Genomic DNA, 57,671 nt, shown 5'->3' with positions numbered 1-57,671 from the left:
CATCATCTTTCGTGTTCAAATCATCCAAAAAATCTTTAAAATATTCATTTTGTTGGTAAAGCAAAGAAACCATATTTAAACTGTTTAGTTTTAAGATAAAATTTAAATATGAAAATAAATTTTTGTATTGAGTTTGATATTCCTGATTTGTTTCGAATTGTTTGTATAACAGTTGCCAATATTCAATTAAATCCTCTTTTTTGGAAAAATCCGTTATATTTTTATAACTTTCATAATTTAGAGAAGTTTTTAAATTTTTTAATAACTTTTCATGTTCGGCATGTATTTCTTTTTTATTGAAATTATTTTTTATTTCCGACAGAAACATATAATTACTTAAAGTGTCATACTTTAATACCGGTTGATTTATCTTTGTCAATAATTTTGAATCGGTTATATCAAAATCTATATATTTTAATAATTTTTTTGTTTTTGTTTTTTCTATTACGGTTTTATAAAACTGTGAAAAAAATTCATTTGAACCGTTAAAATTTTTATTTATGCTTGCGAGTAATTGTACATTGTTTATATATGTTTCCCAATTTTCCAACCCGTATATCGGAACATCGGAATTACTTTTTATCAGGAAGTATTCGGTTCCGGTAAGCATACCTTTATTCAATAAATATTCCGATATCTTATTATTTTCGTTTTTTAAAGATGTAAGAATATTCGTGTTTAATTTCTCGTATGGAGCACCTTCAATCAAAATTTTATTTATGCCGTATTTTTTATCAAAGAAATCGATCGTTTTATATATGCTTTTTTGTACTTCGGGATTTGAGTGCATATCTTGAATAAAAACAACAATATCTTTGCCGTCGTTTAAGTATGCTTTAGAAACCGTTGCAAATAACGGATTTATGGTTGCGGGAATATTTGTGTATATAAAATCGGCCTGTAATAATTGAGGTAAAATCAAAATTACGGATAGGAAAGATACAAATAATTTTGTAATTTTTTGTTTCATAACATATCTCCTAATTAGTGATGTTATTAAATTCTTTTTCATAATATTTTTCTTTCTCTTCAAAAATTTCCGTGTTTTCCAACAATTCATTATAAAGTATTTCCAAATTTTCTTTTAACAATTTGCTTTGCTTGGGACCTTCCGCCATATAATTTAAATCATTTTCTTCGCAAGCTTTTACGAGAAGTTTTGTAATATTTTCTATTTCAGATTCTTTCTCTTGTATTTCTTTTTCCAATTCTTTAATTTTCAATTCCAAAGGTTTTAATGCTCTGGATTTTTCCTGTATCAATTTAGCTCTGATTTTTTTAACTTCTTCTTTTGTGTATAGTTTCTTTTCCGTATTTTTGTTTGCCGCTTTTATTTCGGAACTTTCGTCTTCCCAACCGCATCTTTCTAAAAAGTCGGCATATGTCCCGTCGAAGAAAGATACTTTATTCCTGTCGAAAATTATAAGTTTTTGTGCCACGGCATGCAAAAGCTCTTCGTTATGAGTTACTATTATAATTGAGCCGGAAAATTCGTTAATTGCATCTATTAATGATTCGGTAGATTCTAAGTCCAAATGGTTTGTCGGTTCATCAAGAAGTAACAAATGTGCCGGTTTAGCCAAAATCTTTCCCAACAAAACTCTGCTTTTTTCTCCGCCGGAAAGAACTTTTATTCTTTTCATCATATCGTTTCCGCCGAACATCATTGCACCGCAAATATTTCTTGCGTTTTGCGGTAATTTTGTGTTTGCGGATAAAATGGAATCGTAAATTGTATCTTCGTCATTCAGTTGTGCAACATCGGATTGAACAAAATATCCTATTTCCAATTCGGGATGTTTTTTTATGTTTCCGGATATCGGGTTTAATCTTCCGGCCAACAATTTCAATAAGGTTGATTTTCCTTTACCGTTTTTTCCTATTACACAAATTCTTTCTTTTTTCAAAACATCTAAATTTAAGTTATCAATTAATATGTCGTTATCCGTATATCCGAATTTTAAAGAATAAGCGCTAAGCATTTTATTTGCCGGAAAATCCAAATTGCTGAAAGAAAAATCCAATGTCTCAAGTTCGGTTAACTGTTTCAAATCTTCCTGCTTTTCTAAAGTTTTGATTCTCGATTGAACCATACCCGCAAGTCTTGCTTTTGCTCTGAATCTTCTTATAAAGAGTTCTGTTCTTTTTCTTCTTTTTTCTATATTTATTCTTGTCTTTTCATAAATTTCTTCTTCTTTTGCTATTTGTTCATATAACTTTTCGGTGTTTCCCTCAACTTTTCTTGCTTTATTTCTGTGAATTGCAACCGTATGTGTAACTACTTGATCCATAAATGATCTGTCATGAGTTATAAGTATAAGTTCACCTTTTAATGTTTTAAGAAATTTTATTAACCATCTTATTGCAACAATATCCAAGTAATTGTTCGGCTCGTCCAATAACAGCATATCCACATCGGACAGTAATATCTTTGCCAAGTTTAATCTTATTTTATATCCGCCCGAAAAAACGGACGGTTCTTTTTGTAAATCTTCTTTTGTAAAACCTAAACCGAACAAAACTTTTTCAGCTTTCCATGTATTATCTGTTTCTTCTTTTGGTAATACGGATGCAACTTCTTCGATTATTGTTTTATATTTAAAATCTAAATGTTGTTTTAAGTATCCTATTTTATAATTCTTGGGAATTTGTATTTCTCCGGAATCATATTCGGCTTCTCCCGTAATCATCTTAAGAAGAGTTGTTTTGCCGTAGCCGTTTCTTCCGACCAAACCTATCTTTTCTCCTTTACCTACGCTAAAAGACAGGTTGTCGAATAATACTCTTGTTCCGTAAGATTTTGATAAATTATTAATTGTAATCATTCTTTTTCCAAAATAAAAACTCTGTCTAAAAATTTAGACAGAGAAATAAATTCAATCCCCTATATTGTTTAATATTGGTATAGTCGTGAGCATTAAATAATTTTAGTAGTCCCACATACCTCAGTATATAAAAAATAAAAAGTATCGAAAAAAGTATAAGGAAAAAATTTTGATAATTACAAATCTTATCAAAGGTATAGTCTTTTTCGTATGTATAGTAAGTTTTTAGTCTTAATTGGTTTGTTAATGTCGCAAGAAAATCATTAAAGAAATAACTTATATCATTATTAAAAAATAAATTATTACTGTGCCTTACTTTGAATATCTTTAAATCGTCCTGTATTTTTACACAAATATCTACAAAATCTTTCGGAATGTTAAAAAACAATGAGTACTGGTCTTGAATATTTATTATATTCGATAAAGAGTGTATATTTTTATTTGCGACAAAAGAAAAAAGACTCATCATCCCGAAAGACAAGTTTGATGATAAAAGAAAAAATAAAAGCAAAATGCAAACAAGCTTCTTTCTCAAATCGCCCCCATATGTATTGATATATATTAATTTTAATATATACTTGCTTATTTTTCAATGATTTTTTTACTTTTTTGTTGCAAAAAAAATGTAAAAATTTTTTATATCTTTTTTTGTTTAATTTTGTTAAAATATTTACTCAAATTTTATTGTATAAACAATTGGAGAAAAAATGTCATATTATTACAAATTGTTTTGGATTTTAACGACGATAACTACATTTTTAAGACTTTCCGTTATAGGTAAATTGGGCTTAACCGTAGATGAAGCTCACTATTGGGTATATTCGAAATTTTTGGATTTATCCTATTATGATCATCCCCCTATGATAGGTTATATAATAAAGTTGTTTACGGATATTTTCGGAATAAACGAATTTGCCGTAAGACTTCCGTCCGTTATTATTTTTGTTATAACATCTTGGCTGTTTTTCTTATGTATCAAGAAATTATTTAATGAAAGAGTTGCTTTTATAGGTATAGTATTGATAAATATATTGCCTGTATTTTCTTTCTTGGGAGCGGTTGTTACAATTCCGGATTCTCCGCTGTCTTTGTTTTGGATATTATCTTTTTATCTTTTTATAAATATTATAGAAACGAAAGAGAAAAAATATTGGTATATTTTGGGACTTGTTGTCGGATTAGCTTTTTTAGCAAAATATACCGCTGTAATGATATATCCTTCCATTATTTTATTTTTAATTTGTTCCAAAGAAAACAGATTTTGGTTCTTAAAAAAAGAACCCTATCTTGCAATGATAATATCATTTATAATATTTTTACCCGTCGTCGTTTGGAATATACAAAATAATTGGGCAAGTTTCGGCTTTCAGTTACAACATGGTTTCGGTAAATCTTTACCGAGTTTTTCTTTTACTTTATTTGGAAGGTCTATCGGTGCTCAGGCCGGTTATGTTTCCCCGTTTCTTTTTATATTCTTTTGTTATGTAGCATACGTTCTTATAAAAGATGCTTTTTTTAAAAAACAAAAGGATGCTTTGTTTGTCGCTTCTTTTTCGTTGCCGGTTTTATTTTTCTTTAATGCAATTGCGACTTTTAACGAAATATTACCGCATTGGCCTGCAATGGGTTATTTGATTTTAACGATATATGCCGCATATATTATCAATAAATTTTGGGATAACAGCAAATTTAGAAAGATAATATATTTTTCTTGCGGTTTTGCTTTGTTTTTGGATTTAATTGTTCCCGTTCACTGTATATATAAATTTATACCTATAGAACCGTTTTTACCTAAAAAGGAAGCTCAAAAAGTTGAATACGGTATTCCTAAAGCCGAAATTGTTGATGTATCGAACGATTTATACGGATGGAAAGAATTGTCTTCGGAAATAAAAAAAGTATATGATTCTTATCCTGAAGATAAGAAACCTTTTTTATTCACACATAAGAGTTATTTGGCAAGCCAAATATACTTTTATACTCCGGATATAAGAGTTTATTGTTTTAGCGGTAAAATAGATGCCTATGATTTATGGCAAAGAGATATTTCCGTGCTAAAAAATAAAGACGGTTTATTTATTACAAGCAATATGTTTGATTTTAAAAATCCGGAAAAGGTTTATCCTTTTGCGGATTTTGAACAACCCATAGAAGTTCCCGTTTACAGAAATAATAAACTTGTTAAAAAGTTTTGGATAACCAAATGTAAAAATTTTAATCCTGATTCATTACCTGAAAAATATACGGCAAATATAATAGGGCAAAAAAAATCTTTAATGCAGGGCTTAATTGATACGGATCACAGATTGTTTAAATTTATCAATATAGATGTAAAAAATAAATTTTTTGATTTTATAATATCTAATGTTTCTTTTTACGATGATAAAGGTGTCAATCCGAGCGTAATAGTTATTGTTCTTGTAACATTAATAATTTTAAGAAAAGAAGAAAAAAATAAATTTTGGATTTTGTTGGCTTTTATTATATGTACGGTAATAGTTGCAAGTACATTAAATACTTTTATAAAAGGATTTTTGGATAGACCAAGACCGTTAGCTGTTTTCGGAGAAGGGAACATAAATATCTTTTATGAAGTTTTACATGCGCGATCTTTCCCGTCGGGACATACTCAATTTGCTTTTACTGTTATGACGACAATGCTTTTGCTTATTCCAAAATATTGGTATATTTATTTGACACTTGCATTTGCAACCGGCTTTGAAAGAATTTATGCCGGATGTCATTTTCCTATAGATGTTTGTTGCGGTGCTCTCGAAGGAATAATAATATCTTACATAATGGTAAAACTATTTAAGAAAATTTATAAATTATAAAATTTTGCAAAGCAAAATTTGGTGAATGGGTGATAAGGTGATGGGGTGATAGGGTTTAGAACAACAAAGACGAGATCCCGTATCAAGTACGGGATGATAACAATAAACTATGAACTATGAACTACAAACAAAAAGCGGGAAGAGTTCTCTTCCCGTTTTTTATTAATTATACATTGTACATTGCTTTTTTTCTGTCATTCTGAACTTGATTTAGAATCTATAAAACATTTTTGCCGTAGGCACTCCGAAATTATAAACTATAAATTGTACATTGTCGTTCTAAATGCTCTTCAAATGTCTTATATCTTTGCCGTGAACCATAAATATTACATCTTCGGCGATATTTGTTGCATGGTCTCCCAACCTTTCAAGACTTTTTGCTATAAACATTAAATCTATTGCTCTTATAAGTGTTGTTTGGTCGGAAGTGTTTGTCATAAAAGCCAACAAATCTTTTATAATTATCCTTTTTAATTCATCAACTTCATCGTCTTTTGATAATACTTTGTCTGCAAGATCGGGATCGTTCAAATTAAAAGCCTGAATACTGTCTCTAACCATATCATTTACGGCTGTAGCCATTTTAGGAATATCGATTAACGGTTTTAAATCGGGATATTTTAAAAGTTCTTCCCCTATCTCGCAAATATTTACAGCTTCATCTCCCATTCTTTCCAAATCGCTGTTTATTCTCATTGCGGATGTTATAAATCTTAAATCTGTTCCTACCGGCTGATTTAATGCAATAAGTTTTAAACATGTATCGTCAACAACTATCTCCGTAAGGTTGGCTTCTCTTTCTCTGTTAAAAACTTCTTTAGACATGGCTAAATCTCTTTTAACTATCATGTCTACCGAAAATTTTATCATTTGCTGAACTATTTCAGCCATATCAACAAGTCTTTTCTTTAAATCGTTCATTTCCAAATCAAAGTGTCTCATATATACCTCCCCTAACTTTAATTTATAACCAACAACACTACTAACTACTTCTTTTAAAATTTTCAAGCGAATGGCTTTTTTGCTTGAAAATGTAAAATTTTAAAAGAACAAACTCTATCCAAATCTTCCCGAAACATAATCATCCGTTTCTTTTTTCGACGGATTAGTAAATATTGTAGATGTTTCGTCAAATTCTATCAAATTTCCCATAAACATATATGCGGTATCATCCGATAATCTTGCTGCCTGTTGCATATTATGTGTTACTATAACAAGTGTATATTTTTGTTTCATTTCCTGCATTAATTCTTCCAAGTTTGTTGTCGATTTCGGATCTAATGCCGAACATGGTTCATCCAATAATATTATTTGAGGCTTTATTGCTATAACTCTTGCAACACAAAGTCTTTGTTGTTGTTCGAGAGATAAATTTAATGCAGACATTTTTAAATTGTTTTTTAAGTCATCCCATAACAAAACATCTTCCAGGCTTTCCTGAACGATTTTTGCTGTTTCTTTTGAACTTTTTACCATTCTGTTTATTTCAAGGCCGAAAGCAATGTTATTATAAATTGATAAAGGAAAAGGATTCGGTCTTTGGAAAACCATACCGACTTCTTTTCTTACTCTGTCAACCTGCATATCTTCACCGTAAATATTTTTACCGTTAATAAGAATTTCTCCGGTAATTCTTACACCGTCAATCGTATCGTTTATTCTGTTTAGTGTTCTGAGTAAAGTGGATTTACCGCAACCGGAAGGACCTATTAAAGCGGTTATCCTGTTTGCTCTGATATCCATATTTATATTTTTCAATGCGTGAAAATCAGAATAATATAAATTTAAATCTTTAATTTGAATTTTTACTTCGCCTTTTTTCTTTACCATTACAATCCCTTAAAGTTATTCTATTTCGAAATTGTACATTGTACATTCTACATTGTACATTGTTAAAAAACGATTAATCGTTTTTTAACCAAACCTTCCCGTAATATAATCTTCCGTCAATTTATTTTTCGGAGTCAAGAAAATATTTTGAGTTTTATCTATTTCTATCAATTCACCCATTAAAAAGAAAGCGGTTCTTGTTCCCACTCTCGATGCCTGTTTAACGTTATTTGTAACTAAAACTATCGTATATTTTTCTTTTAATTTTAACATTGCTTCTTCTACTTTTGCCGTAGATATGGGATCAAGCCCGGAACACGGCTCATCGAACAGAATTACTTCGGGTTCTATTGCTAAAATTCTTGCGATACATAATCTTTGCTGTTGTCCCCCGGACATTTTTATGGCCGAAGAATCCAATCTGTCTTTTACTTCATCCCATAACGATGCATCTCTTAAAGATTGTTCTACAACTTCGTCCATATTCTTTTTGTTCTTTAAACCTAAAACTTTTGGAGCATAGGCGATATTATCGTAGATTGACATCGGTAACGGTATAGGCATTGCAAAAAGCATGCCGATTCTTGTTCTTAATTTTTCCGGATTCATTTCGAAAATATTATCATCGTCAAGAAAAACATCTCCTTTTCTTGAAAACGATACATTCATATCGTTCATTCTGTTTAATGTTCTTAAAAAAGAAGTTTTTCCGCTGTTAGACGGTCCTATAATGGAAAGTATTTCATTTTTCTTAACGGTTAAGTTAAGATTTTTCAATACCTGTTTTCCGCTGTAAAAACAATTAAGATTTTCAACTTTTATTTTATCTACCATTTTCTGATTTTCCTAAAATAAAGTCTTGCAACTATTGCTATCAAACTCATTGATAATACCATCAATAATAATACCAATGCCGTTCCGAAAATTATATTTTTAGGCATATTAGGTATTTGCGTCGATATAATATACAAGTGATACGGCAAAGCCATAACCTGATCGAACATCGATTTCGGTAAATGCGGAACATAAAATGCGGCAGCCGTAAACAATATCGGAGCCGTTTCTCCGGATATTCTTGATATACTTAAAATTGCTCCTGTCATAATTCCGGGCAGAGCATTCGGCAAAACAACTCTTCTTATTGTTTGCCATTTGCTTACACCGAGAGACCAACTTGCTTCTCTGAAAGAATAAGGAACACTGCTTAAAGCTCCCCGAGCGGTTGTTATTATTACAGGTAATTCCATTATAGATAAAGTTAATGCTCCGGCAAGGATAGATACTCCGAAACCGAGTAACATAACAAATATTCCAAGTCCGAATAAACCGTAAACTACCGACGGAACTCCGGCTAAATTAACTATTGCAAGTTTTATTATTCTTGTTAAAAGATTATCTTTTGCATATTCGTTAAGATATATTGCGGCACAAACACCTACAGGCAAAGTAACACATATTGCACAAGATACTATTGCAAGTGTTCCCAATATTGCGGGAAGGATTCCTCCGGCTCTCATACCGTCTTTAGGCATAGTTGTTAAAAATTCCCAAGACAGTGCAGACCAACCGTTCTTAATAATAATAATAATAACGGTAAGAACGGGAACTATTACAATGATAGTTGATATAACCAGCAATGTATAAGCTATTTTTTGTGATAATTTAGGACTTAATTTAAAGTTCATCTCTTTTTATTCAAAAATAAATCCGCTACAAAATTTATTATAAATGTTATTGTAAATAATACTAAACCTATACCGAACAATGCTCTGTAATGAAGTCCGCCTCTGACTGTTTCTCCCATTTCGGCTGCAATGGTTGCCGTTAATGTTCTGACAGGATCAAATATTGAAGACGGAATCGCCGCGGCATTTCCCGTTACCATAAGAACTGCCATAGTTTCTCCTATAACTCTGCCGATTCCAAGCATTACGGCTGCTATTATTCCCGGCATGGCGGCTTTTAAAACAACTCTTCTTATCGTTTGCCATTTTGTTGCACCCAAAGCATAAGCACCTTCCTTATACTGCCATGGAACAGATCTTATTGCATCTTCCGATATTGAAACTATCGTAGGCATAGCCATAAAGCCCAACACTATAGAGCCTGAAAAAGCAGTTAAACCGGTAGGTATATCCAAAACCGAACGAACTAAAGGAACAAGTGTTACCATTCCTACAAAACCAAGCACAACACTCGGAATTGCTGCCATAAGCTCAACTATAGATTTTAAAACGTCTCTGATACCTTTCGGAGCAAGTTCCGCAATAAATAATGCCGTCATAATACCGAAAGGAACCGCAATTATTGCAGCACCTAAAGTAACAAGCAAAGATCCTATTATTAAAGAGAATACTCCGTAAGAGGCAGGATTTGATGTCGGGTACCAATATTTACCGAATATAAAATTAAATACTCCGTATTCTTTAAAAAAAGCAAAACCTTCTTTTAAAAGAAAACCGAATATCAATACAACAAAAACTATTGCAATGATACCGCACAAAAAAATTATTTTTTCTATAATGTAATCAGTTATTTTACTGTTCATTTTTACTGTTGTTGTTTTATTATTTTTGTTACAATTATTCTAATCTTCCAATCTTCTATCCTTCTGTCTTTATAGGTACGAAAGCTGTTTCAACCACAACTTTCTGTCCTTCTTCGGATAATGCGTAATCTATAAAATCTTTTACTATTCCTTTCGGTTCTCCGTTAGTATATAAATATAACGGTCTTGAAATAGGATATCTTCCATACATAACATTTTCTATTGTCGGGTAAAAATATTCTATTGAATTTTGTGCCGATACGGAAAGGGCCTTTGTTTGATCGTTCATAAAACCTATTCCCGCATACCCTATAGCATTTGGGTTTTGATAAATTTCATCAACTATTGCTTGAGAAGAAGGCATAAGTAATGCTTTAGGAGAAAATTCGTCTTTACTGTTAATATCATTTAATCTTATAACGGTTTCTTTAAAAAACATATGAGTTCCGGAATTACTTTCTCTCGATAGTAAAACTATAGGTCTGTCTTCTCCGCCTATTTCTTTCCAATTGGTAATTTTTGCCATAAAGATATCGCGAAGTTGATCGATTGAAATATAATTTATAGGATTATCTTTGTTAACCAAAACGGCTAATCCGTCAAGACCGACAATAAACTCTTTGTAAGTTATATTTTGTTTTTTAGCTAAATTGATTTCGTTTTCTTCAACCTGTCTTGAAGCCATTGCAATATCGCAAGTGTTATTCAACAAAGCGGCAAAACCCGTTCCCGTACCGCCACCGGTAACACCTACATTTTTTCCGTCGTTAATTTGACTGAATTTTTCTGCCCATACCTGAACTAAATTTACTATGGTATCCGAACCTTTTATTTGCATACCGGCATTAACATTCTTTCCCTGTTGATTGGAACAAGAAAAAAGAATGCAAAATACGGCAAGAAACGCAATATGAATTTTAGTATTGTGCATATTGTATCTATTCTATTATTTTATGTATGTTTTTTCAACTGAAAACTGATGATATTTTCGTTAATTACTAATTGCTAATTACTAATTGCTAATTTTAGTTTTAAATTTTGGCTGTCGTTATCGCTTTCTGTGCCTGATATTTTCCCTTTTTGTCCGCATAAGAAGTTTCGCATATTTCGTCCGCGCCTAAAAACAAAAGTTGTCCTATGCCCTCGTTGGCATAAATTTTTACCGGCATGGAACTTATATTTGATATTGCGATTGTCGCATATCCTTCCCATTCCGGTTCAAAAGGTGTTATATTAACCATAATACCGCATCTTGCGTAAGTGGATTTACCGAAAGCTATTGTTATAATGTCTCTCGGAATTCTAAAATATTCTACGGTTTTTGCAAGGACTACGGTTTGCGGTTGTAAAATTATAAAATCATCAACTTTTACATCTTTGAATAAATTCGGATCTATTTTTTTTGGATCAATAAAAGAACCGTCGGTATTTTTCTGCATTATTTTAAATTCGTTGGAAATACGGAAATCGTATCCGTAAGAAGATGTCCCGTAAGAAATTCCTTTTCTGACCTGTTCCGGTTCGAACGGTTCTATCATTTTTTTCTCTATGGCCATTTTCTTTATCCATTTATCACTTTTTGCCATTTTGTTCCCCTCCGATAATATATAAATTTATTTGCTGAATACTCTTATCCTTTATAACATTAAGCATCACGACAGTGCTGTTTGTGTTATTCCATGAGATACCACATGGATATAGGTTACGGTTCTTAATACAAAACCGTAACCTATATAATTTATTTATAAAAATATTTTAGAAACATTTCGAATAACCGCAAGATTTGCAAACTACACAACCTTCGGCAAATTCCAACATTTCTCCGCATTCGGGACATTGAGGACAAGTTCCCTCTGAATTTCCCGTACCTTTAGACTGATATACTTTTACTTCGGTCTTTTTTTCTGTTTTAGGAACGGTAGGAATAGCAGTCGGTTCATTATTAAACAAGTTTGGCATTTCTCTTTCGGAAATATAAGATTCAAGGGCTTTTGCTATAGCATCCGGACAGGAAAGAATTGCTCCGCCTTCCGTAAGTGTAGGAGAAGGACATCTTATTCCTTTCAACTGTTCTATTATTTTTGCAGTATCAACTCTTGATCTTAAAGCTAAGGAAATAAGTCTTGCGATAGCTTCGGATTGTGTTGCCGTACATCCGCCGGATTTACCGAGCTGAGTGAATACTTCAAAAACACCTTCTTTATCTTCGTTTATCGTTACATACATTTTTCCGCAACCTGTATGCATTAACAACGTTGAGCCCATAACTCTCTTCGGTCTGATTCTGGCTTTCTTTACTTCCGCTTCGGCTGCAGCTATCGGTTTTTCTTCTTTTTTATCTTTGTTTGTATTTGCGGATATTAACACTTGGTCTTCTCTTGAACCGTCTCTGTAAACGGTAACACCTTTACAACCCAACTTATAAGATAACATATAAGCTTTGCTTACATCTTCTTTTGTTGCATTGTGTGTAAAATTAACCGTTTTTGATACGGCATTATCAACATATTTTTGGAAAGCAGCCTGCATTCTGATATGATCTTCAGGCAAAATATCGTGAGCCGTAACAAAAACTCTTTTTATTTTTTCTGGAATTTCTTTAATGTGTTGTATAGTTCCTTCTTGTGCTATTTTTGTCATCAATTCTTCGGAATAAATTCCTGCATCTTTTATTGCTTTTTCAAAATAAGGATTGATAATAAACATTTCTGCTTTATCCAAGCAATTTGCTCTCTTATAAACTAAGGCAAACATCGGTTCTACACCGCCGGAAGCATTTGCTATAAGTCCGATTGTTCCTGTAGGTGCAATTGTTGTCGTTGTTGCATTTCTTATAGGATTTCCGTCTTTATATATGCTTTGTTTGAAATTCGGGAAAGCGCCTCTTTTTAATGCTATTTCTTCCGATGCTTTATGAGATTTTTCTTCAATAAAAGACATTACTTTTTCTGCCAACATTACGGCTTCGGGAGAATTATAAGGTTTCTTTAATTGGAACAACATATCCGCCCAACCCATAACACCCAACCCTATTTTTCTGTTGGATCTTGTAATTTCTCCGATTTTAGGTATAGGATAATTGTTCATGTCGATAACATTATCCAAGAAATGAACGGCGGATTTTACGGTTTGTTCCAATCTTTTCCACTCGATTTTATCGTTTTTAACAAAATGAGATAAGTTTATGGAACCTAAATTACAAGCTTCGTAAGGAAGCAACGGTTGTTCTCCGCAAGGATTTGTGGATTCTATCATTCCTATTTCAGGAGTAGGATTTGTGTCGTTCATTCTGTCAATAAACACTATTCCGGGTTCACCGTTTTTCCATGCTTGAGTTACGATTTTATCGAATACTTCTCTTGCTTTTAATCTCCCGGAAACTTCTTTTGTTCTCGGATTATATAAATTATATTCTTCATCATCTTCAACGGCATCCATAAATTCCTTTGTCAATGCAACAGATATGTTAAAGTTGGTAAGATTTGTTGTTATATCTTTACAAGTAATAAATTGCATTATATCCGGGTGGTCGATTCTGAGCATACCCATGTTTGCTCCTCTTCTTGTTCCCCCTTGTTTAATAGCTTCCGTCGCGGCATTAAATACCTGCATAAAAGATACAGGACCGGAAGATACACCGTTTGTTGATTTTACACTATCGTTAGACGGTCTTAATCTTGAAAAAGAAAATCCTGTTCCTCCGCCGGATTTATGAATCAATGCTGTATTTTTTAAAGTTTCGAATATGGAATCCATTGAATCTTCAACAGGCAAAACGAAACATGCTGAAAGTTGTTGTAACGGTCTTCCCGCATTCATCAATGTAGGAGAATTGGGTAAAAAGTCCAAAGAAGACATCATTGTAAAAAATTCTTCTATTACATCGTCAAGTTTTGCATTTTTATCATAAATTTTATCGGCTTGAGCAATATTTTCGGCAACTCTGAAAAACAAATCATTAGGTTCTTCTATAGGATTTCCGTCGTTATCTTTTTTTAGATATCTTTTCGATAAAACCTTCATTGCGTTTTCGTTTAGAGCCGGTTTACTTTTCTCTAACAGCTTTTCCTTTAGTGTAGGCATTTTTCCTCCAAAATATATTAATTTTTTTCTTTATTTTTCTTTGTTTTGTTTTTATCGTGTTCTTTCTTTAATTTCTTTAATTCCGTCATAAAATCATTCATGTCTGCAAATTTATTGTATACGGAAGCAAATCTTATATATGCAACCGTATCTATATCCAATAACTTTTGTAATGTTTTTTGACCTATTACGGAAGACGGTACTTCCATAATATAATCACTTATTTCCGTTTCCACCTCTGAAACCATTTTTTCTATAGTTTCGGTAGAAACAGGTCTTTTTACGCAAGCTCTTGATATAGCAGCCCAAAGCTTTTTCCTGTCAAAAGGTTCTCTTCTGCTGTCCGATTTGATAACCATAAGAGTTATATCTTCCGGTTTTTCATAGGTAGTATATCTTTTTTTACATTGATTACATTGTCTTCTTCTTCTAATAGCTGAAGTGTGTTCTATGGGCCTGGAATCTAAAACTTGACCGTCAAAGCTACCGCAAAAAGGACATTTCATAGTTTAAACCTCATTTTTTGTAATGAAAGTATAATGTTGAATTTATACTATATGTTGTGTTTTGTTGTAATAATATAACATACATATTGATTTTGTCAAGGAAAATTTTCTTGACATTTTGATTTTGTTTTGATATAGGAATTGACTTTTTACAAATAAAAAATGCACCCCTCTTTTTGAGAGGAGTGCATTTTCTTTTGCGAAATTGGTTATGCTGCTCTAAGTATTGCTTTGATATTTTCAAGACTTTCTTCACCGGTTAAGTTACTCATATCTATAATATCTTGTTTTGCATATCCGAGCAATAACAACAATAATCCTTCAAGAACCATGGCTCTTTCTTGAGAGTTTAATTCCGGATTATCGCTTAATGCCGATAAAGTGTTTATTACGGTATCAACTTTGTTTTCAAATCTTCCGTTTAGGATATTGTATACTTCTCTTATCTTTGGTTGGAATTCGGCTCTGAATTTATCAATATCCAATGCTTGTTCCAAGTCTTTATTGATGTCACTTTCTTGGAAGCTTGTTCCTTTTGCTATTCTGTAATTCAATAAAGTTTGCATTAATAAATTGGAATATTCTTCTTTATCGAAAGAAACATCAGTTGCATTTATTTTCTTCAGTTCCGAAGCTTCCAATAATCCTTCTACAAAACCTTTCAATTCATATTTTGATATATTTTCTTTGAAATTTGTTGCAAGCATTGCATTTATTTGTGTAACATCTAGCTTGTCGCTGATATACATTGTACATAAGCTTTGTAAAAGATCCTCATTTATAATAGATTCTCTGTTTATAACAAAATTTCTTCCTTTATTTATTCCTCTCATACTTTGTCCTTCCGGAGTAGTTTCAAATATCGAAGATATAAATTTTGTTATTGATAATCCGTTAAAAGAAAATCCGTCGGAGGTATCTATTGCTTCAAGAATAGGTGAATCAAACGATAACATGGATACTTTATTGTTTTCAAAGAGTGTCGATAATTTCGGTATGGATATAAAACCGTTTTTATCTGCGGAAATATTTATTATCATATTTTCTGTCTTCAAATTTGCAATTCCGACAGATACTAACGGAGAATCGTAGTCCGCAACTAATTTAATGCCTTCATTATTAAAAGTAATTAAAAATTCGGTAGGATAAATATCCGAAGGCATTTTCATTGCTAAAAAGGAACCTACATTTTGTTCGTTTATAATTTTGGAAAGATCGGAAATGAGAGACAATACTTTAGGATTGTTTGCAGATACTCCGCTTTGTGATAAATCGACTTGTAATCCGTCAATTCCGCCGTTTTCTTTAAACTGTTGGAAAGTATCATCAAATGACGATATCCAATTTTCTAATTCTTGTATTGTCATATTATTAAGATCAAAAGTATAATTAAACATTACTTTTAACCCGTTATCATGTGCAGCTTGCAATAAACCTTTTAAAGCTTGTGATTTGTCTTGCAATAATTTATCATCGGCAGATATTATTATTGTTGTTACTCCTTGAGCTACAAGTCTGCTAATATCTTCCTGACCGAAACCGTCGATCTGTTCGGAAGATAAATTTGATGCAACAAGTGAAGGTTTAATAAACATATTGTCTGTTTGTTTCTTCTTTGCTTTTAATGCATCCGTAAATAAACTTAGTACAGCTTTTCCCACACCTACCGTAGAAAACATTCCCTTTGCCGATTCTTCAACATCTGTTGTTACTATATCTCTATTTAAATTTTCAGGTAAATCCAATATTTTAATTGTTTTTTGAGAATTATCGTTTATATGCTGTAGCATTGCTATCAATGCATCTTGTTCCGTAATATTGCTTATATTTACCGTTTGTCCGTATGAATTATCATCATATCCGTAAACAGTCAAATTATTATTTGGTTTGGACATTAAACAGAATGCTAAATCTCCGTCTGCGGTGGAAATTCTTGAATTTGTTTCTTGTATCAAAGAAGTTTCTCCTACTAACACTAAATTAACTTTTATTCCGGAATTTGAAAGCAATTCTGCTTCTTTTATTCTTGCCAAGTCGGTTGCATTTGCAACAATTGTATATTCCATATTATCCTTGAATAAAACAGAATATGTTAATCTTTGCAATGCTTTAATTGAATTTAGAACCGTTTTTTCAAACAGCTCAAAATTTGCTTGCAGGAATTTTGATTGCGTTTCAATTGCATTATTTATCGCATCGATAAGAGTTTGTCCTCCATTTTCGGTAACAAAACCTACCAATTTAGATGAAAGTTCTTTATCTCCTTTTGTTTCATCGAATATTCTTACAATCGGTTCCGTTCCGGAAGGTCTTATCAATAACCAAGCTCCGTTTTCAAATATTATTTTTATTCCGTCGTTAGTTCTTATTTCTTGAATAACCAATCCTTTATCTATACCCGCAAATAAATTCTTTATGGTGTCGGAATTTGCATTTTGTTTTATCTTTAATAAGGTTGACATTAAATTTTCTTGTTTCTTTTTGGCTTCGGCACTTATTTTTTCCGGGGTATCGAATTTACTGTCATTTGCAACAATTTCTCTGAACTTAATGGTTGTTTCTATACCTTGAGGTGCATAAGAAATATCAGAATATATTTCGGATAAAACATCACTGGGTTGTTTACTGTTTTCAACCAAAACAAATAGTAACATTATGTTTGCCAAGAATCCACACTTATCATATATCCATTCCGCTATTGATATTCCGCCGGAAGATTCAACACCTAACAAGAATAAGTCTCCGTTATTTTCCGCATCATGTTTTGCTTGAGCAAAATATTTAAAACCTACGTTTACTTCTTTTACATCAACACAATTTTTAAATTGTTCCAACAGTTCCGAATCCAAATTGAAAGCTTTTAATTTGTCGAAATAGTCTGAAACTAATTTATCTGCTAAATCATCAAGCACATGTGTTGTTGCACAGTTTCTCGGAACAATCAATTTCCTTTCCAAGAATTTTTTTAATATTTCGTTTTGTCTTGTTTTGTTTTCTTGTGCGGCATTGATTTCGGAAATTAAATTGTCAAATAAAGTTTGTAATCTGAAATTCAAAAGAATCGTTCCGATTTCGTTTGCCGTTACAAAGTTGCCATCTTTATCAACTACGGCAAATCTGTCTCCGTCAACATCGGTTGATATACCTAAAAGATTATCTTCTGTTATCGATTTTACTTTTTCTCTTAATTGTTTTGTGTTTTCAAAAGACGGTTCCGGTTTTTGTCCTCCGAATGTAGGATCAACCGTATCATTTATCATAACTATATTAAAGCCGAAGAATTTTAATATTTCATAATAATATTTTTTTGTCGCTCCGTTTTTAGGATCTACAACTATTGTCCATTCTTTTGCTTTCTGTCTGAAATTTTTAAGACTTGCATCATTATCTATTCCAAAAACACCGGTTATCATTTTCTTGAACGCTTCTATAAAAGTCGTTTTTACATCTATAGATGTTATTTTGTCGGACTCTTTTACTATATTTATTTCAGGGTCTGTATTTGCCGCAAGTTGGTCTTGAATACTTTTTATTTCATTTTCAATCATTGTTGTAACATCGGTGCCGGCTTGTCCTCCGTCTCCCAATGTTATCTTATAACCGTTATGTTCTTTCGGATTATGACTTGCAGTAATATTTATCGATAAAGTAAATCCTTTTGCACGGGTATAATAAGAAATTGTCGGGCTTGGTATATCGTCACTGCTTATTACAACATTTATATCGTTTGCCGCAAGTATTTTTGAAACAATTTCGGCAAACTGTTTGGATAAAAATCTTGAATCTCCTCCTACAAGAATTTTGACATCTTTCGGTTCTATATTTTGTTTATCGGCAATAGCGGATATAACGTTTGATATAGCTTGTGTTATTATCACCATATCTAAGAAGTCTACTTCTTCCCCCATTATACCTCTTACACCGGCAGTTCCGAATTTTATTTGCTCTGTTTTTGAATATATAGCCTGCGGAATATTTCCGTTTCTCAATTCTAAATATTGAGAAAGTAATTTTTCTATATATTTTTCGTTAAAACCGGCTTTTGCCATAACTTCGACGGCAGAGATTAGTTCAACATCGTTTGGAGAATCCGTTAATTGTGAAAGTAATTTTTGTAAGTTTGTTTGTTCTTCTTGTATAGATGTTTTTGCTTTTTTTGTTGCGGAAATAATATTTGCTGCTGTATTTGCCGCCATAGTCGGAACAGTAGCACTTGCTAAAGTTTTTAATATGAAATTTACCATGTTACTTGTGGAACTGTCGGATTTAACATCTTCACCTTTTAAAGATTTAAAAGTTTCTTTCGCATTTACTTTTCCTAATTGAACACCCATTTGATCAAACGCATTTACATTCCAAATTATTCCCAATGTTGCAACCATATCTTCATATAAAGCTGTTAACGCTCCCAAAGTTCTCGGAGTAAGTTTGTCGAACATCATTATGGTAGAAGGTCTGTTACCGTCGAAAATTTTTGCTTTTGCATCTTCTCTTGCGGCTTGTTCATCAAGACCTTCTTCCATCAATTTTGCTACAGTCTCTTCATAAGTTCTTCCGAAAGCCATGGCACTTGCTTGAGCTAACATATTTGCAAGCAGTCTCTTATGAGATTCTTGCATTGTTTCGTCCGTTATTGTATCGCTTGTTTGTGCAAAACCTATAAAATCCACAGGAATAATGTCAGTTCCCTGATGATGTTCCTGTAAATAAGAATGCTGAGCATCCGTACCTGCAGTCCCGTAAATTTCCGAACCGGTAGAATAGTCCGTTATTCTGTTACCTTGTATATCAACGGATTTTCCTAAACTTTCCATATAAACTTGTTGAATATGAGAAGTGAATAATTTTAAATATCTGTTATAAGGTAATATGGCATATGCATTTCTGTTTAAGAAGTTTCTTTCCAATACATTAAGAATGGCCATTAAAACGGGTATATTTTGTGTAATATCATCGGTTTTAAAGTTTTCGTCTATTTCATTTGCACCGGATAGAAATTCTATAAAATTATCAAATCCTACCGAACACATTAAAGGAAGACCTACAGCAGACCAAACAGAAAATCTGCCGCCTACCCAATTCCAAAATTCAAACATGTTATTTGTATCTATACCGAACTCTGAAACTTTTTCTTTGTTTGTAGATACGGCAACAAAATGTTTTGCTATTACTTCCGGATTTGTTCCGAGATTATCTGTTATCCATTTTTTTGCCAAAGTTGCATTTGTGATGGTTTCTTCCGTAGTAAATGTTTTTGATTCTATAATAAATAATGTTGTCTCGGGATTTAAACCTAAAGCATTTAATGTCGAATCTATATCGTTTGGATCAACATTAGATACGAAATGAACATTAGGACCTTTTCTAAATGTTGATAATGCCTCTGTAGCCATTCTCGGTCCTAAATCGGAACCGCCGATACCTATGCTTACTACATCGGTTATAGTCTTTCCCGTAACACCTTTCCACTGTCCCGAAATAATTTTATCGGAAAAACCTTTCATTTGATTTAAAACTCTTACTACATCAGGCATAACATCTTTTCCGTCAACATATATAGGAGCTTTTGCTTTTATTCTACCGTTTTTGTCTGTGGTAATATTTCTCAAAGCACTATGAAGAACGGATCTTTGTTCCGTAAGATTATAAGTTTCACCGGAAAGCATACTGTTTCTTCTTTGCTCGAATTGTGCTTCTTTTAACAAATCTTCAAAAAGTTTGAGCATGTCATCATCAATATTTGTTTTAGAAAAATCAAACAGTAAAGTTTGACCTTTTCCTAAATCCAACGTTCTTGAAAAAGTTGTTCCTCTGTCTTTATCTTTAGAGAATAAGTCTCTTATAGACTTCATGTTCTTTTTTACATATCCTGCTATTTTTCCGAAAGATTGCGAGGAAGTAAGTCCCTTATATACTATTTCTTCTACAGTTGCAGTTCCGTTTTTTTCTAAAGATTCCAAAATATCGTTTTTGTTTTCTCTGTTAACAGCTCTGTAATTGTAATAGCCTCCTCTTATTTCATTTCTTTCTTTTGCTTTAATTATTGCAAGAACGGCTTGCTCTTTTGCTTTTTTCTCGTCGGCAGCATAAACATATTGATATGCTTCTAATCCCGGCCTGTCATTAAAATTAGAGATTACAACTCTGTAAGTCTTTTCTCCTTGTTTCGGTTGTCCGATTTGTTGAGGAACAACATTATCGTTTAAAACCGGTGCATTGTCGGCTTTTACATTTTTTATTATTTCCGGTAATTTAGAATCGTCATACATATCGGATATTGCCGCAGCAATAGTCGTTATATTGTCTTGTGAAAATTTTAAATTTTCAAACATTCCGCCTGCAAGAATTCCTTTTTCCGTAGCCATACATATTTGATAAATTAATTCAAACATAGCTTGTCTCGGAGATTTTGCATACACTGTTTGAAATGCCGCCAGTTCTGCAGTATCATTTATCCCCGGCATTATTATGTTAAATTTGTATTCCCCTCGCTTCGGTTGTCTCATTACAAAAGGTTTATTTGTTTTCTTTGAAACAACAGTCTTTTTTACCGTTACTTCTTCCCGAGAAACTTCGGTTACAAGTTTATCCGTTGTAATTCCTCTTTCCTTTAAATTCTGTCTTATCAAAAACATTGCCAGGTTCATTTGACTTCTATCTAATTTGCAATCGGCTAAAATTTGTTCGGCTGCTTTTCTGACAGCATTATTAAAAGCTTTTGCTTTCGTGGGAGCGGTTGTAGTAAGAAAATTATTGTCACCATCTTTAGTGTTATAATTTACGAGCATGCCGTTTATTTTAAAATATACATTGAATTTAACCTGATATGTTTTTTGTTCGGCTTTTGTAAGCAAAGAATCAATGTTTTTAGATAAATTATATACATTAATATTATATTCTTTATGTCTTTTTGCTCCTGCAATTTTTGCTGCAAGTTGTGCTATTGAATGTATTCCGAAATATCCGAAAACTTTTTCGTAAGCTTCGTTCATCGCATCTATTACGGATGTTACGGCATTATTTAATCCTATGGATACTTCTTCTTGTTCGCCGTAATATTCATGTTCCTGTAAGAACTTTTCTCTTGCGGCTTCTTGTCTGTCATCTATTCTCCCGAGAATTTCTTCCATAAAAATATTGTCGAAATCTTTTTGTTCCGATATTGCAACCAAAGATTCTCTTATATTTATCAAACCTAATTTTGTCAGAAATTTATACCAAATTTTATTTCTAACACTTTCATTTGTTAAAGCTTGTCCGAGAATATCTTTTTCAACGGTTCCTTCTAAAGCATTTCTTAAATTTTCATTTTCTATTTTTTTGAGGTTCTCTCTGATTTTTTGTTTTGCTTCTATTGTCGATACCGGAGCCATATTTTCTGAAAGGGCTCTTATGTTTTCTCTGTTAAGTCTGTTTAATTCTTGTATATCAATAACAATATCTGCGGCTAATTGTGCCTGTTGTTGGGACAAGGTTTCAACAGGTTCTTGTTGTTCTACTCTAAGTTCGTTTAAAGAAATAATTTCGCCGGAAATATATTCTATTTCAACTCCGTTACCTACCGGTCTTATTTCTCTTATAGAACCTTTATTTAACATATCTATTACTTCGGTAACAGGTCTGTTTGCAAAAGTTGTGTTTGTTATGTCATATTGTTCATTGAAAATATTTTCATATAAAAATTCGGCTTTAGTCGTTTCTTCGGTTATGTTAGGCGTTATTACTACATAATTTACATTTTCTTCTTCTAATAATTTATTAAATCCGTAAGTATGGAAACCGCCGGTTATAACAACATGAATTTTTCTTCCTTTTGCTATTGCATCTAAAATTTTATCTTTATGGTTAATTAATGAATTTCTTATTCTTAATCCCTTTGTTGCTTGATTAGGTGTTTTTCCCAATAAATTCTTTACGAATACTCTGTTTCTTTCAAGATTATTATTATAAAAATCATCAGCTAAATTAAAATATTGTGTTAAATCGGTTAAATTATCGATATCAATGTATTTTTCCCACAATAGTTTAAATTTTTTTGAATTTTCCGAAAATTCTTCATGTTCTTTTGCCGTCATTTTGTTAGTCAAATAATGAGACAAACTTTCCAACTGATTTTTTAAGAAGAAAATATCCTTTTCGGCTTGAGTCGTTGTGTATTTATCGTTTAATTCTTGAACAAATGTTTTTTCATCATTAGCTAAATTGATTGTGTTTATATTTTGGTTTAATATCAAATATTCAAAGAAAAGATTTGTGTTTGAATATTTTTTGTCGGACAAGATACCTAAATCTTTTGCTTTTTTCAATAAATCGAAATAGAATTCAACTTCAAACTCTTTTTTTGTTGTTTTTTCCGCTAAGGTTTTATATTCGGCGAAATTTAATTTTTCTTTCAATTGTATCAATATTTCTTTTATTTCGTTATTTAACTTTTTTTGGTCGAATGTTTTTTGTTTTGATATAACTTTTGCAAAACTAATAATGCTTTTATATTTAGAAAGGTTTATATTCGTTTTTTGAGCTTTTTCCAATAAAAACTCAATATATTTATCTGTTTTTATTTTACCTTCTTTATAATTTTTAACAACCTTATTTATTTTTTTGTTTTCTTTGGAATAATATTGTTCGGCTTTTTTATCGAAGAGATTATTTAATATCGATAAATATTGTCTTATCTCGTTTCCTTTATTATAAATATCGTTTAATTTTTTAAAGTTTTCGGTATATAGAGATTTATCTTCCAATCCTTTCAATATTGTGTCTTTTTTCGATTGTACCGCAAATAATTCTCCTCCCGACAATCTTCCGTTCATTAACAAATTATCCAATACTTTTTGTTTCGTTTTAGCATCTTGTATATCGGATAACCATTTTGTATTTAATGTTTTGGATGCACCTTCAACATATATGTCTTTTAAATCGAAATTTTTATCCAATATGGATAAAATGGAACTTATATTTCTTTGTGTTTGTTCATGGGAATGAAGATCTTGAATATTTATTATAATGTCCCCGGAGCTGTTTGAATAATAAGCATCGGTTATTCTGCCCAAATTGAAAGGAATTAGTGTATTAGTCGGTAAATTTGTCGGCACGGATACATTCGATATCGGCATTGCCGCATAAACCGATTGTGCCGATATTATGGAAAATATAAAACATATCGATGTAAATATCGCAGTAACCTTTTTTAAAGAAAAGTTTTTAAATTTTTTCTTTACACTTTTTAAAATATTCATTTTTTTCTCCCCAATAAAAAATCCGTCTTGCATAAATATTATACAAGACGGACTTTTCCTGTTATATTAATAATGTTTATATCTTCTATGTTATCTCTTGCAAAATAACAAAAAAGTATTGTTATACACATTAACTTAAATGTATAAAATTTAAAAATAATCTTATTCAACAAAGGTGTGGAATAAGATTTTTCATTTAACAATGAAAAACCGCAATTATCAAAATTTTTTGATAATTTTAAATCGTTTTCTGTTGTTGTTTTCACGAAATATAAATCTTTTTGACCGCTGCTTTTTTTATCTTTGTTTTCGGCTTCATTTTTTTGAGAAGTTGTCGACACTAAATTAATGTTTGTAGATTCCAAAATTTTATTTATTATGCCGTAAGAAAAATTCGTTATGGAATTATAATATTCCGAAATTGAAGTCGATTTATACAACACACCGAACTCTTGTTTAACAGTTTCATCGATATTAAAAGAAAAAGATATTGATAACAAAGAAAATATTACCAATAAAGCAAGGCATTTATTGAAAAATGATACAAACAGATTGTTGTTATACATACCTTAAAATAGTATAATCCATAAAATACATTTTTTCAATATTTATAATTTAACAAATTACTTCTTAAATTTAATGTAATGCTTTATCAATGAAGCCGTAGAACAATTATGTTCGTTTGTTTTTTCACCTTTTAATTCGGGTAAAATAACATTAGCTAATTTTTTACCGAGTTCAACACCCCATTGATCGTAGCTGTTAACTTGCCAAATTATTCCTTGAACAAATATTTTATGTTCATACATTGCAATTAATGCGCCTAAAGTTTTAGGTGTAAGTTCATCCAGCAAAATACTGTTTGTCGGTTTATTACCTTCAAAAACTTTATGAGGTGCCAACATTTCTATATCTTCTTTTGAAGCTCCGCTTTTTTCCAAAGCATCTATAGCTTGTTCTTTTGTAAGACCGAATGCCAATGCTTCGGGTTGTGCAAAGAAGTTAGACATTAATTTTTCGTGATGATCACCTATTCTTTCGGGCGGGTTAACTATACCTATAAAATCCGAAGGAATCAATTTTGTTCCCTGATGAATTAACTGATAGAAAGAATGTTGTCCGTTTGTTCCGGGTTCTCCCCATAATACCTGTCCTGTTTGATAGTCAACTTTTTCACCGTTTCTGTTTATTGTTTTGCCGTTACTTTCCATATCCGATTGTTGTAAGAATGCCGTAAATCTGTGTAAATATTGGCTGTAAGGTAAAACAGTATAACTTTGAGCATTAAAGAAATTGTTGTACCAAACACCAAGAACCGCCATTATTACGGGAATATTTTGTTCTATCGGAGCATTTATAAAATGTTGGTCCATTTCATAAGCACCTTCCAACAATTCTTTAAACTTATCAAAACCTACGGAACATGCTATAGGTAAACCTATTGCAGACCATAAAGAATATCTTCCGCCTACAAAGTTCCAAAATTCAAACATATTATTTGTATCTATACCGAATTCCGCAACTTTTTCTTTATTTGTAGATAAAGCAACAAAATGGTTTTTGATTGCACTTTCACCGAGTTTTTCAACCAACCATTTTCTTGCGGTATTTGCGTTTGTCATTGTTTCCTGGGTTGTAAATGTTTTTGAAGCAACAATAAATAACGATGTTTCCGGATCTAATTTTTTTAATACTTCATATATGTCCGCTCCGTCAACATTAGAAACGAAATATACCTGAGGTCCGTCCGCATAATATTTTAATGCTTCGCAAACCATTCTCGGTCCTAAATCGGAACCGCCGATACCTATATTTATAACTGCTTTAATTTCTTTTCCTGTTGCACCTTTCCATTTTCCGCTTCTTAACTGTTCGGTAAAATCTTTCATTTTGTTAAGAACTTTTTTTATGTCAACCATAACATCTTTTCCGTCAACATAAACAGGTTTGTCCGACATATTTCTTAATGCGGAATGAAGTACTGCTCTTTTTTCCGTCCAGTTGATTTTTACACCGGAAAATATTTTTTCTGTCCAAGATTTTAAATCGCTTGCAGTGACTAAGTCCAATAACAATTGTTTTGTTTTATCATCAATAATATTTTTTGAATAATCAAACAATATTCCTATATTGTCAAGTCTGATACTGTATTTGTTAAATCTGTCTTTATCTTTAAAAAGATCTCTCATATGAACATTTTTCATTTCTTGTTCATAGTAATTTTTCAAATTTTTCCATTCTTTGGATTGTGTTAACTTTTCTTGCATTTTTAAGAACTCCCCCGACTAAATTGTAAATTTATATCCGAATTTAAAAAGAATATCTTTATAGCTTACATCTGTATCGTTATCCGTTGCTTGATATCTTGTAGCATGTAATTCGAAAATATATCTTTCATACAGCTCAAAACCGAAACCGCCGCCTACATAATAACCGGGAGTTGTTCCGCTGCCGTTTGATATAGCACAGTATACATTGTATCCGCCGTCTATTCTAAGGTAAGGTTTATATTCTCCCAAATTACCGAAAGGAATCCATATTATACCTGCATATACAGGTACCATTGTAAATTTTGAGTTTGTATAATATTGGTCTGCTCCCCAATTTTCTCTGGAAGCTTTTAATCCCATGCTGATGTTTCTGTTTATCAACCAATCAACACCGAAGGCTACGGCAAAGTAATTATTTAAAAAATATTTGCCTTCAACACCGATATTAACCGCAACATCAACTTCATAATCGCTTCTGAATGTTCCCGGTATACATAGCGAAAGTTTGGGAATAATGTCTATATCAGCGGCAAAAGCGGAAACGGTTGAAATAAGTAACAATAAAACAACTAAATATTTTTTCATGTAATAAGCCCCCTGCGATAAAAAAACGACATATTTCATTTTAGCAAAATTTTGAGTTTACTCCAATTGCTAAAAATTATTATTTATGAAATTCTTTACATAACAGTATGCCATGGTGAAAGCATCGGTTGCACCATACAACCTGATTTCACAATTTTCTTTTTTCTCATCCGGAACAACTTCAAAGGCTGTGAAATATTTCGATTTAGCCAAATTTATTCCCAATGTATTGCTGTAACCGACTTTATTTAAATAATGAAATTTGCCGAATGTCCCGAAATATGTAGTTTCCGCATCGGAAATTTGTTTTGTTATTTTTTCCGATTCGGCATCTATTTCCGGTTTTGCAATATAAGCTATTGCTCCGCACAAAAGAACAAGAAGGAAAACAAGTGTAATAACGGAAACGATAAAATCGGAAAAGCCGTGCTCTTTATTTTTTTTAAATTTCTTATTTGCGGAATCTCTTTTTAAAGAACTATCTCTTACCTGATTTTTAAAACTGGAATACTGTTCCACAACATTTGCAATGTTTTCTTGAACAGATTTTCCTGTTTGTTCGTTATTTTGCACAATATTTTCTTGAGGATTATTTATTTTGTTTTCCGTTTCTTTAACTTCTTCTGACATAATGTTCTCCTCCGTTTATATCATTTTTTTTATTTTATTCTTTTTATATTTGCACCAAGTTTTCTGAATTTTTTCTCTAACGCTTCATATCCTCTGTCAAGGTGATAAATTCTCGAAATTTCCGTTTTCCCTTTAGCACAAAGACCTGCCAAAACAAGGGCAGCTCCCGCTCTTAAGTCGGAAACCATAACGGGTGCTCCCGAAAGTTCTTTTACACCGTGAATAGAAACTTGTCTGCCTTCTATTTTTAAGTTTGCTCCCAATCTTTGCAGTTCGCAAACATGTAAAAATCTGTTTTCAAAAACCGTTTCTTCTATAATGGAATTTCCTTTGGCAAGAGCCATAAGTGCCATCCATTGAGCTTGAATATCGGTCGGAAACCCGGGATAAACTTCCGTTTTTATATTAATCGGCTTAATTTCTTTTTTCCACTTTACCGTTAAAGTATCGTCTTTTATTTTTATATCGGCACCCGCTTCAATAAGTTTTTCTATTACAAGTTCCAAATGTTTCGGATTAACTTTTGTTAACTTAATTTCACCTTTAGTCATTAATGCGGCAATCATATAAGTTGCAGCTTCAATTCTGTCGGGAATAACATCATGTTCAAAACCGTGCAACTTATCAACACCTTCTATTGTTATTATTCTTGTTCCGGCACCTGAAATTTTTGCCCCCATCTTTACCAAGACATCTGCCAAATCTTGAATTTCGGGTTCTTTTGCCGCATTTATTATTCTTGTTGTACCTTTTGCCAAAACACTTGCAAGTAAAACATTTTCCGTCGCACCCACACTTGCAAATCTGAATTCTATATCTGTTCCAGTAAGTCTGCCTTTACTGAATATTTTTATATAACCTTCTTTTAATTCAATAGTTGCTCCCATCTTTTTGAAAGCATCCAAATGAATATCTATAGGTCTTGCACCTATTGAACATCCGCCGGGCAAAGAAACATCCACTTTTCCGAGTCTTGCAAGTAACGGTCCCATAACCAAAACACTTGCTCTCATTTTTCTTACCAAATCGTAAGGAGCTATATGGTTTAATTTTGAAGATTTATCACAATTAACAATATTTCCTTTTCTTACCGTCTTTTTACCTATAAAATTTAAAAAATCTACCGTTGTTTTGATATCGGCAAGTATAGGAACATTTTTAATTTTACATTTATCGTCGGTTAAAAGTGTAGCAAAAAGTATCGGCAATGCAGAATTCTTTGCTCCGGAAATTTTTACTTCACCGTTTAATTTTTTACCGCCGTAAATTACTATTTTATCCATTTTGTGCTATTAATATCCTGTCTAAACCGGAATAATCCTTTATTATTTTTATAAAAAGAAAACTGTCAAATAAATCCGCAATCTGTAAAGAGATATTTGAGTTAAGCTCTAACAACAATATCCCTTTCGGATTTAAATATCGAGCAGAATTTTCCGCTATTATTCTGTAAAAATCCAATCCGTCCTCTCCGGCTACAAAAGCATTTTTCGGTTCAAAAAAAAGTTCTTTTTCCAAACCCTTATATTCTTTTTCGGTCACATAAGGCGGATTAGATATAATTATATCAAATTTTTTAGCAATAATATTATCAAACATATTACTTTCTAAAAATTCTATCCTGTTTGATACATTGTTTGTTACGGCATTTTCTTTTGCTACCTGCAAAGCTTTTGTGCTTATATCACTTGCCGTAACAGATACATTATCGTTATATTTTGCTACGGAAACGGCTATTGCTCCCGAACCGGTGCATAAATCCAAAACTTGTTTAAAGTTGTTTCCTTTTATGAAATTGTTAGCTTGTTCAACTATTAATTCCGTTTCCGGTCTCGGAATTAGAACATCAGGATTAACTTTAAATGTCAGTCCCATGAATTCCGAATTACCCAAAATATAATCTACCGGTTCCCCTGTTATTCTTTTGTTTAAATAGTTTTGATATTGTTGATATTGCTCGTGAGATAATGTTTCTTGTCGGATAGTTGTTAATTTGTTTCTTTTTATTTTTAAAACACCACACAATAAAACTTCGGCATCAAGTTGAGCTTCCGTTATATTATGTGATGTTAAAAATTCCGTTGCCTGTTTTAAAATTGTAAAAATATTTTGTTCAGTTTGACACATTTTTTGAAGTTATCTAATCTTCCAATCTTCTGTCGTCCGTTGTTGCCGTTTCTGCCGTTGTCGTTAATTGCTAATTACTAATTATATTAAATGTTCGCCGATTTCAACTTTTCTTCGTTTTCGCAAGATATAAGTTTTTCTATAAGTTCGTTTAAATCTCCGTCCATAACTTCGGTTATATTATAAACACTGAAACCTATTCTATGGTCGGTTATTCTGTTTTGAGGAAAATTATATGTTCTTATTTTTTCGGATCTGTCTCCCGAACCGACTTGTTGTTTTCTGTCGCTGGACATTTTTTGTTCTTGTTCTATCATCTTTTGTTCATATAATTTTGCTCTTAAAACTTTCATGGCTTTAGCTTTGTTTTTTATTTGGCTTCTTTCATCCTGACAAGCAACAACAAGTCCCGTAGGCAAATATGTTATTCTTATTGCTGAATCGGTTTTATTAACATGCTGTCCGCCCGCACCGCTTGCTCTGTATGTATCTATTCTTAAATCTTCCGGTTTTATTTCAACATCAACTTCTTCCGCTTCGGGAAGAACTGCAACCGTTATTGCGGATGTATGAACTCTGCCTGATGCTTCCGTTTCGGGAACTCTTTGTACTCTGTGAGTTCCTCTTTCAAATTTGAAATATTTCCAAACTTTATTTCCGGATATGGAAAATACAACTTCTTTGTATCCTCCGAGACCTGTAGGATTGGAATCTATTATTTCATGTTTCCAACCGTTTCTTTCCGCAAATCTTGTATATGCCCTGAACAAATCTCCGGCAAATAAAGCAGCTTCTTCTCCGCCTGTTCCTGCTCTTATTTCAACGATAATATCTTTATCTTCATGCGGATCCGGCGGAATTAACATAAGTCTTATTTCCGTTTCCATCTTTTCTTTGTTTGCAACGGCTTGGTCGTATTCTGCAAAAGCCATTTCTTTCATTTCTTTATCATCGGATTCTTTTAATTCGTTTAGATCGTCGATATCTTTTAACAATTTAAAATATTCTTTCGATTTTTCAACTATCGGAGATAAATAGGAATGTTCTTTTGATAAAGCTCTGTATTGTTCCTGATCTGCAATTATATTGCTGTCACTGAGCTTTTGTTCAACTTCTTTAAATTTAGAATTAATTTCTTCTAATTTTTCTTTAAACATATTTTTTACCTATAAAAAAATATGACAGGATTTCATGTTTTATAAAAATGATAATCCTGTCAATATTTAAAATTTTATTTATTTTTCTTTTTTAGCATCTTTCTTTGCTGCATCTTTTTTAACATCTTTTTTTACTCTCTTAGGTGTAGATGTTAAAAGTTTTGAAGTCTTTCTCGGTGAAGAAACCTTTTTCTCTTTTTTCTTTCTTACAACAGTCTTTCCTTCGGTAGCAACAAATCTCTTTTGGAACTTTTCAACTCTTCCGGCTGTATCTATAAGTTTTTGTTTTCCTGTAAAGAAAGGATGACAATTTGAACAAATTTCCAATTTTATTACCGGCTTTGTTGATCTTGTTTTAAATGTATAACCACAAGCACATGTTACTGTTGATTCTACATATTTTGGATGAATTCCTTCTTTCATTTTCTTTAATACTCCTCTAATTGTAAAATTTTATCTATTTATTATGCATTTTTATTAAATTTTAGTCAAGTGTGAACTACAATTTATAATTTACAATTTATAATTAATGAGATTTTTAAAATTTTCATTTACAAGCATGATTAAAGCCGTCTATGAGTTTGGGAAACACTGAATAAATACCGGCACAAAATCTTGCGGTATATTTTGCCTATAAATTCGTCGTGTTTTCTTGAAATAGTTATCCAACTATTCCTGCAAAACTCCTCCTCTTTATAGACAAAATCTTCTCTCAATCTTTCACACCGTTATTTATTCAGTGTTTCCTAAAAAATTTAGAGCAAAAAAAACTATAAATCAAAAAAGTTTTTTAGTGCGAACATGATTGAAGAAAAATCCGTTACATTAGGTGGTTAGGATTTTTCAAGTTGGAGCACGGCTTTAAATTTTTCAAACGAATGGCTTTTTTTGCTTGGAAAAGAGAAATTTTAGTAATAGAACCTATTTATTTCCACATGCTGGACATTCTTTATCTGCAGGCGGTAACTTTATTTTTCTGAATTCCGAAGTTAAAGCATTATAAGTAAGTAAATGACCGATAAGAAGTTCCCCTGTACCTAATATATATTTTATTGCTTCCGTTGCTTGTAATGTGCCTATTGTTCCAACAGCTGCACCTAATACACCATCCGTAGAACAAGAAGAAACACATTCTTTTTTCGGAGGTTCTTTAAATACACATCTGTAACAACAACCTTCGTTTGGAACATAAGTCATAAGTTGTCCTTCAAAACCTACAATTCCCGCATGAGAAAACGGCTTTTTAGATTTCACACAAGCATCATTTATTAAAAATTTTGTTTCAAAGTTGTCTGTTGCATCTATAACAAAATCATATTCGGAAATAATTTTGGAAATATTGTCAGGTGATATTTCGTTATAAATGTTCACTTTAACGTCAGGATTTAAATTCGTTATTGTTTCTTGTGCGGACTTTATTTTATCTGCGCCCAGTTTATTTGTTTTATGAAGAATTTGTCTGTTAAGATTTGAAAGTTCGACTTTATCTTTATCTGCTATACCTATAGTTCCCACACCTGCAGCAGCCAAATACATTGATGCAGCAGAACCCAAGCCCCCAGCACCGATAATAAGAACTTTGGAAGATAAAAGTTTTTCCTGACCTTTTATTCCGACACCTTTTAGCAGGATGTTTCTTGAATATCGTTCAAGTTGTTCGTTAGATAAAGACATTTGCCCCTTCTTCTATTTGTGTGCTTTTTTCTTTGCCGCTAAAACAAAACCTTGAAATATAGGATGCGGTTTTGTAGGTCTTGCACCGAATTCCGGATGGAATTGAACAGCTATATAAAAAGGATGATTTTTAATTTCGACTATTTCAGGTAATACTCCTTTATGATAGCCGGAAACATCAAAACCTACTTTTTTAAACATATCAATATATTTCGGGTTCATTTCATATCTGTGTCTGTGTCTTTCTACAATTTTATCCGTCTTATAAAGTTGGTGCGCCAAAGAACCTTTTACCAAATCGGATTCATAGTTTCCTAATCTCATTGTTCCGCCCAAATATTTTACATCTTTTTGTTCGTCCAACATTTCTATTACGGGGTATATCGTTTTAGGATCTATTTCCGTGGAATTTGCATTTTTGAATTTTAGTAAATGTCTTGCAGCTTCAATTACGCAACATTGCATACCCAAACATATACCGAAGAACGGAACTTTGTTTTCTCTTGCAAATTTTATTGCTGCGATTTTTCCTTCAATTCCTCTCATACCGAATCCGCCCGGAACTAATATTCCGTCTAAAGTTTTTAATCTTTTAATTAAGTTTTTATCTTCGGAAGAAATGTATTGAATATCCAAATTAACTTTTGCTTCCATAGCGGATATCTTTAAAGATTCGTCTATAGATTTATAAGCGTCTTTTAAATCCGCATATTTACCGATAACACCTATTTTTACCGTCTTATAATGTTTTGTGTCTTGTTTAACATATTTAAACCATTTGTTGCTGAATTTTATTTTGCTTTTTAAATTAAGTCTTTTTAAAATAAAAGCATCCACTCCCTGCTCGTGTAAAGATTCGGGAACATGGTAAATCGAAGAACATGTCCTTGCTTCTACAACAGCTTCTTTGGGAACATTACAGAACAATGAAATTTTACCTTTCATAGAATCGTTTATAGGATATTGTGTTCTGCATATAATCATGTCGGGAATAATTCCAACTTCTCTTAATTTGTTAACGGAATGTTGAGTAGGTTTTGTTTTAAGTTCTTTTGCTCCTTCAATATAAGGAATAAAAGTTAAATGAATACTCATTATATCTTCTCTTTTTTGTTCCAACATAAACTGTCTTGTTGCTTCAATAAAAGGAAGACCTTCTATATCACCTATCGTTCCGCCTATTTCTATTATTGTTATATCAACTTGCTTATCAAAAGCTACAAATCTTTTCTTTATTTCGTTTGTAATATGAGGAATTACTTGAACTGTTCCTCCGTTATATTCACCTCTTCTTTCTTTGTTTATAACGGTTTGATAAATATCTCCGGACGTGTTTGTGTTTGCTTTTTTAGTTACTATATCCAAAAATCTTTCATATGTCCCTAAATCCAAATCCGCTTCGGCACCGTCTGCTGTAACATAAACTTCTCCATGTTGAAAAGGGTTCATCGTTCCCGGATCAACATTTATGTAAGGATCCATTTTTATCATATTTACTTTATATCCGTGCAATTGTAAAAGCCTTCCTATACTTGCACCGGTTATACCTTTACCTAAAGAACTTACTACTCCGCCCGTCATAAAAATATACTTCATAATATGTTTTTCTCCTTATAAGAGAGAAAGGGACTCAAAGAATATTGTAAAACAAATATCTTTTAAGTCCCCCTTCATTAAAATTTAATTTTAGATATATTATTATTTTTTTTTATAGTTGTCAAAAGAAAAATAACTTTTATATAATAAGTGTAATTAAAACAAATTTAATAAAAAAGAGAGGATAACAAAATGGTTAATTATAAGGTAATTAACATGAACGAGTATTACAGAAAAGATGTTTTCAGACATTTTGCTCAAACAAAGTGTTCCATTTCCACGACGGCAAGAATAGATGTTCAGACTTTATACGATTATTCCAAAAAAACAAACACGAAATTTTATATAAACTTTTTGTACTTGTTATCCAAAACTTTAAATTCAAGAGAAGATTACAGATTGGCTTGGTTGCACCAAACAAACCAGTTAATAGTTTACGATAAAATAAATCCCACACAATATATCTTTCACGAAGATACCGAAACCTGTACACCTGTTTATACGGTTTACGATCAAGACTATAAGAAATTCTATAAGAATGCAAGCAAAGATATTGAAATAGCAAAGAAAACTCACGGATACGGACTTGATATGTTGAATCATCCGAACTGGTTTGATGCTTCTTATATGTCGTGGATTTCTTACGACTCTTTAAATGTAGAGCTTCCCGACGGTTACTTATATTTTATGCCTATAGTTAATTGGGGCAGATACAGAGAAGAAAACGGAAAACTTGTTATGCCGTTAACGGTTAGATTAAATCATGCCTCTGCCGACGGATATCTTTTAGCGCAAGTATATAGAATATTGGAAAAAGAAATAAAAGAATTTTGTAAATAATTTATTGATTGTTGTAAAGATTTAGTTTTTGCATTTCCATAAGTTGTTTATATTTGTTACTTTTTTTCAATGCTTCTCTAAGGTTTGTTTTTGTTATTTGTAACAAATCACCGTCGTCTTGTTTTCTCAAAATTTGGAATTTAGGGTACAATGAAGCGTTGTTCTGCAAATGAACTACAAGGTTTTGTTCCGGAACATTTAACATACTGTGAGGAACACTTCCCACAATAATATCCGAATAGTTTCTTGTGTTTTGTAAAGCGGTAATATCAAAATGGTCCATATCTCTGTATGCTATCCATTTTATATCGGTATTATGTGAAAGACCTAATTCTTTTAATATACCGTAAGCTTCTTTTAATGAAATGGAACCTTCCCCTCCCAATATTAAGATGTCGGCTTTTTCTCTGAATTTAAAATCCGTAAATTTGTAAGGATCATAGTTTATGTTATGTTCCTGTAAACTGTACTGCAATTCTTTTATTTCATCAAGCTGTTGCTTTATTATTGTTTTATATCTTTCCAATTCTTTTTCTGTATGTTCGTAATATTTACTGAAACCGGATTTAACACTCGTTATTTGCCTGTTATGCTCGAATTTTAATGTTAACATCTGTCTTTCAAACTTTTCTTCAAGTTCTTTTTCTTTTTTCTTTATATCTTCTTCGGATAAATTGTCCTGTTGAGATATTTTTTTCATTTGCTCGTTAAATTGTTTTGTAATTCTTTTTAATTTTACCGTGTATCTGAGATTCTTATATCTTAAAATACTTAATGAATTGTATAACTCATAGAGATTCTTCAATGCAAAAGGAACAATCAACATTAATATTGCAAATATTATCCAGAAATTAAAAACCTGTTCCCATTTACCTACATTGAAAAAAGTTTCCTGAACCCATTTGTTCCAGGAAAACTCTTTGTTTTCGAAAATGTCCGGAATTGTATTTAAAGAGATGCTCCTTATCAATGCTATATACCAAAAAGGTTTGTACTTATAAACATAAGTATAAGTATAAAAACCGTCTTCGATAAATATCATCTTTTTTATTCTTTTTTCTTCATAGTATTTGTCGTCCCAAGGAACAATTTCGTTATACTTATATTTTGTTTGTATTAATATATTATTTTTACTGTCTCTTACTTCAAGCCAGTGCTTTGTATACAGGTTATGAAAATATTTAAGCCTTTGATTTGCATAATCATAAGAATACAGGTTTATAAAATTGTTTAAAGATAAAGGATTGTTTAACAACATGTTGTTTCTGTTCATGTTTGTTAAAAAACTGTTTGTGAAATCAAAATCGGAACTGTCTGTATCTTTTAATGACAAAACATTTTCTTTTAACAATTTTTTGTCATGCTTTATAATATCCGTTACGATATCAAAAATAATATCGGTTTCTATTGCTATTTCCTGTTCCCTTCCGCTGAAATAAGAAACCCAACCTATCGAAAGCCATATTATGCTTGATAGAATGAAAGATACTAAAAGAGATGTAACTATCAAATGTTGTTTAAAGAAAAATTTTATAAAGTTCATTTATAAGGAAATCTTAACATAAAATTAATATTTTATCAATGAATAAATTTATAAAAAAATCACTTTATTATTTGTTTTATTTTTTATAAAATATTTACCTAACAATTTACATAAGTAAATTTATTTATAAGGAGATTTAGACCAAAATGGAAAGAGTTTACAATTTTTCTGCAGGTCCTGCCGTATTACCGGTAGAAGTTTTGCAACAAGCAGCTGACGAAATGTTGAACTATAAAGGTTCGGGAATGTCTGTTATGGAAATGAGTCATCGTTCAAAAACATATCAGGCAATTATCGATGAAGCAGAAGCAGATTTAAGAGAGTTATTAAATATTCCTTCAACCTATAAAGTATTATTTGCACAAGGCGGTTGTTCATTACAATTCGCATCCGTTCCCATGAACTTAATGAGAAACGGAGTTGCAGATTATATAGTAACAGGTCAATGGGCAAAGAAAGCTTTCCAAGAAGCACAAAAATATGGAAAAGCAAACAAAATAGCAACATCGGAAGACAAAACATTTTCATATATTCCGGATTGCTCCGATTTACCTATAAGCGAAAATGCAGACTATGTTTATATCTGCGAAAACAACACAATTTACGGAACAAAATTTAAAAAACTTCCTAACACAAAAGGTAAACCGCTAGTTTCCGATGTTTCATCTTGTTTCTTATCGGAACCTGTAGATATTACAAAATATGGTGTAATGTACGGTGGAGTTCAGAAAAATGTTGGTCCTTCCGGAGTACAAATTTTAATTATAAGAGAAGATTTAATCGGTGATGGTCCTGCTTTGGCTTGCACACCTACAATGATGAACTGGAAAATTCAAACAGATAACGGCTCATTATACAACACACCTCCTACATACGGAATTTATATTTGCGGATTAGTATTTAAATGGATTAAGAAACTCGGCGGTCTTTCAAAAATGAAAGAAATGAACGAAGCAAAAGCAAAAATATTGTACGATTTCTTGGATTCAAGCAAATTGTTCAAAGGAACTGTTGTTAAAGAAGACAGATCATTGATGAACGTTCCTTTCGTTATCGGTAACGAAGAAATGGAAGCAAAATTCATAAAAGAAGCAACAGCAGAAGGTTTAATCAGTCTTAAAGGTCACAGAACCGTTGGCGGTATGAGAGCTTCTATTTATAATGCAATGCCGATAGAAGGTGTAAAGAAATTAGTTGCATTCATGAAAGATTTCGAGAGCAAAAATTCATTGTAATTTTCAGCTTACAAATATAAAAAAAAGAACTCGGGTATTGTATCCGGGTTCTTTTTTTTATTAAAATATACGAATATGAAGAAATTAAAAAAGATATTATTAGGTATTGCAATATTTTGTGTTATCTATTTTGGCGTACTATATTTTTTCCAAATTAATTTTTTATTTGGACCGGACACAAATTATAAAACTCCTCAAGAAGCCGGATTTGACATGTTTGAGGAAAACCCCGTAACGGCTAAAGACGGAACTCAAGTAATGACTTGGTATTTTGAAGGTGATAAAGATAAACCTTTAATATTGTATTTTCATGGTAATACAGGTTTAATGGCAAGATTTGCCCCAGCCATAACAAAACTCACAACCGAAGGCTATTCCGTTGCTATGATGGAATACAGAGGTTTCGGAAACACTAAAGGTAAAATATCGCAGGATGTAATTTTTTCCGATGCCGTTGCTTTTTACGATTATTATAAAAATAAAACAGATAATGACAAAATCATTTTTTACGGATATTCGTTCGGCTGTGCTTTTGCGATGGGCCTTACACAATACAGAGATCCGGACGGTATTATTTTAACGGCACCGTTTTCTTCTCTTTATCAGGAAGTAAAAGAATATCCCGTTCCGTTAGCTTTTTTGGTGCTAAAAGATAAGTATCCTTCGGACGAATATATTAAAAATATAAAATGTCCTATTTTACTTATACACGGAAATAAGGATATGTTAATACATCATTCACATTCTCAAAGACTTTTCGATTTAGCTCCGGTTAAAGAAAAACAAGTCGTTTTTGTAGATGGTATAAACCATCACGATATTTTCTTTAAAGGACATAATCTTCCCGTAATTTTAGATTGGTTAGAACAATTCAATTGATTTTTTCCGTAAATCGGCTAAACTATTGGTATGATTATCAGACAAGAAACAAAACAAGATTTTAAAGAAGTTTATAAGTTGGTTAAAGATGCTTTTGAAACGGCAAGAGTTTCAAACGGCAAAGAGCAGGATTTTGTTAATGAAATAAGAGCAGGTGAAAAATATATCCCCGAACTTTCTCTTGTTGTAGAAGAACAAAAAAGATTAATAGCACACATCATTTTATCGAAGTTCAATATAAAAGGTTGTTCCAACCCGAAAATAAAACCTTTACTTTTAGGTCCTGTTTGCGTGATGTTGGGTTACAGAAACGAAAAAATCGGAGAACGGCTTATAAAAAAGAGTTTTGAAATAGCCAAAGGTTTGGGTTATAACTGTATATTTTTAGTCGGAGATCCAAACTATTATTACAGAGTCGGGTTCAGACAAGCCATAGAATACGGAATCAAATGTGAAGATAAAATCGAAACAAAATATGTCTTGGCAATAGAACTTGTTCCAAACACATTAAAAAATGTTAAAGGAACAATCTCTTTTCCGTAATATCAAAACAAAGTCAATTGGTCGTCGGGCTTTTCGTAATTTGGATAAATAATTTCTTTTTCTTGTAACGGATACTTTTCTTCTAAAGTACTTAAAATGTTGTATATATGCTTTTTATATGTGGAATTTACATAAGCACCTTTGTAATGGGATTTTATTTTGTTATACAGGTGCGGTAATTTATTTTTAACAAAATTTAAAAAATTTATTTTTGTTTCTCCCCTTAAATTTAAAATAGTTGTGACTGCATAATTTACATTGTTTTCTTTTGCCGTTTTATACAACATACTTAAATTTTTATAAGAGTCTGTAAGTTCCGGAATTATCGGCATAATAAATATTCCGGTATTAACATTTGTTCTTGAAAATTCTTTTAAATTGTTAAACCTGTCTTGTGCAGGTGCGGCATTAGGTTCTATAAGCTTTCGTATATTTTCGTTTACCGTCGTAATAGTACAAGTAATATTTACGGGAACAAGGGTTGCAAGTTCGGCGAACAAATCGAAATCTCTCAATATAAGTTTGGATTTTGTCGATACACTTATCGGTATTTTATATTTTATGCATAACTTTAAAATTTCGGGCATTATTTTATATTTGTTTTCCGCAGGTTGGTAACTGTCCGTAACTCCGCCGATATTTATAACGGATTTTTTCCATCTTTTTGAAGATATTTGCTTTTCAAAACATTCCGCAATGTTTTTCTTTACATATATTTCGTCAAAGAAGTTTTTTGATTCCATATATTTATGAGAATACACGGCAAAGCAGTATTGGCATTTGTGTTCGCAACCTCTGTAAATATTCAAATCCCAATTAAAAGGCAAGAAATTGCTGTTTACTCTGTTACAAGCCGTTTTACAACTTATTTCAATATATTTTGTCATAAATTACCAATTCTTTTGTCATCATCCCGTACTTGATGCGAGATCTCTCCGTTCTGTCATTCTGAACTCGATTCAGAATCTATCCAAATATTTCCCTTTTTTTCTTTTTTGCCTTTTATAAGGAAAAATTTTAATGTTTTTTATAGATTCCGTATTACAACCTTACGGAATGACAAAAAAGGAAAAATTGCCGTTTGTCGTTAAACCCTTCACCCTTTCACCTTATCACCCTATAACCATCTTTAAAAATGTTAAAACATTTTTAAAGATATGGTGCCAACTTTGCCAATATTCCGTTGGTATAAGAATTTTCCCCTAAAAGAGTTTTCCTTATAGAAATCACTTCTTCGGTAGAAACAGGTTTTAAATGTGCAACTTTGTTTCTTAAACTTCTGCATTTTTGCAAACTCTTATAATCTTTGTTGCTTAACCCTGCTTTTTCTCTTACATCTCTTATCCCGTTATCCAATATCTTTTTCGGGTCTATTTTGTTTTGTATGTTTTGTTGCTCGTCCGGAACTTTTGTATCATCTTGCTTTTCAAATGTTTCCGCACCGTATGCACTAACCATAACTATTCTTTCAAAAGCTTTAACATAACAGTTTGCTATTGCGGACGGTTCCATAGCATTTGTATCCTTATATTTATTAAATAAAAATTCACCGGTTGCAACATACTTAACCATAACGGAATCTTCGGTAAACTTTGTATATTCTTTAAAAGCAACTTTTATTTCGTCTTCAAGCTTGGTTATTTTTGAATTGAAATCGTTTTCTTCTTCCAAATGTTCCAATAAATCATTATATTTGTCGTTTAACAATTTATGTTCCGTATGATATTTCTTTATTACGGTTCTTTTGAAAAATACGGAAACAAAAATGATAATCAGTGATGTAAACACTAAATAAGAAAGAGCAATATGCAATTTGTATTTTAAAATAAAGTTTAAAGTTTTAGGACTTCTTGTAACAAAACCCAGCACTCTGTCTACCGATATAAAATCTTTGTTTTCTATTATGTTCAATATCCTTACTTTTCTTCTTATTGAGTCATAATCTTTATCTCTTGCCGGTATAAAAGAAAGTTCTTTATTATCTTCAAACAATTCCAATATTAAATTTTTTACATCCGTTACCAATTGCGGGTTTTCTGTTTTTATTCTCTCGTCAGCCCATAACGGATCGTTGGGAATTTGCAGATTTATTTTAAAAGCTTTTAATAAGGGATTTTTTTCGAAAAAGGGATCATCTTCCAAAAGACCGTAAAAAGAACAACATGCATCCCATTTACCTTCCAAGACATAATTGTAAACATCTTTTGCGCTCGGTGAACGGTTATCGGCAAAATCTTTTTCCGTAATTACACCTTTTTCAATTAAAAATAATTTGGGGTATAAATATCCCGATGCGGAATTAGGGTTTGTGAAATGGAAATTTGTGTTTTCTAAATCTTTAACGGTATTTATATTCTTGTCTGTTCTTGCAAGTATAACAGGAGTATAATCCTGTTGAATTTCGCCGTCAATTCTGTAAGCGGATTTCAATATAACGGTATCCGATAACGAAAGAACATAAGTAAGCGGAGAACCTTTATAAAAGTCGCTGTTTCCCCTGTCCATATCAACTATGAACGTGTCGTAATCCAAAACTTTTATTTTTACCGTTTTGTTTAGTTTCTCTTTAATTGTTTTTGACAACAAATCTTTATATTCGGAAAGGTTATCCCCTTTTAGAATTGCTATTGTAATTTCGTTATGTTCTTTTCCTTGTGCAAAAATATTTACACTAACAAAACAACAAAATAAGAGTATAAAAGATAATAAAATTCTTATTGTTTTCATTGGAAATTATTTTACCAAATTTAGTAAAAATTATATATTTTTCTATATTTTATGAAATAGAAAATTGAAACAAGTATAGACAAAAATTCCGCGACAGGTATTGCAAGCCATATACCGTTAACTTTCAAAATTAACGGTAATAACAAAATTGCCAAACTTAAGAACAAAAATGTTCTCAGAAACATAATTGTTCCTGCAACTTTTCCGTTGGAAAAAGCGGTAAACATTGCTGCCGAAAAAATGTCTGTTCCTGTAAACAAGAATGAAATTGCAAAAATAAAAAAACCTTTTAGTGCAATATAAAACACATGAGAATTTTCTTTTGCGAAAAAAGCTATTATGTAAGGAGCGGCAGGTATCGACAACAAATATATCAGAATTGAAGATGTTATTATAAATATCATACTTATCTTAAAAATGTTTTTTAGTTGATATGTGTTTTTGCTTCCGTAGTTATAACTGAATATCGGCGCAATACCTGAAGCATATCCGTAGAATATTGAAGTTAAAATAAATTCGGCATAAAGAACAATCGTTATGGCCGCAACACCGTCTACACCGATATATTTCATCATTTCTATATTAAATAGAAAAGTTGTTAAAGATACTGCCAAATTACCTATAAATTCGGCAAATCCGTTATAACAACTTTTTGCAACTGCCAATAAATTGTATGAGGGTTTAACAAAATATAAAGAACCTTTTCTTTTGAATGTAAAATAAAGAAATCCTATGGTATTTTGTGCAATAAAACCTGCAATTGTTCCGTAGGCAGCACCTGAAATTCCCATACCCGTTAGAACAATAAAAATATAATCGAAAATAATGTTGGTTGTTCCGCCTGTTAAAGATGCAATAAGTCCCATTTTAGGTTTGCCTGCTGCAATAAAAAACAAATGAAATATCATTTGTAGTATGCATAGCGGTGAAAATATCAAAATAGGGACTATATAATCGTAGCAATATTCATAAATGGAATCATTTGAGCCTAAAAGATAAATTACGGGCTTTATGAATATTAAACATATTAAACCCAAAATTAAGCCTATTACCGCTGAAGAGATAACGACTAAAGAAAAATATTGTTTTGCGGATTTATTCTTTTGTTCTCCCATCTTTTTTGCAACCAAAGCACTGCCTCCGGAAGCAAGCATACTTGAAATTGCAAAAAGAAGACTAAATAAAGGGTAAACAATGTTGATTGCCGCAAAAGCATCGGTGTTAACAAATTTGGAAACAAATACACCGTCAACCATAACATATAACGATACGAAAAATACCATTATCATTGTCGGCAGTGCAAACTTTATTAAACTGAAAAAATTAAAGTTTTGTGCTAATTTGTTTTCCATAATGTTAGTATAATATCAAGGCAAGAAAAATAAGTCAATAACAATACGAAAAGATAGATAAAAAATAAATATTTTATGATTGAAAAAGCGGAATAAATTTAATATAAAATAGAAATAATATTTTATATAAGGATTTTTTTAATGGATAAAATATCCGTAATAGTACCTGTATATAATGTAGAACCGTATATAAGACAAAGTTTAGATAGCATTGTTAATCAAACATACAAGAATTTGGAAATAATATTGACGGATGACGGTTCACCTGATAATTGCGGTAAAATATGTGATGAATATGCATTAAAAGATAACAGAATAAAAGTTTTGCATATTAAAAACAGCGGTCCTGCCGTAGCAAGAAATGCGGGACTTGATATTGCAACCGGTGATTTTATAGGTTTTATAGATCCGGATGATTATTTTGAACTTGATATGTATGAAACACTATACAATGCAATTACAAAAACAAATGCCGGATTAGTTGTTTGCAATTGGTATAAAGGAACCGAAAACAATTGGACTAAAAATACGGATTTTCCCAACAAAGAAATTTTAACTTCAAACGAAGCTTTCGAATGTTTTTATAACCATATGTATGTTTGGAACAAACTTTACAGAAAAGAAGTTGTTGGTAATCTTAGACAGATAGAAACTTATGCACAGGATGTTTATTATACTTTGAATACTTTTAAAAGAATAGAAAAAGTTGTTTGTATTGATAAATGTTTGTGCTATTACAGAATGAATCCTACATCAAGGCAACATACAAAAAAATTTAAGAAAAATTTTTTGGAGTTTTTAAAAGTTTCCGATATGGAAATGGAGTATGCACAAGAACAAGAATTGTTTGATTTGAAAAACAAACTGTGTAATTTTAGATTAAATATTGTATCCCAATGGCTAACTTTTATAGCATCGGAAGAAACTCCCGATATTGAAAGCGTAAAAATATTATTGGAAGATTTGAAAAAAAATAATTTCAGTTTTTTTAAGTCAAAATTAAGTTTTAAAATAAAACTTTTTATTGCCGGTTGTTTTTTCAATTTTGGTTTGGTAAGCAAAATTTATAAATTAATAAAAGGCAAAAAAACAACCGTAGTCAGATAATCTTTCCGAAAATTTCGTAACTTATAAAAAAGATAATAATAGTTTGACATTTTGAGTTATTAGGTATATAATAACCTAAAAATGAAACATTGCAACGGATTGGCTTGGTTAAAACCTTGAAAATCCCGGGGCTGGAAAATAAAACAAACTGTTCGGTATTTCCTAACAGTCGGTACAATGAATTTTATTTTGAGCCTCTTTTTGCAATGTGCAAAAAGAGATTTTTTTATTTCAGGGTAAAAGTATGGTAAAAAACGACGAAATAAGAATAGCGATTATAGCAATAGTTATTGAAGATAAATCTAAATCCAATACGGTAAATGCTATATTGCACGATTATTCGGACTTGTTTGTAGGCAGAATGGGTATTCCGTTTAAAGAGAAAAAGATGTCGGTTATTACACTTATTGCACAAGGTACTAACGACAATATTTCCGCTCTTACCGGAAAACTCGGAAGGGTGGAAGGCATTACGGTTAATTCGATGCTGACGAAAAAAGTTGCGAAGTAACTTTTTTCATCGTCGTTGGTTGTTGGTTGGCATTCAAAGGATTTACAGATTTTGTAGTTGTTAGTCGTTGTCGTTACTTGGCACACAAAGAGTTTTCAAGTTTTTGCTTAGTTACTAAAAAAATTAAAAATACAACAAATCGCGAAGCGATTTCAAAGACCGAAAGATTTGTTAGTGAGACGAAGAATTTTCAGAATGCAGTGTACTAAGATGTCAGCGAAGCGATAAAGTACATAAATTATGAAAATTCGAAGTTGTAACTAAAATATTTCGGTCGCTATAAACATAAAAAGGAGTTTGATATGAGTTCTTTAGAAAAATACAAGAAAGAATTAGAACAATACGATAAAATGGAAAAGGATTTTATCGACGATGATTTAATATGGAAACAATTAAATGCGGCAGAAAATCCTACAAAAGAACAAGTCCGGAAAGTGTTACAAAAAGCAGATAACTGTGTTCGCCTTGAACCGGAAGAAACCGCAATTTTAATACAGAATAAAGATCCTGAAACTATAGAAGAAATGTATCAACTTGCATATAAACTTAAACACGAGGTTTATGCAGACAGACTCGTTTTATTTGCTCCGTTATATTGCAGTGACGAATGTGAAAACAAATGCAGATATTGCGGATTCAGATGCGATAATACCGCAATGAAGAGAAAAACTTTAACGCAGGAAGAAGTTGCCGAAGAAGTTAAAGTTATGATAAACGAAGGTCAAAAAAGAACCGTTTTGGTTTACGGAGAATCGGCCAACACTACCGTCGATTATATGGTAGATACAATAAGAACGGTATATGCAACAAAAACCGATAAAGGTGCAATAAGAAGAGCAAATATTAATGCCGCTCCGTTATCCGTAGAAGAATATAAAAAGTTAAAAAAAGAAGGTATCGGAACAATACAGGTGTTCCAGGAAACTTACCATCACGAAACTTATAAATATATGCATCCGCAAGATACAATAAAAGGTCATTACAGATGGAGACTTTATTGTATGGACAGAGCATATCAGGCAGGTTGTGACGATATGGGACTTGGTGTGTTGTTCGGTTTATACGATTGGAGATTTGAAGTTATGGGGCTTTTGTATCACACAATACATTTGGAAAAAACATTTAACGGTGTAGGACCTCACACAATATCGTTTCCGAGAGTAACACTTGCAAATTCCACCCCGTTAAGTCAGCACTTAAAATATAAAGTCAGCGATGAAGATTTTAAAAAGTTGGTAGCAATAATAAGACTTTCCGTTCCTTATACAGGAATGATATGTACGGCAAGAGAACCTAAAAAAATAAGAGACCAAGTTATAAAACTCGGTGTATCTCAAATGGATGCCGGTACAAGAATAGGAGTAGGTGCTTATGTAAAATCTAAAACAGCCAACCAATTGAAAGATGCCGAACAGTTTACCATAAACGATGAAATATCGTTAGATGCTTGTTTAAAATCTATTTGCGAAATCGGTGAAATCCCCTCTTTCTGTACTGCATGTTACAGAGCAGGCAGAACCGGTGAAGAATTTATGAAATACGCTAAAACACAATTTATACATAATTTTTGTATGCCGAATGCAATTCTTACATTTAAAGAATATATTGTAGATTATGCTTCAAAAGAAACTGCGGAAATCGGGAACAAAGTTATAGATAAATATCTTAAACAGCTTGAAGGAACAGAATATTACAATAAAATTCTCGACGGAATTAAACAGATTGAAAACGGAAAGAGAGATGTGAGATTTTAGAAGATTAGAAGATTGGAAGATTTGATGCAAACATGTAAAAAACGATGGATAAAAATTATCCATCGTTTTTTTATTATAAATTTATATTATTATTGTCATTCCGCACTTGATGCGGAATCTCGGCTTGTTGTCGTTTCCATGCATCCATGCATCTATACGTCAAAAAAAATCGTATTACGATTTTTTTATGCTTAATGTTATTCCTAAAGCAACTACTGCTAAAGCTATTAAAACTAAAAACGGAACCGTGTATCCGCCGGAAACAGCTAAAAGATAACTTTCAAGTGATGCTATAAGTGAAGCTATTAACAAATTCAAATTAAATACGGAATAATTTAAATTATAATTTTTCTTACCGAAAAAGTCTGCAATAAATGCCGCGGATATTGTCGGGCAACAACCGAAAGATAAACCTACTATACAAAGACCTGCAATACACAAAATAACGGAAGAATTCATTACGGCAACCAATATAACGATTCCCGCAATTATGGTTAACACATCCGCATATATCATTGTTTTTTTACAACCGAATTTATCAAATATCAAACCGCAAATAATTCTTCCCAACCCGTTACAAACCGATAATACGCCGACCATTGTTACGGCTAAAGTTTCTGCAAGTCCGCTTGCAAGAGAAATATCTTTTGCAATGGATATTACCGTGTTTCCGCAAGCTGCCAAAAATGTTATTACAAGCAATGCTTTCCAAAAAGAAATACTTTTGAGCATTTCTGCCAACGTATAATCTTTAACCTGTAATGCGGCTGTATCTGCTGCTTTGGCGGTATTATCAAATACTCTTGTTTTTAATATTAATGCACAAGCAAACAAAACTATAAACAAACAAATACCGATGGACAAATATGTGTTTCTCCAACCGAAATTTGCATTTGCTATAGTTTTAGCTGCAATAGAACCGATAATTAAAGAAGATGCTCCGTAACCCATAAGAAGCACACCGGAAGAAAAGCCTTTTTTATCCAAGAACCACTGATTTACCGTCGATATTATGTTGTTGTATGCAATACCGATACCAAGACCGCAAATTATTCCGTACCAAACATACAACATAGATATACTGCTACCTGAAAGGAACGATGTAAAAATAAAGCCCGCTCCGGAAAGGATTGCGGAAATTATTAATGTGTTTCTTAACCCTATTTTTTTGTTAAGCAAGCTGCCCAAAATTCCGCCCAAGCAGAAAAAACTCATTGTAAGTGTAAAGTTTACCGTAAGTTGCGGAACCGTCCACCCGAAATTTTGTGCCAAAGGAACTTTTAATATAGACCAAGCATAAACTGTTCCGGCAAATAAAAGTGCGATTGTTCCGACGATTAAATACAAATACCTTTTTGAATTGTTCATTTTTTCCCTTCCCGTATGTTTTTAAAATATTGTCCTTATTATATAAAAGAAATGTTTTTTTATACAAACAAAATATATTTTTGATTCTTATATTTTTTATATATATTTTCCCGTTATACTGTTTTTGTTTTCGGCTATTTGTTTCGGTGTTCCGCAGGCAACAATTTTTCCTCCCGCTTCACCGCCGCCCGGTCCCATATCAATTATATAATCGGCATTTCTTATAACATCCAAATCGTGTTCTATAACTATAACCGTTGCACCGTTATCTATAAGGGATGCAAAAACTTTAAGTAATGTTTGAACATCCAACGGATGCAACCCTATTGTCGGCTCGTCAAACACAAAAACGGAATCCGATTGTGTTTTGCCCATCTCGCTTGCAAGTTTTAATCTTTGTGCTTCTCCGCCGGAAAGACTCGGAGTTTCTTCCCCTAACGTAAGGTAACCCAACCCTAAATCCTGCAAAATTTTTAATCTTTGATAAACGGTTTTCATATCTTTACAAAACGGAAGAGCTCTGTTTATATCCATATCCATTAATTGCGGAAGAGATAAACTTTCACCCGATTTATTTATATGTTTTATGTTGTATGCTGTTTTTGCGTATCTTGAACCGTGACAATCCGGACAGGCAATATCCACATCCGGCAAGAACTGAACATCAAGGCTTATACTGCCTGTTCCGTCACAAACAGGGCAACGCAGGTTTCCTGTATTATAGGAAAAGTCACCTGCTTTATACCCTGCTTTTTTAGCATCCTGCGACCTTGCATATATTTTTCTGAGTTCGTCATGAACATCGGCATAAGTTGCCACCGTCGAACGGACATTTATACCTATAGGTGTTGCATCTATAAGTTTTATATGTTCTATACCGTCTGCTTGTATCGATAAAATATGTTCGGGAAGTTTTTTGTTTGAAATTTTTGATTCAATCGCCGGAACAAGACTTTCCAACACCATAGTAGTTTTTCCCGAACCGGACACTCCGGTAACTACGGTAAGTTTTCCTTTGGGAATCTTTACTTCCAACGGTTTTACCGTATGAATGTTTGTCGTGGATAAGTAAATTTTTTCTTCGGAAAATATTTTGTCCGTATCCGAACTTTTGTTTAATTTTATACTTTTTTCTTGTGAAAGAAACGGTCCGATTAACGATTCTTTTTTCTTTTTTATGTCATCAATTGTTCCTTCGGCAATAATTTGTCCACCGTTGGATCCGGCATAAGGACCGAGTTCAATAAGCCAATCTGCTTCTTTTAAAATTTGCATATCGTGGTCAACCAATATTACGGAATTACCGTCCGCAACCAAATCGTGCATAACACCTTTTAATCCCACTATATTTGACGGATGTAACCCTATTGAAGGTTCATCAAGAACATACAAAACACCTGTCGTTCTGTTTCTTACGGCACGGGCAAGTTGCATTCTTTGTCTTTCCCCGGTGGAAAGAGTATATGCTGCTCTGTCTAAAGAAAGATAACTCAACCCTAAATCCATTAACCTTTTTGCAACCGTTTGAAAAGATTCGCATATACTTTTTGCCATAGGTTTCATTTCCGCAGGTACCCAAGAAGGAACTTCGTTTACCCAGTTCACAAGGTTTGATAAAGTCATTTTACAAACTTCATCAAGAGTTTTTCCCATAAGTTTAGGCGCTCTGGCAGCTTCGGATAACCTTGTCCCCAAACATTTGTCGCAAGGTTCTTCCTTTAAAAACTTTTCAACTCTTTTCATACCTTTTTCGTCTTTAACTTTTGCAAGAGCATTTTCTACAGTATAAACGGCATTATAGTATGTAAAATCGAGTTCTGTTGCAACATTTGTATTTTTTGCTTTATAAAATATATGTTTTTTTGTCGCGGGTCCGTTATAAACAATATCTTTTTCTTTATCTGTTAAATCTTTAAACGGAACATTTGTTCTTACACCCATAGCTCTGCAAACATCCGTCATAAGGCTCCACATAAGACTGTTCCACGGAGCAACGGCACCTTCATCTATTGTAAGGGTTTCGTCCGGTATAAGAGAAGCTTTATCTACTGTTCTTACGGTACCAGTTCCTTCACATTTTTTACAGGCTCCCTGACTGTTAAATGCCAACTCTTCCGCCGACGGTGCATAAAAATGTGCTCCGCATTGCGGACAAAAAAGCTCTTTTTCAGCGGCAACGGCAAGTGTAGGTTGTAAATAGTGTCCGTTGGGGCATCTGTGACTTGCAAGTCTTGAAAACATTAAACGAATACTGTTTAAAAGTTCTGTTCCCGTTCCGAAAGTGGAACGAATTCCGGGAACTGCAGGCCTTTGATGTAATGCAAGGGATGCAGGAACATACAAAACTTCGTCAACATCCGCTTTTGAAGCTTGTGTCATTCTTCTTCTTGTATAAGTTGAAAGAGAATCCAAATATCGTCTTGAACCTTCGGCATACAAAACACCCAATGCAAGTGACGATTTTCCCGAACCGGACACTCCCGCAACGGCAACAATTTTGTTTAACGGAATATCCACATCCACATTTTTTAAGTTGTGAACTCTTGCACCGCGAATTTTAATTTGTTTAGGTTCTTGATGTATGCTCATACAGTATTCCTTTAATGTTTTAAGTATATCACTATTATTATATATTATTAGAACAGCAGTTTGAAAACGGCAGCGGTAAAAGTACAATTGCAAAGGAATTATTACAAGAACAAAAATTAGAGTATATCAATGCAGATGATATAGCGAAAGAATTAAACCCTACAAATATTTCAAAAGTAAAAATTTCTGCAGGGAAAGAAACAAAAAGAAGAATAGAAAAATGCTTTAAAGAAAAATTGTCTTTTGCAGTAGAAACAACATTGTCAGGTAACAACTATATTAAAACATTTGAAAAAGCAAAAGAATTAGGATATAAAATTATTTTACTTTATACTTTTGTTGATAATTCAAAAATTTGTATTGAAAGAATTAAAGTGAGGGTTAAAAACGGCGGACATCCTGTTCCTGACGAAGATGTTATTAGAAGATATAAAAGAAGTATTTCAAATTTTTGGAACAAGTATAAAAATTTGGCAGATGAATGGAATTTGTATTATAATGGTAACGATAGTTCAACTATAGTAGCACAACAAAATAGTAAAGATGACATTGAAATATTGAATGAAAACTTATATACTTTGTTTAGGGAAAATTTATGACAAAAACAAGTATTAATCTTACCAGAATAGTTGCTAGAGCGGTTAAAAAAGCTCAAGAAAAAAATACCCGAAAAGGTATTCCTAATGTTTATTGCTTGAACGGAAAAATTGTGTATCAACTTCCGGACGGAACAATAACGGAAAAATCCCCTTTTGAAAACAAGTAGAAGATGACTAAATCATTGAAAAGTAAAATTTTTGATAACTGGATTGCGGCAATACTTATTTTGCCGGTAAATGTTTTAATTGTAATACCGGCTGTTTTGCTTTATTTAACTGATTTTACTTTTAACCATCCAAGTATACTCCAAATCATTTTCAGCTTAATTACGGGCATTATCGGCTTGTTTTTTGCCAGTTGGAGTATGTTAACCTTTAAATCTAAAGGGAATGGTACACCTGCTCCATGGGCACCTCCGCAAAATTTTGTTGTGACAGGTCCTTACAAGTATGTTAGAAACCCTATGATAAGCGGTGTAATATTTTTACTTTATGCGGAATTTTGTTTAACAAAATCGGTAGCATTGTTTTTATGGTTTTTAGCTTTTACTTTTATAAATCTTTTCTATATTCATTATGTGGAAGAACCGCAACTTAGGAAACGGTTCGGAAAATCTTATGAAGAATATCTAGAAAAAGTCCCCTGCTGGATTCCAAGTTTCAAAAAATTTAGAAAATTTTAATAATATAGCGACCTTAATATTTTGGTTATAATTTTGCAACTAACTCAATCGAGTATGCCCTTACGGGATCCATATACACTTCATTCGTTAGTTGCTTCATTCTAACACAAAATCTTAAGGTCTTTAACGACAAAGGCAAAACGACAACTGCAAAAACTTGAAAACTCTTTGAGATCAACCAACGGCAACGGCAGAAACGGCAAAAAATTAGTTTAATTCCGGTGGTAGTGTTTTCTTTTTGGTGAAAATAACTCGAATCCAACCGATGATGATAAATAATATTTCAAAAAATCCTAAAAAATTACCAGCCAAATCCGTACCATCAGATAATCCTTCGGTTGCCTCAGCAATATCACTTGCTATTTCTGGAGTCATAAAGCTTGATAAAAGAAGACCAGTGGCAACACCAATAATAAGTGAAACTATGAACCATATTGTTGCAGTAATTATTGCCCATTTTTTCCCGGTAAAAATGGCTATTAAAGCAAACACCATTATTGCAATATCACCCAGCATTTTTTCTCCCTATATCTGTTTATAGTTAAAATATAATATTTTTCTTTTTGTTTGTAAATGTGAATTTAGCTTATGCCTTATAGTTTAATGAATCGCCTTCTCAAGGCGATACCCCATGGTTCAAATCCCAGTTTTTGAGAGTTGATTTTGTTTTTTAAAAAAGAAGATCTAATAATTAGACTATATGCTAAATAAAAAAACAATACTAGAGATAGAATTAATTTATTCAAAATTATATTTCTATTTTAATTTTAATTCGTATTTTTTTTAATCATATTCCTAATCATTTTTTAATTCAATTTGTGGAAAGCCACAAATTTCAAGCACTATATTGATAATTTTTAAAATATAAAATTCGGAATAAGGATTTACTAAATGATCTTCTATATAATAATTTTCAGTATCTTTTTCAAAATGGCAAATATATTTATCTGTAATTCTTTTTATTGCTTTTCTGATAGTAAAAATTTCTTCAGTATCTCCTTTTTTTTCTATCTTCTCTAGAAATTGAGAATCTAAAAATTTTTCCAATTGTTTAAATTGTACTTCTTTGTTATTTCTAATTAAATAATTTTGAAAAGAATATCGTTCTGTATATATATATTGTTTTTTACCCTTGTCCAATACTCTATCTAATATCATAGCTCTAAATTGAACCAAGATAGAATCAAAATATACATAGAACTCTTGTTGCGATGATTCTGGATCACCAACAAAGCTTCTCATTTCTTTAAACTTATTAGCTTTAAAATATAAAAAATACAGATTTCTAAAAAATATATTATTTTCACTGATTATTTCCAATTCTTGAAACCCATTTTCTTTAAAATATGTTAGCATTTCTTTATTCATTTTTTCCTCCTGAAAAAATTTTATAGTTAAAATATAATGTTTTTCTTCTTGTTTGTAAATATGAAAAACTTTAAGTTCGCTTCACATTGCCGGATGTTAACTTATTATCATAAAGATTCTTTTATTACATCTTGTAACTTTTTAAAAAAATTATTTATATGAAATTCATTTTTCTCATCTTCACAATTTTTATCATACATAACAGTTAAATGATGGTTTGTATCAAAATGAGATTTATTTTTATCAAATTGTCCTTTATCACATATATATATTACAGGTTTTCCTAAACCTTCACCGTAACCACCTTCCCAATAAGCACCATTATTAGTATCCGACAAGTCAACGATCAAGAATTTAGAACTTTTTATTCTTTGTCTTAAATGGTCATCTATCAATCCAGCTTGTTGCCTGTCCTGTAAACTTTCCAATTGATATCCAATTTTTTCTAAACTATTTTTCATTTTATTTATCAAATCATCGGTTATAAATTCTGATTCAAATTGCATAGCAAGAAAAGCTTTGTTTGAATTAGTTTTTCCTATCTTCAACTTTTCATATTCAATCCATCCACCAAAAGTAAAAGAATAAATATTAATTTTTCCATATGCTTGTTTTAACAAATTTCTCTCAAGCAAAGCTCCAATAATAATATCTAAAGCTGTTATGCTTTCTGACCCCACAATAGATACTAATTCCTTGTTTCTTTCAAAAAATTCTCCTTGTTTAAATTTATTTCCACAATACAATATTAAATTTTCCATTTGTTCTATAATATTTGGCAATGTTTTATTTTTTAAGATATTTTCTACCCAAGTTTGTGTTGCTTCAAACCAATCATATTGAGATTTATTCATCGTATTTCTTTTCAAATAATATCTAAGTAAAGCTTTCTGTTCTTCATATTTTGATTTATTTATTAATTGTTCATAATGTTCAGAAGAAAAACCTGTTATAAAATAATGTCCACAAACTGGACAGATAACATCCCTACCTAATTTATCAATATTGGTACTAACTTCTACTTCACTACCACAAAAAAAACAAATTTCTTTATTTATCATATTTTTATTCTCCATATTTTAAATTTAACATCACTTCATTGCTTACATCAAAAATTTATTTATTATTAATATAATCTTTATAACTTAAATGTTTTATTTGCCGATATTATGTTTTATTAAAGACTTATATTCACTACACATTATATCGTTATACAACTTTACAAAATGAATAGTTCTGTACAAGGATAAACAAAATAATAGTAATAAGATAAGTATATAAATATATCCCTTATAAGTTCCTATAGCTATAAAAACTAAACAAAGAAAACTCATACAAATTCCTCTCATTAGTCCATATTGTTTATTAAAAATAGTTAGCTTTTCCATTCTATTATTGTTTATTAATATATCAATTATTTCTGTATAAGTTTTTTTGATTTTTTCTTTTTTTAATATAAAATCGGTATATTTTTGTGGACTATATACAAAATCTTCAAAGATGTTACTTATTCCCTGTAATATATTACCTATACAAAAAGAAATAATAATAAATAATACTGCAACTCCAAAATTAAATATTTCTAAATTAGAATATATAGATGGAATTACAAAATATAAACCCACAATAAATAATGCTCCTGGACAAACTATTCCTGAATATTCATATATATTAATTTTTTCCATAAACCAAGACTCCTAATACATTATTTAATTTTTATGCTTCCTTTGTAGTAACAACCATTTAAAGCACAACCAATCCTATTTTCGTTATAAAAGCAAATAAATTTTAGGTTATATTTTATATCGGAAGTATAAATATGTAATACATTCCCTTCTTCTTCAAAAGTAATATCACCTGCAGAATTTTGTGTAATTGTATTATATCCGTTATAATAATTTAGATTTTCAGATGGAGCTTCACCAACGATGATAAGTTGAGGATTAATTTGTTCTAACCATTCTATCGGCAAAGAACCAGATTCTCTACCATGATGAGGAGCAAATACAATAGTAGCCCTTGAAAAAGAAATATTATTTTTTATTTTATTCATAAAATCTGTTTCAAGATCGCCGAACCAAAGGAATGATGCAGAATCTTGTATTGCATATCTTATTATAGGAGATATATTATTTTGCTCACCCCAACTATTGTCTAAATTATCTATTACTTTATTAAATTCTCTATTATTTTCATCTGCCCATAATATAGTTATTCCAGAAGAATCTCTTTCTTCATTTCCGTCATTTAACCATCTTCTTCTACATCCTTTTTTTAAATAAAAAGAACTTTTTCCATCTCTTAAATTACAATATGTTTCAAAATCTTTTCCACCTTCAGGATTGTTAGAATTATTTTTTACACAATAAAAATTTTCAATTTCTATTTCATTTGACAAATTTGTAATACCACATATATGGTCATCATCTGGATGTGTTGATATAAATCTAAATATACCTTTCGTTTTTCTTATATTTTTAAGTTCTTCTAATATTTTTGCTTCTCTTTCTTCATTTAAACAACAATCAATTATCGTAAAATTATCTGTATTATGATTAATATAAAACATATCTCCTGGTTGATTTTTCCTACTACTAACTGCAAAAGATTTTACTATAGCCATATAAAACTCCTTTAAAATTTTAATAATTCTATTCAGATTTCAATATTTTTTGTTTATTGAAATAAACAAGATTTAAGGAAAGAATCTATGTTGATTCTATTTGAAGTAATTTATCTTTGTTTATTAAGAATGCTACTTTACATCGTGTTTTTTTGAATTTGTTTTTAGCATATAACATTTCTCCTTTCACATTAATGTGATAATAAAATTACAATCTCATTGAAGATTGATAAGAAATTTGGAAATATGCTAAAATACTCTTGTTGTGGTGAATATGTTTAACATATTCCATATAAAAACACATCTGTTTACTGCCCTAACAGTTTATAGGTGTGTTTTTCATTTTTACTTTCAATTTAATCACCTCCTCTATTATGCTACATTGAAATTAAATAATTTTAAAAGTTTAATTTCATAATCCTTATAATATTGTGAGCCAAATTGTAACCATTTTTGATAATAAGAATAAGCATAATAAGCAGCTTCATAACTTACATCAAAAATATTAGCAATATCAATAGGATTATCAAGCTTTAGTTTATGAACAAGAACAGGAGGAACAAGTGCATATTTGGCAAAAAAATTTACTTCCTTTTCTGCTAATTCACTATCTTGTAAATGTCCTAATACTATATGCCCTATTTCGTGTAATATAGTGTTATTAATTCTTCCATAACTTTTTTCATCATTGTAATAAATGCAATTAATCTTTCCTTTTTTATATAAAAAACCATCCTCGCTTACTTCATATGCTAAAAGCCTATTCTTTTCATTAAATGAAGAATATGGCCTTACGGATACACCCATTTTTATAGCTATTTCAAAACCATTTACTGGTATACAATTAACATCATACCTTTCAAACATATCAACAACAATTTTTTTAATTTCTTCATATCTATTATCTAATAAATTAATTCCCATTATTCACCTCTAAATAGAGCCTCTATTATCTCTCTTTTATGTTCTTTAGTCATTGAATTTGCATTTCTTGCAACTAATCTTATAATTTCATTCTGTGTAAGAGCATCTTTTTCTATGCCAAGTAAAAAATCTGATGTTGTGTGAAGAGCGGTAGCAATATTAGCTAATATTTCCGGTTTAGGTTCTCGTTCTCCAGAAATATAACGAGATACTACAGCTTCTGTTAATCCTATTTTGGTAGCAAGTTCTTTTTGTGTCATTTTATTGCTTTTTAAAACCTCCTGTATTCTATCTCCTAAGTTTTTTTTCATAATTACCTGCTCCTTTTCAAATTATTACCTTGCTAACAACATTTTTTATTGTATATTATTCTTGACAGATTGTCAAGTTTTTTGCAAATAATTGACATGTGGTATTCTTAAAATTAATTGTTAGTTAAAGTTATTGATAGAAAAAGTTTTAATAAAATTGCTGACGGTTATTCGGTGGACTTTTAGGATTCTTGCTATTGCGGATTTAGAGACTTTATTCCGTAATAGTTCTTTTATTTTATGTTCCTTACCTGTTAGCTTTAAAACCTTATTTTTACTGCCTATTGGTCTTCCTAATACTTTACCTTCTGCTTTTAATCTTGCTAATGCTTCTTTTGTTCTTTGTGATATTAAGTTCCTTTCTATTTCTGCAGATAATCCAAAAGCAAAAGCCAATACTTTACTTTGAATATCTGCACCTAACCTATAATTGTCTTTTATAGTCCATACTTGAACTTCTTTGTTCATACATTGATGTAAAATACTCATTACCTGTAATAAGTTTCTGCCTAATCTTGATAACTCTGAAGAGATTACAATATCCCCTTTCTTCAAGTGTTTTAATAACTTTCCTAACTTTCTTTTATCTAACTGTTTGGTTGAACTTATTGTTTCTTTAACCCAATAATCAATATGGATGTTGTTCCTCTTAGAGAACTCTTCAATTTCAAATTTTTGATTTTCTGTTGTTTGTTTGTCTGTACTTACTCTAATGTAGCCATAAATCATTTTTCCACTCCTTTGTTATAAAAATTAGTATTTTCCTTATAACAAATTTAGCCTATATTTATTGAGGGTTTGATATAGTCAT

General features: G+C 31.5%; 46 protein-coding genes and 1 pseudogene (1 of these 47 running past the window's edge). 11 read left to right on the top strand and 36 right to left on the bottom strand.

The features are described from left to right. Together B2Y85_RS03155 and B2Y85_RS03150 are read right to left on the bottom strand one after the other, a co-directional pair. Window positions 1-970, bottom strand: partial view of an HD domain-containing protein gene (locus tag B2Y85_RS03155; RefSeq protein ID WP_372519024.1) — the 5' portion only. It extends 3,095 nt beyond the left edge of the window; only the first 970 of its 4,065 coding nucleotides appear in the window; the start codon lies at window positions 968-970; the stop codon falls past the left edge of the window. Between the two features lie 10 nt (window positions 971-980). Further along, a complete protein-coding gene (locus B2Y85_RS03150; RefSeq protein WP_372519023.1) occupies window positions 981-2,825 on the bottom strand; it encodes an ABC-F family ATP-binding cassette domain-containing protein in 1,845 nt (614 codons plus the stop codon). Between the two features lie 707 nt (window positions 2,826-3,532). Between B2Y85_RS03150 and B2Y85_RS03145 the strand changes: the two genes are divergently transcribed. Then, window positions 3,533-5,659: a glycosyltransferase family 39 protein gene (locus B2Y85_RS03145; RefSeq protein ID WP_372519022.1), complete on the top strand. Its 2,127-nt coding sequence runs from the start codon at window positions 3,533-3,535 to the stop codon at window positions 5,657-5,659. A 279-nt stretch (window positions 5,660-5,938) separates the two neighbouring features. Here the strand turns inward: B2Y85_RS03145 and phoU are convergent, their stop codons facing one another. The 20 genes and pseudogenes from phoU to B2Y85_RS03045 all read right to left on the bottom strand — a co-directional run bounded on the left by phoU (window position 5,939) and on the right by B2Y85_RS03045 (window position 33,904). Next, entirely contained in the window at window positions 5,939-6,601 is a 663-nt protein-coding gene (gene phoU / locus B2Y85_RS03140) for a phosphate signaling complex protein PhoU (protein ID WP_372519021.1), read from the bottom strand. A gap of 114 nt (window positions 6,602-6,715) precedes the next feature. Beyond that, on the bottom strand, window positions 6,716-7,489 hold the full coding sequence (gene pstB / locus B2Y85_RS03135) for a phosphate ABC transporter ATP-binding protein PstB (RefSeq protein WP_372519020.1): 774 nt from the start codon (window positions 7,487-7,489) through the stop codon (window positions 6,716-6,718). A gap of 84 nt (window positions 7,490-7,573) precedes the next feature. Further along, window positions 7,574-8,323 carry a phosphate ABC transporter ATP-binding protein PstB gene (pstB, locus tag B2Y85_RS03130; protein ID WP_372519019.1) on the bottom strand — a complete coding sequence of 250 codons (750 nt, stop codon included), beginning with the start codon at window positions 8,321-8,323 and terminating at the stop codon, window positions 7,574-7,576. After that, a complete protein-coding gene (pstA, locus tag B2Y85_RS03125) occupies window positions 8,317-9,174 on the bottom strand; it encodes a phosphate ABC transporter permease PstA (RefSeq protein WP_372519018.1) in 858 nt (285 codons plus the stop codon). The genes pstB (B2Y85_RS03130) and pstA overlap by 7 nt, the downstream gene beginning before the upstream one ends. Beyond that, window positions 9,171-10,037 carry a phosphate ABC transporter permease subunit PstC gene (gene pstC, locus B2Y85_RS03120; protein WP_372519017.1) on the bottom strand — a complete coding sequence of 289 codons (867 nt, stop codon included), beginning with the start codon at window positions 10,035-10,037 and terminating at the stop codon, window positions 9,171-9,173. The genes pstA and pstC overlap by 4 nt, the downstream gene beginning before the upstream one ends. A 55-nt stretch (window positions 10,038-10,092) precedes the next feature. Further along, window positions 10,093-10,968 carry a phosphate ABC transporter substrate-binding protein gene (locus B2Y85_RS03115; RefSeq protein ID WP_372519016.1) on the bottom strand — a complete coding sequence of 292 codons (876 nt, stop codon included), beginning with the start codon at window positions 10,966-10,968 and terminating at the stop codon, window positions 10,093-10,095. Window positions 10,969-11,068: 100 nt separating this feature from the next. After that, window positions 11,069-11,623 (bottom strand): dCTP deaminase, encoded by a 555-nt coding sequence (gene dcd, locus B2Y85_RS03110; protein ID WP_372519015.1) that lies wholly within the window; start codon window positions 11,621-11,623, stop codon window positions 11,069-11,071. 169 nt (window positions 11,624-11,792) lie between these two features. Beyond that, window positions 11,793-14,120, bottom strand: coding sequence for a vitamin B12-dependent ribonucleotide reductase (locus B2Y85_RS03105; protein WP_372519014.1), 2,328 nt, complete (start codon window positions 14,118-14,120; stop codon window positions 11,793-11,795). Between the two features lie 17 nt (window positions 14,121-14,137). Then, window positions 14,138-14,626 (bottom strand): transcriptional regulator NrdR, encoded by a 489-nt coding sequence (gene nrdR, locus B2Y85_RS03100; RefSeq protein WP_372519013.1) that lies wholly within the window; start codon window positions 14,624-14,626, stop codon window positions 14,138-14,140. A gap of 209 nt (window positions 14,627-14,835) precedes the next feature. Continuing rightward, complete coding sequence (gene pgi / locus B2Y85_RS03095; protein ID WP_372519012.1) at window positions 14,836-23,865, bottom strand: glucose-6-phosphate isomerase; 9,030 nt, start codon at window positions 23,863-23,865, stop codon at window positions 14,836-14,838. Between the two features lie 38 nt (window positions 23,866-23,903). After that, on the bottom strand, window positions 23,904-24,431 hold the full coding sequence (locus tag B2Y85_RS03090) for a hypothetical protein (RefSeq protein WP_372519011.1): 528 nt from the start codon (window positions 24,429-24,431) through the stop codon (window positions 23,904-23,906). A 57-nt stretch (window positions 24,432-24,488) separates the two neighbouring features. After that, window positions 24,489-26,132, bottom strand: coding sequence for a glucose-6-phosphate isomerase (gene pgi / locus B2Y85_RS03085; protein WP_372519010.1), 1,644 nt, complete (start codon window positions 26,130-26,132; stop codon window positions 24,489-24,491). A gap of 18 nt (window positions 26,133-26,150) precedes the next feature. Then, the gene (locus B2Y85_RS03080; protein ID WP_372519009.1) at window positions 26,151-26,720 is read right to left on the bottom strand and encodes an outer membrane beta-barrel protein; all 570 of its coding nucleotides are present in this window, start codon (window positions 26,718-26,720) and stop codon (window positions 26,151-26,153) included. A 69-nt stretch (window positions 26,721-26,789) separates the two neighbouring features. Further along, the gene (locus tag B2Y85_RS03075; RefSeq protein WP_372519008.1) at window positions 26,790-27,350 is read right to left on the bottom strand and encodes a hypothetical protein; all 561 of its coding nucleotides are present in this window, start codon (window positions 27,348-27,350) and stop codon (window positions 26,790-26,792) included. A gap of 29 nt (window positions 27,351-27,379) precedes the next feature. Continuing rightward, window positions 27,380-28,633 (bottom strand): UDP-N-acetylglucosamine 1-carboxyvinyltransferase, encoded by a 1,254-nt coding sequence (murA, locus tag B2Y85_RS03070; RefSeq protein ID WP_372519007.1) that lies wholly within the window; start codon window positions 28,631-28,633, stop codon window positions 27,380-27,382. Beyond that, entirely contained in the window at window positions 28,626-29,477 is an 852-nt protein-coding gene (prmC, locus tag B2Y85_RS03065; RefSeq protein ID WP_372519006.1) for a peptide chain release factor N(5)-glutamine methyltransferase, read from the bottom strand. Before prmC ends, murA begins: the two co-directional genes overlap by 8 nt. Window positions 29,478-29,563: 86 nt before the next feature. Beyond that, complete coding sequence (prfA, locus tag B2Y85_RS03060) at window positions 29,564-30,634, bottom strand: peptide chain release factor 1 (RefSeq protein WP_372519005.1); 1,071 nt, start codon at window positions 30,632-30,634, stop codon at window positions 29,564-29,566. A 180-nt stretch (window positions 30,635-30,814) separates the two neighbouring features. Continuing rightward, window positions 30,815-31,057: pseudogene (rpmE, locus tag B2Y85_RS03055) on the bottom strand (50S ribosomal protein L31); the annotation flags it as partial. 498 nt (window positions 31,058-31,555) lie between these two features. Beyond that, the gene (locus tag B2Y85_RS03050) at window positions 31,556-32,308 is read right to left on the bottom strand and encodes a HesA/MoeB/ThiF family protein (RefSeq protein WP_372519004.1); all 753 of its coding nucleotides are present in this window, start codon (window positions 32,306-32,308) and stop codon (window positions 31,556-31,558) included. Window positions 32,309-32,320: 12 nt separating this feature from the next. After that, the gene (locus tag B2Y85_RS03045; protein WP_372519003.1) at window positions 32,321-33,904 is read right to left on the bottom strand and encodes a CTP synthase; all 1,584 of its coding nucleotides are present in this window, start codon (window positions 33,902-33,904) and stop codon (window positions 32,321-32,323) included. Window positions 33,905-34,096: 192 nt separating this feature from the next. On the opposite strand from B2Y85_RS03045, the gene B2Y85_RS03040 reads away from it, so the two are divergent. Continuing rightward, the gene (locus B2Y85_RS03040) at window positions 34,097-34,744 is read left to right on the top strand and encodes a CatA-like O-acetyltransferase, family 3 (protein ID WP_372519002.1); all 648 of its coding nucleotides are present in this window, start codon (window positions 34,097-34,099) and stop codon (window positions 34,742-34,744) included. 1 nt (window position 34,745) lies between these two features. Here B2Y85_RS03040 and B2Y85_RS03035 read toward each other — a convergent pair whose 3' ends face one another. Next, on the bottom strand, window positions 34,746-36,287 hold the full coding sequence (locus tag B2Y85_RS03035) for a hypothetical protein (protein ID WP_372519001.1): 1,542 nt from the start codon (window positions 36,285-36,287) through the stop codon (window positions 34,746-34,748). 146 nt (window positions 36,288-36,433) lie between these two features. Here B2Y85_RS03035 and serC point away from each other — a divergent pair, with 146 nt between their 5' ends. The 3 genes from serC to B2Y85_RS03020 all read left to right on the top strand — a co-directional run bounded on the left by serC (window position 36,434) and on the right by B2Y85_RS03020 (window position 38,944). After that, the gene (gene serC, locus B2Y85_RS03030) at window positions 36,434-37,522 is read left to right on the top strand and encodes a 3-phosphoserine/phosphohydroxythreonine transaminase (RefSeq protein WP_372519000.1); all 1,089 of its coding nucleotides are present in this window, start codon (window positions 36,434-36,436) and stop codon (window positions 37,520-37,522) included. 213 nt (window positions 37,523-37,735) lie between these two features. Next, a complete protein-coding gene (locus tag B2Y85_RS03025) occupies window positions 37,736-38,401 on the top strand; it encodes an alpha/beta hydrolase (RefSeq protein ID WP_372518999.1) in 666 nt (221 codons plus the stop codon). Window positions 38,402-38,431: 30 nt separating this feature from the next. Then, on the top strand, window positions 38,432-38,944 hold the full coding sequence (locus B2Y85_RS03020; RefSeq protein ID WP_372518998.1) for a GNAT family N-acetyltransferase: 513 nt from the start codon (window positions 38,432-38,434) through the stop codon (window positions 38,942-38,944). A 2-nt stretch (window positions 38,945-38,946) separates the two neighbouring features. Here B2Y85_RS03020 and B2Y85_RS03015 read toward each other — a convergent pair whose 3' ends face one another. The 3 genes from B2Y85_RS03015 to B2Y85_RS03005 form a co-directional block, all read right to left on the bottom strand. Beyond that, entirely contained in the window at window positions 38,947-39,831 is an 885-nt protein-coding gene (locus B2Y85_RS03015; protein ID WP_372518997.1) for an SPL family radical SAM protein, read from the bottom strand. A gap of 262 nt (window positions 39,832-40,093) precedes the next feature. Then, complete coding sequence (locus B2Y85_RS03010; RefSeq protein WP_372518996.1) at window positions 40,094-41,671, bottom strand: PhnD/SsuA/transferrin family substrate-binding protein; 1,578 nt, start codon at window positions 41,669-41,671, stop codon at window positions 40,094-40,096. 20 nt (window positions 41,672-41,691) lie between these two features. After that, complete coding sequence (locus tag B2Y85_RS03005; RefSeq protein WP_372518995.1) at window positions 41,692-43,023, bottom strand: MATE family efflux transporter; 1,332 nt, start codon at window positions 43,021-43,023, stop codon at window positions 41,692-41,694. A gap of 141 nt (window positions 43,024-43,164) precedes the next feature. On the opposite strand from B2Y85_RS03005, the gene B2Y85_RS03000 reads away from it, so the two are divergent. From B2Y85_RS03000 to hydG, 3 genes are all read left to right on the top strand, one after another. Next, a complete protein-coding gene (locus tag B2Y85_RS03000) occupies window positions 43,165-44,130 on the top strand; it encodes a glycosyltransferase family 2 protein (RefSeq protein ID WP_372518994.1) in 966 nt (321 codons plus the stop codon). 244 nt (window positions 44,131-44,374) lie between these two features. After that, a complete protein-coding gene (locus B2Y85_RS02995) occupies window positions 44,375-44,641 on the top strand; it encodes a TM1266 family iron-only hydrogenase system putative regulator (protein ID WP_372518993.1) in 267 nt (88 codons plus the stop codon). Between the two features lie 302 nt (window positions 44,642-44,943). Further along, a complete protein-coding gene (hydG, locus tag B2Y85_RS02990) occupies window positions 44,944-46,395 on the top strand; it encodes a [FeFe] hydrogenase H-cluster radical SAM maturase HydG (protein WP_372518992.1) in 1,452 nt (483 codons plus the stop codon). 174 nt (window positions 46,396-46,569) lie between these two features. Here hydG and B2Y85_RS02985 read toward each other — a convergent pair whose 3' ends face one another. Together B2Y85_RS02985 and B2Y85_RS02980 are read right to left on the bottom strand one after the other, a co-directional pair. Further along, window positions 46,570-47,763, bottom strand: coding sequence for an MFS transporter (locus B2Y85_RS02985; protein WP_372518991.1), 1,194 nt, complete (start codon window positions 47,761-47,763; stop codon window positions 46,570-46,572). A gap of 96 nt (window positions 47,764-47,859) precedes the next feature. Next, window positions 47,860-50,352, bottom strand: coding sequence for an excinuclease ABC subunit UvrA (locus B2Y85_RS02980; protein WP_372518990.1), 2,493 nt, complete (start codon window positions 50,350-50,352; stop codon window positions 47,860-47,862). Window positions 50,353-50,393: 41 nt separating this feature from the next. On the opposite strand from B2Y85_RS02980, the gene B2Y85_RS02975 reads away from it, so the two are divergent. From B2Y85_RS02975 to B2Y85_RS02965, 3 genes are read left to right on the top strand one after another with little or no spacing between them, the layout of a single operon-like run. Beyond that, window positions 50,394-50,951, top strand: coding sequence for an AAA family ATPase (locus B2Y85_RS02975; RefSeq protein ID WP_372519309.1), 558 nt, complete (start codon window positions 50,394-50,396; stop codon window positions 50,949-50,951). Further along, a complete protein-coding gene (locus B2Y85_RS02970; protein ID WP_372518989.1) occupies window positions 50,948-51,118 on the top strand; it encodes a hypothetical protein in 171 nt (56 codons plus the stop codon). The genes B2Y85_RS02975 and B2Y85_RS02970 overlap by 4 nt, the downstream gene beginning before the upstream one ends. A 3-nt stretch (window positions 51,119-51,121) precedes the next feature. Next, window positions 51,122-51,634 carry a methyltransferase family protein gene (locus tag B2Y85_RS02965; protein WP_372518988.1) on the top strand — a complete coding sequence of 171 codons (513 nt, stop codon included), beginning with the start codon at window positions 51,122-51,124 and terminating at the stop codon, window positions 51,632-51,634. Between the two features lie 207 nt (window positions 51,635-51,841). On the opposite strand, the gene B2Y85_RS02960 is transcribed toward B2Y85_RS02965, so the two are convergent. From B2Y85_RS02960 to B2Y85_RS02925, 8 genes are all read right to left on the bottom strand, one after another. Next, a complete protein-coding gene (locus B2Y85_RS02960) occupies window positions 51,842-52,150 on the bottom strand; it encodes a hypothetical protein (RefSeq protein ID WP_372518987.1) in 309 nt (102 codons plus the stop codon). 279 nt (window positions 52,151-52,429) lie between these two features. Beyond that, window positions 52,430-53,002 carry a hypothetical protein gene (locus B2Y85_RS02955; RefSeq protein ID WP_372518986.1) on the bottom strand — a complete coding sequence of 191 codons (573 nt, stop codon included), beginning with the start codon at window positions 53,000-53,002 and terminating at the stop codon, window positions 52,430-52,432. 107 nt (window positions 53,003-53,109) lie between these two features. Continuing rightward, complete coding sequence (locus B2Y85_RS02950; RefSeq protein ID WP_372518985.1) at window positions 53,110-54,063, bottom strand: hypothetical protein; 954 nt, start codon at window positions 54,061-54,063, stop codon at window positions 53,110-53,112. 93 nt (window positions 54,064-54,156) lie between these two features. Beyond that, window positions 54,157-54,687, bottom strand: coding sequence for a hypothetical protein (locus B2Y85_RS02945; protein WP_372518984.1), 531 nt, complete (start codon window positions 54,685-54,687; stop codon window positions 54,157-54,159). A 20-nt stretch (window positions 54,688-54,707) separates the two neighbouring features. After that, entirely contained in the window at window positions 54,708-55,625 is a 918-nt protein-coding gene (locus B2Y85_RS02940; protein WP_372518983.1) for a hypothetical protein, read from the bottom strand. Between the two features lie 372 nt (window positions 55,626-55,997). Beyond that, entirely contained in the window at window positions 55,998-56,549 is a 552-nt protein-coding gene (locus tag B2Y85_RS02935; protein ID WP_372518982.1) for an ImmA/IrrE family metallo-endopeptidase, read from the bottom strand. Beyond that, window positions 56,549-56,860 (bottom strand): helix-turn-helix domain-containing protein, encoded by a 312-nt coding sequence (locus B2Y85_RS02930; protein WP_372518981.1) that lies wholly within the window; start codon window positions 56,858-56,860, stop codon window positions 56,549-56,551. The genes B2Y85_RS02935 and B2Y85_RS02930 overlap by 1 nt, the downstream gene beginning before the upstream one ends. A 120-nt stretch (window positions 56,861-56,980) precedes the next feature. Continuing rightward, window positions 56,981-57,589, bottom strand: a complete 609-nt coding sequence (locus B2Y85_RS02925; protein WP_372518980.1) for a master DNA invertase Mpi family serine-type recombinase — start codon at window positions 57,587-57,589, stop codon at window positions 56,981-56,983. Between the last annotated feature and the right edge of the window lie 82 nt (window positions 57,590-57,671).

This window comes from Candidatus Ruminimicrobiellum ovillum (genome assembly GCF_002392975.1).
Taxonomy (GTDB): domain Bacteria; phylum Elusimicrobiota; class Endomicrobiia; order Endomicrobiales; family Endomicrobiaceae; genus Ruminimicrobiellum; species Ruminimicrobiellum ovillum.
The sequence above is the reverse complement of the archived record's forward strand: the minus strand, read 5'-3'. Positions and strand labels throughout refer to the sequence as shown.

Bases quoted from the DNA above. Each gene is read 5' to 3' on its own strand.
- B2Y85_RS02950 (WP_372518985.1), bottom strand. From the start codon at position 54,063: ATGATAAATAAAGAAATTTGTTTTTTTTGTGGTAGTGAAGTAGAAGTT.
- hydG (WP_372518992.1), top strand. From the start codon at position 44,944: ATGAGTTCTTTAGAAAAATACAAGAAAGAATTAGAACAATACGATAAA.
- B2Y85_RS02940 (WP_372518983.1), bottom strand. From the start codon at position 55,625: ATGGCTATAGTAAAATCTTTTGCAGTTAGTAGTAGGAAAAATCAACCA.
- B2Y85_RS03035 (WP_372519001.1), bottom strand. From the start codon at position 36,287: ATGAACTTTATAAAATTTTTCTTTAAACAACATTTGATAGTTACATCT.
- pstB (WP_372519019.1), bottom strand. From the start codon at position 8,323: ATGGTAGATAAAATAAAAGTTGAAAATCTTAATTGTTTTTACAGCGGA.
- prfA (WP_372519005.1), bottom strand. From the start codon at position 30,634: ATGTTTAAAGAAAAATTAGAAGAAATTAATTCTAAATTTAAAGAAGTT.
- prmC (WP_372519006.1), bottom strand. From the start codon at position 29,477: ATGTGTCAAACTGAACAAAATATTTTTACAATTTTAAAACAGGCAACG.
- pstB (WP_372519020.1), bottom strand. From the start codon at position 7,489: ATGGTAAAGAAAAAAGGCGAAGTAAAAATTCAAATTAAAGATTTAAAT.
- B2Y85_RS03080 (WP_372519009.1), bottom strand. From the start codon at position 26,720: ATGAAAAAATATTTAGTTGTTTTATTGTTACTTATTTCAACCGTTTCC.
- pstC (WP_372519017.1), bottom strand. From the start codon at position 10,037: ATGAACAGTAAAATAACTGATTACATTATAGAAAAAATAATTTTTTTG.
- pgi (WP_372519012.1), bottom strand. From the start codon at position 23,865: ATGAATATTTTAAAAAGTGTAAAGAAAAAATTTAAAAACTTTTCTTTA.
- B2Y85_RS03050 (WP_372519004.1), bottom strand. From the start codon at position 32,308: ATGTCTTTATCTAACGAACAACTTGAACGATATTCAAGAAACATCCTG.
- B2Y85_RS03005 (WP_372518995.1), bottom strand. From the start codon at position 43,023: ATGGAAAACAAATTAGCACAAAACTTTAATTTTTTCAGTTTAATAAAG.
- phoU (WP_372519021.1), bottom strand. From the start codon at position 6,601: ATGAGACACTTTGATTTGGAAATGAACGATTTAAAGAAAAGACTTGTT.
- pstA (WP_372519018.1), bottom strand. From the start codon at position 9,174: ATGAACTTTAAATTAAGTCCTAAATTATCACAAAAAATAGCTTATACA.
- B2Y85_RS03090 (WP_372519011.1), bottom strand. From the start codon at position 24,431: ATGTATAACAACAATCTGTTTGTATCATTTTTCAATAAATGCCTTGCT.
- B2Y85_RS03075 (WP_372519008.1), bottom strand. From the start codon at position 27,350: ATGTCAGAAGAAGTTAAAGAAACGGAAAACAAAATAAATAATCCTCAA.
- nrdR (WP_372519013.1), bottom strand. From the start codon at position 14,626: ATGAAATGTCCTTTTTGCGGTAGCTTTGACGGTCAAGTTTTAGATTCC.
- B2Y85_RS03000 (WP_372518994.1), top strand. From the start codon at position 43,165: ATGGATAAAATATCCGTAATAGTACCTGTATATAATGTAGAACCGTAT.
- B2Y85_RS02960 (WP_372518987.1), bottom strand. From the start codon at position 52,150: ATGCTGGGTGATATTGCAATAATGGTGTTTGCTTTAATAGCCATTTTT.
- B2Y85_RS02935 (WP_372518982.1), bottom strand. From the start codon at position 56,549: ATGGGAATTAATTTATTAGATAATAGATATGAAGAAATTAAAAAAATT.
- B2Y85_RS02985 (WP_372518991.1), bottom strand. From the start codon at position 47,763: ATGAACAATTCAAAAAGGTATTTGTATTTAATCGTCGGAACAATCGCA.
- pgi (WP_372519010.1), bottom strand. From the start codon at position 26,132: ATGCAAGAAAAGTTAACACAATCCAAAGAATGGAAAAATTTGAAAAAT.
- B2Y85_RS03010 (WP_372518996.1), bottom strand. From the start codon at position 41,671: ATGAAAACAATAAGAATTTTATTATCTTTTATACTCTTATTTTGTTGT.
- B2Y85_RS02955 (WP_372518986.1), bottom strand. From the start codon at position 53,002: ATGAATAAAGAAATGCTAACATATTTTAAAGAAAATGGGTTTCAAGAA.
- B2Y85_RS03020 (WP_372518998.1), top strand. From the start codon at position 38,432: ATGATTATCAGACAAGAAACAAAACAAGATTTTAAAGAAGTTTATAAG.
- serC (WP_372519000.1), top strand. From the start codon at position 36,434: ATGGAAAGAGTTTACAATTTTTCTGCAGGTCCTGCCGTATTACCGGTA.
- B2Y85_RS03045 (WP_372519003.1), bottom strand. From the start codon at position 33,904: ATGAAGTATATTTTTATGACGGGCGGAGTAGTAAGTTCTTTAGGTAAA.
- B2Y85_RS02980 (WP_372518990.1), bottom strand. From the start codon at position 50,352: ATGAGCATACATCAAGAACCTAAACAAATTAAAATTCGCGGTGCAAGA.
- B2Y85_RS02925 (WP_372518980.1), bottom strand. From the start codon at position 57,589: ATGATTTATGGCTACATTAGAGTAAGTACAGACAAACAAACAACAGAA.
- B2Y85_RS03040 (WP_372519002.1), top strand. From the start codon at position 34,097: ATGGTTAATTATAAGGTAATTAACATGAACGAGTATTACAGAAAAGAT.
- dcd (WP_372519015.1), bottom strand. From the start codon at position 11,623: ATGGCAAAAAGTGATAAATGGATAAAGAAAATGGCCATAGAGAAAAAA.
- B2Y85_RS02965 (WP_372518988.1), top strand. From the start codon at position 51,122: ATGACTAAATCATTGAAAAGTAAAATTTTTGATAACTGGATTGCGGCA.
- B2Y85_RS02995 (WP_372518993.1), top strand. From the start codon at position 44,375: ATGGTAAAAAACGACGAAATAAGAATAGCGATTATAGCAATAGTTATT.
- murA (WP_372519007.1), bottom strand. From the start codon at position 28,633: ATGGATAAAATAGTAATTTACGGCGGTAAAAAATTAAACGGTGAAGTA.
- B2Y85_RS03115 (WP_372519016.1), bottom strand. From the start codon at position 10,968: ATGCACAATACTAAAATTCATATTGCGTTTCTTGCCGTATTTTGCATT.
- B2Y85_RS03150 (WP_372519023.1), bottom strand. From the start codon at position 2,825: ATGATTACAATTAATAATTTATCAAAATCTTACGGAACAAGAGTATTA.
- B2Y85_RS03015 (WP_372518997.1), bottom strand. From the start codon at position 39,831: ATGACAAAATATATTGAAATAAGTTGTAAAACGGCTTGTAACAGAGTA.
- B2Y85_RS03025 (WP_372518999.1), top strand. From the start codon at position 37,736: ATGTTTGAGGAAAACCCCGTAACGGCTAAAGACGGAACTCAAGTAATG.
- B2Y85_RS02930 (WP_372518981.1), bottom strand. From the start codon at position 56,860: ATGAAAAAAAACTTAGGAGATAGAATACAGGAGGTTTTAAAAAGCAAT.
- B2Y85_RS02945 (WP_372518984.1), bottom strand. From the start codon at position 54,687: ATGGAAAAAATTAATATATATGAATATTCAGGAATAGTTTGTCCAGGA.
- B2Y85_RS03145 (WP_372519022.1), top strand. From the start codon at position 3,533: ATGTCATATTATTACAAATTGTTTTGGATTTTAACGACGATAACTACA.
- B2Y85_RS02970 (WP_372518989.1), top strand. From the start codon at position 50,948: ATGACAAAAACAAGTATTAATCTTACCAGAATAGTTGCTAGAGCGGTT.
- B2Y85_RS03105 (WP_372519014.1), bottom strand. From the start codon at position 14,120: ATGCCTACACTAAAGGAAAAGCTGTTAGAGAAAAGTAAACCGGCTCTA.